Source organism: Streptomyces sp. NPDC016469, from assembly GCF_040632905.1.
GTDB lineage: Bacteria > Actinomycetota > Actinomycetes > Streptomycetales > Streptomycetaceae > Streptomyces.
Window position 1 is genome coordinate 1 of the sequence record NZ_JBEYCQ010000030.1, and the last position, 55,841, is coordinate 55,841.

Below are 55,841 nucleotides of genomic sequence, written 5' to 3' on the forward strand. Positions count from 1 at the left end.
ATGCGCCGTCTGACGGTGAGGCAGAGGAGGGCCGCCGCACAGGTCAGGGCGGCGACGCCGCCCTGGAGCGGGAGGTCCCGGGGCCGCCGTCGTCGTAAGGAAAGGACTCAGGCGCGCGGCACCACGGAGCCCGACGCCTCGTCCACGACCTTCCGGTTTCCCAGCGGCCGTTCCAGCGTGACCGTACGGGTCAGCTTCTTCGCGATCTTCACGCAGACCTTGCCCGGCTCGGCCTTCTTCTCCGTCACGGTCACCCGGACCGCGTCCCCGTCCTCGCGCGCGCCGGCCGTGTACGTACTGCACACACCGCCCCAGAACGTCACCGACAGCGTCCGCCCGTCCGCGCTGTACGACCGGACCGCCCGGTCCTTCGCCGTACCGTCGCCGCCCGGGGACGTGCCCGGCACCGGCTCCCGCGTCAGGTACTCCGAGTCCACCGCCACCTGCGTGACCGTGTCACCGATGCCCCCGGCCGGCTTCACCGAGAAGATCCAGGACGGTACGAGCAGCTGCTCGCCGCCCGCCGTGTGCACCGCCAGGCCGAAGACCGCCTTCTCCACCGTCACCGTCGTCGCGGGCCGCTCCGCCCCGGACTCCGCCCCGCAGCCGACCCCGTCCGACAGCGGGGCCGGCGAAGCGCACCCGCCGATCTCCCCGGACGGCGGCTGCTCCGCGTTGAGCCGCTTCAGTGCCTCGGCCGCGCCGATCACCGGATAGGCGTCGCCCTTCTCCAGGGCCTTCAGCTTCCCGGCGCCCCCGGTCACCCGGCCGTCCGGACCCACCTGGATGCCGGTCGCCCAGCCGTACGTGGGGAGCCCGTCCACCACCGGATCGGCGTTGACCACCCGGACCGAGCCCATGAGCTGGTGCGCGTCGAGCGCGGCGCCGCCCTGGCCCGCCGCCTTCAGCACCGGCGCGGCGGCGGCCTTCGCGGTGTTCTCGTCCACGGGCTGCCCACCGCCGCCCGGGGCCACCGAGCAGACGGCGCCCTTCTTGCAGTTGTCCGTCCCGCCGGAGCCGTACCGGGTGAAGGTCCAGCTCCCCGGTGCCTGCTTGTTCACCCGCAGCACCGGACCCGAGCCGTCCCCGTCGGAGCCGACCTTCCAGGACGTGGCCTCCGACTGCGGGGTGCCCGCCAGACCGAGCGCCTTCGCCAGCCTGGTCACCTCCGCGGCCGTGACCGTGCCCCCGGCGCGCTGGACAGCGGCCTTCCCCGGCCCGTCCGGCAGCTTCCCGGACGCGCGGTAGACCAGCCGCCCGCCGTGCGGATCGGGCTCACCCGGGGCGATGCCCTCGCGTGAGGGGGCGGTCGGCGTGCCGGCGTCGTCCAGGGCCAAGGGTGGGGGGGTGGAGCCACCGCCGGACGCCGTGCTCCGCGTGTCGTCGCCGCCGTCCGCCGCGGTCGCGGCCCAGTACGCTCCGCCGCCACCGGCCAGCAGGACGGCGGCCGCCACCGAGGCCGCGACCAGCGGGGAACGCCGCCGGGTGGTGGTCACGTCGTTGTCGGGTCGCTCGGTGCTCACCGGATCGCTCCTTCGCCTGCATCGCCGTCGTGCGCCCGGCCGGCACACGGCCCGCCGCGTGGGGCGGACAGGACTGGGACGGAGCAGCGGGGCAGCTGGTTCCCTAGGGCCTCTCCTCCATCGCGTCGAGCAGCCGGGCGGAGGCGGGCGGCACGGTGACCCCGTGGATCAGGGCGGGCGCGACGCGGACAGGGGTGACCCTCGCGGGAGCCACCCAGTGCGGGGCCATCCGTGCGCAGTCTCCGCGCAGCTCGGCCAGACCGGTCTCGGACTCGCGCGGGGCGATGTGGTTCGACATAACGGCACCGTAGGCACCACGGAGCCCGCGAAGAAAGCCCTACTATCGGGTAGTTTTTCCGCTTCGGAGCGAGCGGGAGCGGGTAGCGTGAACTGTCACGTCACCCCTGGGACGCGGACATCCGTTCCCTTCGACCTCCGCAGGAGACGTCTCCCCGTGCGTATCGCAGTCACCGGCTCCATCGCCACCGACCACCTCATGACCTTCCCCGGCCGCTTCGCCGACCAGCTGGTCGCCGACCAGCTGCACACGGTCTCGCTCTCCTTCCTGGTCGACAACCTGGACGTACGCCGGGGAGGGGTCGCCGCCAACATCTGCTTCGGCATGGGCCTGCTCGGCACCAAGCCGATCCTGGTCGGCGCGGCCGGCTCCGACTTCGACGAGTACCGCGCCTGGCTCGAACGGCACGGCGTCGACACCAGCGGTGTACGGATCTCCGAGGTCCTGCACACCGCCCGCTTCGTCTGCACGACGGACGCCGACCACAACCAGATCGGCTCCTTCTACACCGGCGCCATGAGCGAGGCCCGCCTCATCGAGCTCAAGGCCGTCGCCGACCGCGTGGGCGGCCTCGACCTCGTCTCCATCGGCGCCGACGACCCGGAGGGCATGCTCCGCCACACGGAGGAGTGCCGTACGCGCGGCATCCCGTTCGCCGCCGACTTCTCGCAGCAGATCGCCCGCATGGACGGCGATGAGATCCGCATCCTCCTCGACGGCGCCACGTACCTCTTCTCCAACGAGTACGAGAAGGGGCTCATCGAGTCCAAGACCGGCTGGACCGACGAGGAGATCCTGGGCAAGGTCGGCCACCGGGTCACCACGCTCGGCGCCCAGGGCGTGCGCATCGAGCGGGCCGGCGAGGAGCCCATCGAGGTCGGCTGCCCCGAGGAGAACGTCAAGGCCGACCCGACCGGCGTCGGCGACGCCTTCCGGGCCGGCTTCCTCTCCGGCCTCGCCTGGGGCGTCGGCCTGGAGCGCGCCGCCCAGGTCGGCTGCATGCTCGCCACGCTCGTCATCGAGACCGTGGGCACCCAGGAGTACACCCTGCACCGCACCCACTTCATGGACCGCTTCACCAAGGCGTACGGCCACGAGGCCGCCGCCGAGGTCCGCGCGCACCTCGTCTGACGCGTCGCTCAGGAGAGCCGGCGGACCACATAGGCCGCGCCCCGGTCCGCCGGCTCCTCGCCCACGTACTCCTGTTCGCGCATCGCGCACCAGGCCGGGATGTCCAGCCGGGCCGCCTCGTCGTCGGAGAGCACGGTCACCGTGGCGCCCACCGGCACCCCTCCGATCACCTTTGCGAGCTCGATCACCGGGACCGGGCACCGCTTGCCGAGCGCGTCGACCACCAGTGAGTCGTCCGGAGCGGGGGAGGGGGCCGCCGCCGGCGCGTCCAGCTTCTCGCGGACCCCCGCGACCAGGCCCGGCAGCACCTCCAGGAAACGGTCGACGTCCTCGTCGGTGGTGCCCCGGGGCAGCGACACACGGACGTTCCCCTCCGACAGGACGCCCATCGCCTTGAGCACATGGCTCGGCGTCAGCGTGCTGCTCGTACAGGACGAACCGGACGACACGGAGAAACCGGCCCGGTCCAGCTCCCCGAGCAAGGTCTCCCCGTCGACATAGAGACAGGAGAAGGTCACCAGATGCGGCAGCCGCCGCACCGGATCGCCGACCACCTCCACATCGGGCACCAGTGCGGGCACCCGGGCCCTGATCCGGTCCACCAGCGCACGCAGCCGGACCGCCTCCGCGTCCGCCTCCGCCCGCACCGCGCGCAGGGACGCGGCCGCCGCGACGATGGCCGGCAGGTTCTCGAACCCCGGCGCCCGCCCCGACTCCCGCTCGTCCGCGGGCCCCTGGGGTGCGAACCGGACCCCCTTGCGCACCGCGAGCAGCCCGACCCCGGCCGGCCCGCCCCACTTGTGCGCGCTGCCCGCCAGCAGCGACCAGCCTTCCGTCGCCGGGCCCCAGGCCAGCGACTGCGCGGCGTCCACCAGCAGCGGTACCCCGGCCGCCCGGCACAGCCCGGCCGCCTCGGCCACCGGCTGCTCGGTGCCCACCTCGTGGCTGGCGGACTGGAGGCAGGCCAGCGCGGTGTCCTCGGTCAGCGCCCGCCCGAACGTCTGTGCGTCCACCGCGCCGGTCCGCTCCACCGGGACCCGGGCGACCGTGCCGCCCCGGTCCTCGTGGTCCGCCGCCGCGTGGAGGACCGACGAGTGTTCGACCGCCGACACCACCAGACGGCGTCCGACACGCCGACGCCCGGCGAGTGCGCCGGAAATTCCTGAATGCACCGCCCGGGTGCCCGACGAGGTGAAGGTGAGCTCGTCGGGGCGGCACCCGACGGCCTCGGCGGCGGCCTCCCGGGCCGCGTCGAGCAGCAGCCGGGCGCGGCGCCCCTCGCGGTGCAGCCGGGCCGGATCGGCCCAGCCCTCGTCCAGCGCGGCAAGCAGCGCCTGGCGGGCGACGGGGTGCAGGGGGGCGGCGGACGCCGCGTCGAAGTAGGGCACCCGGTCACGCTAGCCCGGAGCGCCCCCGTCGCCCGCCACCGGCCGCTCCGCCAGGTGGAGGGGGCGTCAGATGGCAGCCGGAGGCGCGAATTCCACCCCTTCGGGGAGTCGGGCGGCGCGTTGGGCACCCTCCCCGCGCGACCCCAAATAGCGTCCAGTAGGGTTTGGTCCGCATAAACATCCAAACCCCTGCCCGTACAGGGCCGGCGACCGACCAGCGAGACGGCCGCGCCGACCGTGCGGGCGAGACTCTCGGGAAGGCGCTACGTGAGTCCCAACGGCTCCGACCGCTCGTCGCGGCGCCCGATGCGGCGGAAGCTGCCGCAGGTGCTGACTGCGGGCCTGATCCTGGCGACCGCCACCGGTTGCACATACAAGGACTTCCCCCGCCTTGGTATGCCTACGCCGGTAACGGAAGAGGCCCCACGGATCCTTTCCCTCTGGCAGGGCTCGTGGGCGGCAGCGCTCGCCACGGGCGTGCTGGTCTGGGGCCTGATCCTGTGGAGCGTCATCTTCCACCGGCGCAGCCGCACCAAGGTGGAGGTACCTCCGCAGACCCGGTACAACATGCCCATCGAGGCGCTGTACACCGTGGTCCCCCTGATCATCGTCTCGGTGCTTTTCTACTTCACCGCCCGGGACGAGACGAAGCTCCTCACGCTCTCCCCGAAGCCCGCCCACACCATCAACGTGGTCGGCTACCAGTGGAGCTGGGGCTTCAACTACATCGAGAACGTGGACGGCTCCGCCGCCACGGGCAACGAGGTCCCCAAGGAGCTCGACGCCATCCCGAACAGGTTCCGCAAGGACTTCCCCAAGGGTGCGGACGGCGTCTACGACGTCGGCATCCCGGGCGACCGGAACCCGCAGACGGGCAACCCGGGGCCGACCCTCTGGCTGCCCAAGGGCGAGAAGGTCCGTTTCATCCTGACTTCGCGTGACGTCATCCACTCCTTCTGGGTGGTGCCGTTCCTCATGAAGCAGGACGTCATTCCGGGCCACACCAACGCCTTCGAGGTGACTCCTACCCAGGAGGGCACCTTCATGGGCAAGTGCGCCGAGCTCTGCGGCGTCGACCACTCCCGGATGCTCTTCAACGTCAAGGTCGTCTCCCCGGAGCGCTATCAGGCGCACCTCAAGGAGCTGGCGAAGAAGGGCCAGAAGGGCTACGTGCCGGCCGGCATCGAGCAGACTGACCCGGCCAGGAATGCGGAGACGAACAAACTGTGAGCATCCTCAACGAACCTCAGGGTGCCGCGGCAGCAGACGACTCGTACGAGGACGAGCTGCCGGTCCGGCGCAAGCAGCCGGGAAACGTCGTCGTCAAGTGGCTGACCACCACTGACCACAAGACGATCGGCACGATGTACCTGGTCACATCGTTCGCCTTCTTCTGCATCGGCGGCCTGATGGCGCTCTTCATGCGCGCCGAGCTGGCCCGGCCGGGCACGCAGATCATGTCGAACGAGCAGTTCAACCAGGCGTTCACGATGCACGGCACGATCATGCTGCTGATGTTCGCGACGCCGCTGTTCGCCGGATTCGCGAACTGGATCATGCCGCTGCAGATCGGCGCGCCCGACGTGGCGTTCCCGCGGCTGAACATGTTCGCGTACTGGCTGTACCTCTTCGGCTCGATCATCGCGGTGGCCGGCTTCATCACCCCGCAGGGTGCCGCCGACTTCGGCTGGTTCGCCTACTCCCCGCTCTCGGACGCCGTCCGTTCGCCGGGTGTCGGCGCCGACATGTGGATCATGGGTCTGGCCTTCTCCGGCTTCGGCACGATCCTCGGTTCGGTCAACTTCATCACCACGATCATCTGCATGCGCGCGCCCGGCATGACGATGTTCCGCATGCCGATCTTCACCTGGAACGTCCTGCTGACCGGTGTGCTGGTCCTGCTGGCCTTCCCGGTCCTGGCGGCCGCGCTGTTCGCCCTGGAGGCGGACCGCAAATTCGGTGCCCATGTATTCGACGCGGCCAACGGCGGCGCCTTGCTATGGCAACACCTCTTCTGGTTCTTCGGCCATCCAGAGGTGTACATCATCGCCTTGCCATTCTTCGGGATCATTTCCGAAGTGATCCCGGTCTTCAGCCGCAAGCCGATGTTCGGTTACATCGGCCTGGTGGCCGCGACGATTTCCATCGCCGGCCTCTCGGTGACCGTGTGGGCCCACCACATGTACGTCACCGGCGGTGTGCTCCTGCCGTTCTTCTCCTTCATGACGTTCCTCATCGCGGTGCCCACCGGGGTGAAGTTCTTCAACTGGATCGGCACGATGTGGAAGGGCTCGCTGTCCTTCGAGACACCGATGCTCTGGGCGATCGGCTTCCTGATCACCTTCACCTTCGGTGGTCTGACCGGCGTCATCCTGGCCTCGCCGCCGATGGACTTCCACGTCTCCGACTCGTACTTCGTGGTCGCGCACTTCCACTACGTGGTCTTCGGCACCGTGGTGTTCGCGATGTTCTCCGGATTCCACTTCTGGTGGCCGAAGTTCACCGGCAAGATGCTGGACGAGCGGCTCGGCAAGATCACCTTCTGGACGCTGTTCGTGGGCTTCCACGGCACGTTCCTGGTGCAGCACTGGCTGGGCGCGGAGGGCATGCCGCGGCGTTACGCGGACTACCTCGCCGCGGACGGCTTCACCGCGCTGAACACCATCTCGACCATCTCCTCGTTCCTGCTCGGCCTGTCGATCCTGCCGTTCTTCTACAACGTCTGGAAGACCGCCAAGTACGGCAAGAAGATCGAGGTGGACGACCCGTGGGGCTACGGCCGTTCGCTGGAGTGGGCGACCTCCTGCCCGCCGCCGCGGCACAACTTCCTCACGCTGCCCCGTATCCGCTCCGAATCCCCGGCGTTCGACCTGCACCACCCGGAGATCACCGCGCTGGAGCAGCTGGAACACGCCTCCGAGGGTGACAAGGCCCTCGCCGGCGGCAAGGAGGCGGGCAAGTGAAGATCCAGGGCAAGATGTTCCTCGGTCTGGCGCTGTTCATCCTCGTCATGGCCGTCACGTACGGCGTGTGGTCGAAGGAGCCCGTAGGCACCACCGCGCTGGTCCTGGCGTTCGGCCTGAGCCTCATGATCGGCTTCTACCTGGCCTTCACGGCCCGGCGGGTCGACGCGATGGCGCAGGACAACAAGGAAGCCGACGTCGCGGACGAGGCCGGCGAGGTGGGGTTCTTCTCCCCGCACAGCTGGCAGCCGCTCTCGCTGGCGATCGGCGGTGCCTTCGGTTTCATGGGCGTCGTCTTCGGCTGGTGGCTGCTGTTCTTCTCGGCGCCGCTGCTCCTGGTCGGCCTCTTCGGCTGGGTGTTCGAGTACTACCGCGGTGAGAACCGCACCCAGTGAGACCGGTCCGCCGGTAGCACACCGCTCCACCTGACGGGGGGCCGACACTTCGACAAGAAGTGTCGGCCCCCCGTTTGCAGTCGTCCCGCGCGCTGAAACGGACGAATGTTCTTAGCGTGAGTCCATGAACCACACGCTGCGCATCCGTCCCGTAGTGAGCTGCACTCTGCTGGCCGCGACCTTGGTCGCCGGGGCGGCAGCCTGCGGGGATTCCGATGGTCACCCCCTGTCGGCCCAGCCGTTCGACGCGGCCGACGAGGTCTCCTTCAACACGCCCGACGGCGGCAAGAAGGTCGACCCCGACAAGCCCCTGGAGATCCGGGTCGACGCCGACGACGGCCGGATCACCGACGTATCGGCCGTGGACGCCGCAGGACGCCATCTGGCGGGCGAACTCGACGCCGACGGACACCGGTGGCACTCCACCGCCCCGCTGGCCGCAGGGACCCGTTACACCGTCAAGGTCCGCATGGAGGACGACGACGGGGCCCCCGGCACCCGCACGATGTCCTTCGACACCGCCAAGGCCACCAAGTTCCTCAAGGTCACCTTCGGCCCCCAGGCGGGCACCTACGGCGTCGGCCAGCCCCTCACGGCCCAGCTCAGCGCCCCCGTCACGGACAACGCCTCACGCGCCACCGTCGAGCGCGGCCTGCAGGTCCGCTCCACGCCCGCGGTCACCGGCTCCTGGTACTGGGTCGACGACAAGACGCTGCACTACCGGCCCAAGGAGTACTGGCCGGTGAAGGCCGACATCGAAGTCAGCTCCAACCTGACCGGCATAAAAGTCACCAACGCGCTCTACGGGGCCCCCGCCAAGGCGTTGAAGATCACCACGGGGGACCGCATCGAGGCCATCACGGACGCCTCCGAGCACACCATGACGGTGCTCCGCAACGGCGAAGTGATCAACACCATCCCAGTCACCACGGGCAAACCGGGCTTCGACACGCGCAACGGCGTCAAGGTGGTGCTCGGAAAGGAGCAGTACGTACGTATGCGCGGGGAGTCCATCGGGATCGCCGCCGGGTCCTCGGACTCGTACGACCTCGACGTCTACTGGGCCACCCGGGTGACATGGAGCGGCGAATACGTGCACGCCGCGCCCTGGTCCACCGGCTCGCAGGGGTACGCCAACGTCAGCCACGGCTGCACCGGCATGAGCACCAGCGAGGCCGAGTGGTTCTTCAACACCGTGCGCGAGGGCGACATCGTCAGCGTCGTCGGCAGCGACGGCGAGACGATGACGCCCTTCGACAACGGCTACGGCGACTGGAACCTGTCCTGGGCCAAGTGGCAGAAGGGCAGCGCGCTCAACAACGACACCACCGCACCACGGGTCGACACGGTCGAGGCCGCGCGGCTGCGTCCCCAGGTCTGACCGTGCGAACGGTCCGTGGGGGCTCAGGCTCCCACGGACAGCCGTGTGCGCAGGAGGGCGGCCAGGGAGTCCGCGAACTCCACCGGCTCCACCGGGAGCGTCACCGCGGCGTCCGCGCGGCTCCAGGTGGCCAGCCAGGCGTCCTGCGGGCGCCCGATGAGGACCAGGACCGGCGGGCAGCGGAAGATCTCGTCCTTGATCTGCCGGCAGACGCCCATGCCGCCCGCCGGAGCGGTCTCACCGTCCAGCACGCAGACGTCGACGCCCCCGCGGTCCAGGGCGTCCAGGACGGCGGGCAGGGTGGCGCACTCCAGGAACTCCACCGGCGGCACGTCCGCCGCGGGCCTGCGCCCTGCTGCCAGCCTCACCTGCTCACGGGTGTGCGCGTTGTCGCTGTAGACCAGGACCGTGGCGGTCGGCTGCATGGTTCCTCCGTGACATCCGTGTCTTCGGGGCACTCGGGGCGCTCGGTGGGCGAGAGCCGTCCGATGCGCGGATCGTACTCCGCCCGACAGCGTGTCAGCACCGGTTCGCACAGCCCTTCCATGGGCCGTTCGGGCAGGACACACCCCTCTGACACACCGAACGGCACCCCCCGGAGTGAGGGCGGGATAAGCGACCGACATAATGTCGGTCGTGGCGACAGCAACGACAGTAGAAACCGGGCACGCGCACCCGTCGGTCAATCGGCCGAACCTCACCAGCGTCGGAACCATCATCTGGTTGAGCTCCGAGCTGATGTTCTTCGCGGCCCTCTTCGCGATGTACTTCACCCTGCGATCGGTGACCGGACCGGAACACTGGAAGGAAATGGCGTCCGCCCTGAACTTCCCGTTCTCGGCGACGAACACCACGATCCTGGTGCTCTCCTCACTCACCTGCCAGCTCGGCGTCTTCGCCGCGGAGCGGGGCGATGTGAAGAAGCTCCGTGCGTGGTTCGTGATCACTTTCGTGATGGGTTCGATCTTCATCGGAGGCCAGGTCTTCGAGTACACCGAGCTGGTGAAGAAGGACGGCCTCTCGCTGTCCTCCGACCCGTACGGCTCGGTGTTCTACCTGACCACAGGCTTCCACGGTCTGCACGTGACAGGCGGTCTCATCGCCTTCCTGCTCGTTCTGGGCAGGACATACGCGGCCAAGAGGTTCACCCATGAACAGGCGACCGCAGCCATCGTCGTGTCCTATTACTGGCACTTCGTCGATGTCGTGTGGATCGGCCTCTTCGCCACGATCTACATGATCAAGTAACCGGGCCCGAGCCCGAACCACATCCAGCATCGACGCAGAAGATCCTGACACCGGGGTAATCCGTGAAAAAGCTCTCCGCACGACGACGCCATCCGTTGGCGGCGGTCGTCGTACTACTCCTCGCGCTGGCGGCCACCGGGGGGCTGTACGCCGCGTTCGCGCCCGCGAGTAAGGCGCAGGCCGACGACACCGCCCAGTCCCTCGCCATCGAAGAGGGCAAGAAGCTGTACTCCGTCGGTTGCGCCAGCTGCCACGGAACCGGCGGTCAGGGCACCACCGACGGGCCGCAGCTTGTCGGCGTGGGCTCCGCCGCCGTGGACTTCCAGGTCGGTACGGGCCGCATGCCCGCGCAGCAGCCGGGCGCCCAGGTACCGAAGAAGAAGGTCATCTACAGCCAGGCCGAGATCGACCAGCTCGCGGCCTACGTCGCGTCGCTCGGCGCCGGTCCGGTCGTCCCGACCAAGAGCCAGGTCAGCCCTGAGGGTGCGGACATCGCCAAGGGTGGCGACCTGTTCCGTACCAACTGCGCGCAGTGCCACAACTTCACCGGCAAGGGTGGCGCGCTGACGAACGGCAAGTACGCGCCGGACCTGGACGGCGTGGACCCGAAGCACATCTACGAGGCCATGCTGACCGGCCCGCAGAGCATGCCGTCCTTCCCCGACTCGACGATGCCCGAGAAGCAGAAGCGGGACATCATCGCCTACGTCAAGACCGTGAACGGCTCCGAAGCCGAGTCCCCCGGCGGCCTCGCTCTCGGTGGCCTGGGTCCGGTCAGCGAAGGTCTGTTCGGCTGGATCTTCGGTCTGGGCGGTCTGATCGCAGTTGCCATTTGGGTCGCGGCCCACACCGCTAAGGCCAAGAAGTCATGAGTAGCCAAGAGATTCCAGAAGAGAACCTGCCCGACGCGCAGGGTGCCGCGCACGGCGCGGTGGACAAGGCGCACGACGACCCGTTCGCCGACCCGGGGCTGCCGGCCCACAAGCCGCGCATCCAGGACATCGACGAGCGGGCCGCGAAGCGCTCCGAGCGCACCGTCGCGACCATGTTCCTGTTGTCCATGCTGGCGACGGTGGGCTTCATCGCCTCCTACGTCATCTTCCCGGTCGACAAGATCGTCTTCATCTTCCCGTTCGGTCATGTCAGCGCGCTCAACTTCTCCCTGGGTCTGACCCTGGGGCTGGCGCTCTTCCTGATCGGCGCGGGCGCCGTCCACTGGGCGCGCACCCTGATGTCCGACGTCGAGGTCGCCGATGACCGGCACGCCATCGAGGCGACGCCCGAGGTCAAGGCGAAGGTGCTGTCCGACTTCGCGGACGGCGCCCGGGAGTCGGCGCTCGGCCGGCGCAAGCTCATCCGCAACACCATGTTCGGTGCGCTGGCCCTGGTGCCGCTCTCCGGCGTGATGCTCCTGCGCGACCTGGGTCCGCTGCCTGAGAAGAAGCTCCGCAAGACCCTGTGGGCCGAGGGCAAGCAGCTCGTCAACATGAACACGATGGAGCCGCTGCGTCCCGAGGACGTGGTCGTCGGTTCGCTGACCTTCGCCATGCCCGAGGGCCTGGAGGAGCACGACGAGGACTTCCAGACGCAGATCGCCAAGGCCGCCCTGATGATCATCCGCATCGAGCCGGACGACATCAAGGACAAGCGCGAGCGCGAGTGGGCGCACGAGGGCATCGTGGCCTTCTCCAAGATCTGCACGCACGTCGGCTGCCCGATCAGCCTGTACGAGCAGCAGACGCACCACGTGCTCTGCCCGTGCCACCAGTCCACCTTCGACCTCTCCGACGGCGCCCGCGTCATCTTCGGTCCGGCCGGCCACGCCCTCCCGCAGCTGCGGATCGGCGTGAACAGCGAGGGCAACCTCCAGGCGCTCGGTGACTTCGAAGAGCCCGTCGGTCCTGCATTCTGGGAGCGCGGATGAGTACTGCGACGAACACACCCGGTGCCGCGGCGCCGGGGAACCGCAAGGCGCCCGCCGGTGAGCGGGTGGCCGACTGGGCGGACGGCCGGCTGGGGATCTACTCCCTCGCCAAGTCCAACATGCGCAAGATCTTCCCGGACCACTGGTCCTTCATGCTCGGTGAGATCTGCCTCTACAGCTTCATCATCATCATCCTCACGGGTGTGTACCTGACGCTGTTCTTCCACCCGAGCATGAACGAGGTCGTCTACCACGGCCCGTACGAGCCCATGCAGGGCATCCGGATGTCGGAGGCGTACGCCTCGACGCTGGACATCAGCTTCGACGTCCGCGGTGGTCTGCTGGTCCGGCAGATCCACCACTGGGCCGCGGTCATCTTCCTGGCCGGCATGTTCGTGCACATGATGCGCGTCTTCTTCACCGGCGCGTACCGCAAGCCGCGCGAGATCAACTGGCTGTTCGGCTTCCTGCTGTTCGTCCTCGGCATGTTCACCGGTTTCACCGGCTACTCGCTGCCGGACGACCTGCTCTCCGGTACCGGTGTCCGCTTCACCCAGGGCGCGATCCTGTCGACGCCGATCGTCGGTACGTACATCTCGATGTTCCTGTTCGGCGGGGAGTTCCCCGGCGGCGACATCATCGCGAGGTTCTACTCGATCCACATCCTGCTGCTGCCGGGCATCATGCTCGGGCTCGTGGTCGGCCACCTGATCCTGGTCTTCTACCACAAGCACACCCAGTTCGCGGGTCCCGGACGGACCAACAAGAACGTCGTCGGCATGCCCCTGCTGCCGGTGTACATGGCTAAGGCCGGCGGGTTCTTCTTCCTGGTCTTCGGCTTCATCGCGATCATCGCGGCGATCGCCTCGATCAACCCCATCTGGGCGATCGGCCCGTACCGTCCCGACCAGGTGTCCACGGGTGCCCAGCCGGACTGGTACATGGGCTTCGCCGAGGGCTTCGTCCGCGTGATGCCGGGCTGGGAGATCAACCTCTGGGGCCACACCCTGGTCCTGGGTGTCTTCATCCCGCTCGTCCTGTTCGGTCTGGTCCTCGGTGCGCTGGCCCTGTGGCCGTTCATCGAGTCCTGGATCACCGGTGACAAGCGCGAGCACCATCTCCTGGACAAGCCGCGCAACGCGCCGACCCGGACGGCCCTCGGTGTCGCCTGGGTGACGATCTACTTCGTCATGCTGATCGGCGGCGGCAACGACATCTGGGCGACGCACTTCCACCTGTCGCTCAACTCGATCAGCTGGTTCGTCCGTATCGCCTTCTTCGTCGGCCCGGTCATCGCGTTCGTCGTGACCCGGCGGATCTGCCTCGGCCTCCAGCGCCGCGACAAGGAGAAGGTGCTGCACGGCCGCGAGTCGGGTCTCATCAAGCGGCTGCCGCACGGTGAGTTCGTCGAGGTCCACGAGCCGCTGTCGCCGGAGGCGCGGTACAAGCTCACCGCGCACGAGCAGTACAAGCCGCTCGAGATCGGCCCGACGGTCGACGAGAACGGTGTGGAGCGCAAGGTCTCCAGGATCACCAAGGTCCGGGCGCGGCTCAGCAAGAGCCTGTACGGCGAGGACAACCAGATCGCCAAGCCCACCGCCGAGGAGTACAAGGAGATCACCAGCGGCCACGGCCACCACTGATCACCCGTTCTGATCGCCACGGCGAGAGCCCCGTCCATTCGCTGGACGGGGCTCTTTGCCGTCCCGGGGGCTCGATAGGGTGGAGCCCTCCCTTATCGGCTGTGGACCCCAGGAGCGGACCATGAACGTTGTGACCCCGGACGGCGGCGACAGCGTGGCGGCCTTCTCCTGGCCCAGCGTGCTGACCCCCCTGATGCGCGGCGAGGACCTGAGCGCCGATGCCACCGCGTGGGCCATGGACCGCGTCATGAGCGGCGAGGCCACCGACGCGCAGATCGCCGGTTTCGCGGTCGCCCTGCGCGCCAAGGGCGAGACGGTCACGGAGGTCTCCGGCCTGGTCCGCGCGATGTACGAGCACGCCACGACCATCGAAGTGCCGGGCCGGACCGTCGACATCGTCGGCACCGGCGGCGACATGGCCAAGACGGTCAACATCTCCACCATGTCCGCGATCGTGATCGCGGGGACCGGTGCCAAGGTCGTCAAGCACGGCAGCCGCTCCGCCTCGTCGGCCAGCGGCTCGTCCGACGTGCTCGGGAAGCTCGGCGTCAACCTGGAGCTGTCCCCGCGGCGCGTCGTGGAGGTGGCCGAGGAGGCGGGCATCACCTTCTGCTTCGCGGTGAAGTTCCACCCCGCCCTGCGCCACGCGGCCAAGGCCCGTGCGGAGCTGGGCGCGCCCACCACGTTCAACATCCTGGGCCCGCTCACCAATCCGGCCCGGGTGCGCTCCCAGGCGATCGGGGTGGCCGACCTCCGCATGGCCCCCATCGTCGCGGGCGTGCTCGCCGAGCGCGGCAACTCCGCCCTGGTGTTCCGGGGCGACGACGGCCTGGACGAGCTGACCACCACGGCGACCTCGCGGGTCTGGGTGGCCCGGGACGGCGTGGTCCGCGAGGAGACCTTCGACCCCCGCGACGTGGGCGTCGACCTGGTCCCGGTGGAGGCGCTGCGCGGCGCCGACGCCTCGTACAACGCGGATGTGGCGCGCCGGCTGCTGGCCGGGGAGACCGGTCCGGTGCGGGACGCCGTGCTGCTCAACTCGGCGGCGGCGCTGGTCGCGCTGGACCCGGGCGAGGGGACGCTCACCGAGCAGATCCGGGCCGGTATGGCGAAGGCGGCCGAGTCCATCGACTCGGGTGAGGCGGGGCGGGTGCTGGAGAGATGGGTCGTCGCCAGCAACGCGTGAGCGCGTCGATGTGAGGCAGGGCGCAGTCCGGATCGCGGACTGCGCCTTGCGCGTTCCCGTACGTATGGCAAGATGCTGCGCAGGTCATGAGTGACAGCGACTACGGCCCCGGCCCGCTGTCCGGCAACCCTCCGTCCGTGGCGGGGTGCCCCGGGTGAAGACCGGGCCGCAGGCAGCGAGGTCTGTGGCAAGCGCGGACCCCTCGACGTCGCGTGACGTCCACCCGTGGGGTCCTTGGTCCTCAGGGAGCCTCTTGTGAGCAAGCGAATGCGTTAGGGCCCGAGGCCCTTCTCCGCACACCCCTCTTCTCTTCCACTCCGTGCTGCCGCGTTTCCGCGGGCACGCGGAATTCGCCTGCCTGTTACGGGAGTTCGCCATGTCTGTCTTCACCGCTGCCGCCGACCAGTCGCTTTGTGCCCCGCTGCCGGTTCTGGGCGAGGATGTCCTCGTCCCGCTCGTCACCGGAGGTGAGGTCGGCTACGCCGCGCTGGACTACGCGGCGAGCGCCCCGGCGCTGAAGCGGGTCTGGGACGACGTGGCCGCGTACGCCCCGTACTACGGCAGCGTGCACCGGGGCGCCGGGTACCTCTCGCAGCTGTCCACGGACCTCTTCGAGTCGAGCCGGGCCACCGTGGCGGAGTTCCTGGGCTGCCGCCCCGAGGACCAGGTCGTCTTCACCCGGTCCACCACGGACTCGCTGAACCTGCTGGCCGCCGCGCTGCCCGCCGACTGCCAGGTCTTCGTCTTCGAGACCGAGCACCACGCCTCGCTGCTGCCCTGGCGCGACGCCCACGTCACCTACCTGAACGCCCCGCGCACCCCCGCCCAGGCCGTCGCCACCCTGGAGCGCGCCCTCGCCGACCGGAAGCCGCACGGCCCCGCGCTCGTCTGCGTCACCGGCGCGTCCAACGTCACCGGCGAGCTGTGGCCCGTACGGGAGCTGGCCGCCGCCGCGCACGCCCACGGCGCCCGGATCGTCCTGGACGCCGCCCAGCTCGCCCCGCACCACCCGGTGGACATCGCCGAGCTGGACGTGGACTGGGTCGCCTTCTCCGGGCACAAGCTGTACGCGCCGTTCGGCTCGGGCGTCCTGGCCGGCCGGGCCGACTGGCTGCGCGACGCGGAGCCGTACCTCGCCGGCGGCGGCGCCTCCCGTACGGTGGCCCGGCGCGCGGACGGCGGCGTGGACGTCGAGTGGCACACCACCGCCGCCCGCCACGAGGCCGGCTCGCCCAACGTCATCGGCGTCTACTCCATCGCCTCCGCCTGCAAGGCGCTCACCGAGGCCGGCTTCGACCGGCTGGTCGCCCGCGAGCAGCGCCTCGTCCGCGAGGTCCTGACCGGGCTGGCCGAGGTCCCCGAGGTGAAGGTGCTCTCGCTGTTCGGCGACGACGCGCCGAGGGTCGGCGTGATCTCGTTCGTGGTGGAGGGCTGGAACAGCTCCCACTTCGCCGCCGCGCTGTCCGCCGAGTACGGCATCGGGGTGCGCGACGGCCTCTTCTGCGCCCACCCGCTCGTGCGCACCCTGCTCGGCAGCGACCCGGGCGAGGCGGGGGAGTGCGGGGCGCCGGAGGCCCAGCCGGGCGAGCGGTCGCTCAACGCGATCCGGGTCAGCTTCGGCGCCGGGACCCCGGACGAGCACGTCGAGCGCTTCCTGCGCGCGGTCCGGGAGCTGGTGAGCGACGGGGCGCGCTGGAAGTACCGCACCGAGGACGGCCGTTGCGTGCCGGACCGGGGCGCCGCCCAGGTCTGAGGGCCGGGCGGCGCCGCCCGCCTACGCGTCCAGGCCGATGGAGAACGCGGCCTCCAGGTCGTGCTGCGAGTACGTGCGGAAGGCCACGTGGGTGTCGGTCCCCTCGACGCCCTGGATCTTGCTGATCCGGCCGGGGATGACCTCGGCCAGGTCGTCGTGCTTGGCCACCCGGACCATGGCGATCAGGTCGTAGGTGCCGGTGACCGAGAAGACCTCGCTGACGCTGTCCAGCGCGGCGATGGCCTCGGCGATCTCGGGAATCCGGTCCACGCTGGTTTTGATGAGCACGATCGCGGTGATCACGGCTGTGTTTCTCCCTCGGTGGCCGTGGCTGAAGACTTCACTCTAGCGTTACGCCTGTACCGCCCCCAGGCGTAGAAGAACCCGGTCGCGAAGCCGACGACGTGGGCCAGGTACGCCACACCGGGTCCGCTTCCCGCACCCTCGGCGGCCAGCCACTGGAGCACGAACCAGAAGATCAGCACCACCCACGCGGGGAAGCGCAGCGGCAGGAACAGCAGGAACGGGAAGACGCTGGTGACCCGGGCCCGGGGGAAGAGGTAGAGGAACGCCCCCAGCACGGCCGAGATCGCCCCCGACGCGCCGACGAGCGTCTGGTCGGACGTGGCGTGCGCGGCGGCGTACGCGAGCAGCGCGAGGTAGCCGCAGCCCAGGTAGAACAGGGCGAACTCGGTGTGCCCCATGCGTTCCTCGGCCATCGCGCCGAACACGTACAGGAACAGCATGTTGCCCAGCAGGTGCAGCCAGCTGCCGTGCACGAAGAGTGCGGTGAACGGGGTGAGCAGGGCGTGCGCCGAGCCGTCCCACAGCTCGCTCGGGATCACGCCCCACCGTTCGAAGTAGCCCGCCTGCGCGGCGAGCAGCGCGTCGGCCCCGCCGCGCACCGGGACGAAGCCGGAGAGCGGGCTGATCACGAAGACCGCGCAGCACAGGGCGATGAGGGCGTACGTCACCGGTGGCCCGCCCGAAGTGGCCGCGCGCAGGAGTCTGCCCGCCGCAGCCCGCCGATCGATCATGAACAGAGCATGACGCAAGCGGAGCGAACGGGACAGACCGCCTCGCCGTGCCGGGGGGAAGCGCCGAGGCCGTAGGGTGACAGGTGGACATCCGCAGTTCGACGGCGCACCGCGAGACCCTTGTCCGGCAGCTCACGGCTCGACGAAAGAGGACGCACGATGACGACCGTTCCCCAGCCGACCGACACCACTCGCTGGCGCTGCACGCTCTGCGGGAACCTCACGCGCTTCGACGTGACGCGGTCCTCGAAGGTCGTGGAGTACGTGCACCTCGACCTGGCCGGTGAGTCGAGCGTCGAGGAACGCGAGGTGGTCAGTGAGACCATCGAGTCGGTCCGTTGTCGTTGGTGCAACGCGGTGGACCAGATCGAGCTCGTCGACAGGCCGGGTGCCGACTCCTGACGGGGCCGTGCGGAGACAACACAATGGGGTGACGGATGGTGGAGCAGCCCGAGGGCGGCGCCGCGTCGGCCGACGGGGCCGACGACGCCGTGGAGGCGCTCGACCGCCCGCTGCCCGAAGGGGTACGGCGCCGGGTCGTCGCGCTGGTGTCCGACGCGTTCGGTGGCCTCACGGTCGCCGAACTGCCCACCCAGCTGAGGCAGTATGCCCGCTTCACGGCGTCGCGGCGCGCCAAGTTCGCCGGGAACGCCATGGCGGCCGCCGTGGCGAACGACGACCGGTTCCGCCGCCGGATCGGTGACCGGTTCCGGGAGGCCCAGCCGGAGCTGGCGGCTGCCGTGGAATCCGGCGCGCCGCCCGCCGCCGCCGACCCGGTGGACGTGGCGGCCGCGGCGTACGTGCTGCGCCCCGACGGCTGGGTCAAGCTGGTCGCGGCGGCCGGCGAGGAGGTCCAGCGCGCCGACGCCGAGCGGGCCGGCGAGGAGAGCCGGCGCGAGGTGGCGCGGCTGCGCGAGGAGCTGGCCGAGGCCCGGGCCCACACGAAGAGCGAGACGGAACGGCTCCGCGCCGAACTGGACGCCGCCCGCAAGGAGGCGGACTCCCTCCAGCGCAAGCTGCGCAGCGCGGTCAGCGAGGTCAAGCGCGGTGAGGCGGCGCTGCGCCGGGGACGCGCCGAGACCGAGGCGGTACGTGCCGAGGCGGCCGCCCAGGTGTCCGCCGCCGAGAGCGAGACCCGGCGGCTGAGGGCGAGGCTCGGGGAGGCGGAGGCGTCCGTCGAGGCGAGTCGCAGGGCTGCCCGGGAGGGGCGCTCTGTCGAGGACATGCGGCTGCGGCTGCTGCTGGACACGGTGCTCGAAGCGGCAGGCGGGCTGCGGCGCGAACTGGCGCTGCCGCCCTCCTCGATGCGGCCGGCGGACACTGTGGACGCGGTGGAGCCCGGCCGGATGTCGCCCAAGGACATCGCGGCCAGGGCCCTTTCGGAGACCGACCCGGCGCTGCTCGACCAGCTCCTGGCGCTGCCGCAGGCCCATTTGATCGTGGACGGCTACAACGTCACCAAGACGGGTTATCCGCAGATGCCGTTGGAGAAGCAGCGGCTGCGGCTGCTCGGCGGGCTCTCGGTCCTCGCGGCACGCACGGGCGCGGAGATGACGTGTGTGTTCGACGGGGCGGAGCTGGCCGCACCGGTGCTGCTGGCGCCGCCGCGCGGGGTGCGGGTGCTGTTCAGCAAGCCGGGGGTCACCGCCGACGAGCTGATCCGTCAACTGGCGCGCGCGGAACCGCCGGGACGGCCCGTGGTGGTGGTCTCCACCGACCGCGAGGTGGCCGACGGAGTGGCGAAGGCGGGGGCCAGGCCCGTTGCGTCCGCCTTGCTCCTGAAGAGGCTTTCGAGGGTTTAGTACCCCTTGTGGGGAGTTCGTCAGAGATCAGGGAACGGACCGTCAATTCGCCGCTACACGCCGTGGGGTGTGGGTAAAGAAGTGCCGTGTGTGACGAGATTTTTCCTGTGAGGATTTGAACTGATCACAAGATGGTCACTAAGGTCGGGCCTCGAACCTTCGCGCGGTCGATCACCCACCCGGGGTGGCGGCGAAGGAACCGCCGAGTCCGTGACGTTGCACGGAGCCGGGGATCTCTTCCCCCACAGATCCGGTAGGCGGCTCGAGGAAGAAGGAGCTCGCCTTCGTGGCGTCCCACCGTCGTCCCAAGCAGCCGAGCCGCACTCGTGTGACCGTGCTCACCGCGACCGCAGCCGCGGCCGTCGCCCTGTCCTCCCAGGCCGCTCACGCCGACCCCAAGCCGACCAAGAACGAGGTCAAGGCGAAGGTCGACAAGCTCTACCACGAGGCCGGAGCGGCCACCGAGCAGTACAACGGGGCCAAGGAGAAGCAGGAAAAGCTCGAGAAGCAGATCAGCGCGATCCAGGACAAGGTGGCCCGTGGGCAGGAGGAGCTCAACCAGCTCCGCACCGGCCTCGGTTCCCTCGCCGCCGCGCAGTACCGCTCCGGAGGCATCGACCCCTCCGTCCAGCTCTTCCTCTCGTCCGACCCGGACAGCTTCCTCGACCAGGCGTCCGCGCTCGACCAGTTGACGGCCAAGCAGACCGAGGCCCTGTCGAAGGTCCAGGAGAAGCAGCGGGCCCTCGCGCAGCAGCGCAAGGAGGCCCAGGACAAGCTGAGCGACCTCGCCTCCGTCCGCAAGACGCTCGGTGAGAAGAAGAAGAAGCAGCAGGCGAAGCTCGCCGAGGCGCGCCGCCTGCTCAACACCCTCACCGCGGCCGAGCAGGCGAAGATCCGCCAGGACGAGGCCCGCGCCAGCCGCGACGCGGGCACCCGCGTCGACCTCGGCAGCGAGGCCCCCGCCTCCGGTCTCGGAGCCGCCGCCCTCAACGCCGCCGCCACCCGTCTGGGCAAGCCGTACGTCCCCTCGGCCACCGGACCCAACTCGTTCGACTGCTCGGGCCTGACCATGTGGGCCTACGCCCAGGCCGGCGTCAACATCACCCGCACCACCTACACCCAGGTCAACCAGGGCCACCGGATCGGCGTCAGCCAGCTGGCCCCCGGCGACCTGGTCTTCTTCAACGGCAACGAGCACGTCGGCCTCTACGCGGGCAACGGCCAGGTCCTGCACGCCCCGTACCCCGGCGCCTACGTGCGCTACGAGTCGATGAGCACCATCGGCAGCATCTACGCCGCCGTGCGCATCTGAACCGCGCCCGAACGGGCGAATTCCCGCGCCCCGTACTGACGCCCGCCCCGCCGGAGACCACAGGTCACCGGCGGGGCGTCACTGTGTGTGGCCCCCACCGGCCCGGCGCGTCTTTGTCCGCTCCGTGATCACACGGCTACTGTCTGCCTGCTGCCGCGGCTCCCGTACGTCGGTCCGCCCGTCCGGGCGGCAGGGGCCGCGCGCGTCTGCGTACAGCGGAAGGGAGTGCGGCGTCCTGTGGGATCCCATCGCCGTTCCACACAGCCCGGAGCCGGTCGCGGTGCCCGGGCCACTGTCCTGACGGCGGCGGCCGCGACCGCGGCCGCGACACTCGGCGCCGCCACCGCGCACGCCGAGCCGCACGACACCCCGCAGTCCGCCGGGGCCCGCGTCGACCACCTCTACGCCGAGGCCGAGCGCGCCACCGAGCAGTACAACAGGGCCGGCGAGGACGTGACCCGGCTGCGCGGCGAGGTGAGCCGGGCCCAGGACCGGGCCGCCCGGGGCCAGGAACGCATCAATAGGATGCGCGAGGAGCTGGGCTCGGCGGCCCGGGCGGAGTACCGGGCGGGCGGCATCGACCCCTCGCTGGCCCTGCTGCTCACCTCGGACCCCGAGAGCTACCTCGACCGGGCCGCCGCCGTCACCATGGCCGACGCCCACCGGGCCGCCGCCCTCGCCGAACTCCGCAGGGCCCAGCGGGCGCTCGCCCAGACCCGGGCCGAGGCCGCCCGCTCGCTGGCCGGCCTGGAGCGCGGCCGGGAAGCCGTCAGCCGCCACAAGCGGACCGTCGAACGCAAGCTCGCCCGGGCCAGGCAGCTGCTGAAGTCTCTGCCGGCCTCCGAGCGGGCCGCCCTGGCCCGCGCCTCGCGCGACGGCCGCGACCCGGGCGCCGGGCTCCTGGCCGGGCTCCCCGCGGGCTCGTCCCGCGCCGCCGCGGCCGTCCTGGCCGCACAGCAGGCGCTCGGCCGGCCCTACGTGTGGGGCGCCAACGGGCCCTCCGGGTTCGACTGCTCCGGGCTGATGCAGTGGGCCTGGGCCCAGGCCGGGGTGAGCCTGCCCCGGACCTCGCAGGCCCAGCGGTACGCCGGCCGCATGGTGCCGCTCTCCGAGGCCCGCCCCGGCGACCTCGTCGCCTACCGGGCGGACGCGAGCCACATCGCGATGTACGTCGGGAACGGCCAGGTCATCCACGCCCCGTACCCGGGCGCCCCGGTCCGCTACGACCCCGTCGGCATGATGCCCGTCTCCTCGGTCACCCGGGTCTGACCCCGGCGACAGCCCGTACGCTCGTCGTGTGGTCGAACGGGTGCGCATAGGTGGCGGGCGGCGGCGGGCGGCGGGTGCCGTGCTCGCCGCGCTGCTGTGCGCCTCCGGCTGCTCCGCCCCGGCCGACCGGGCGCCCGACAGCACCTCCCGGGGCGTCCGCGCCACCCTGGACGGGCGCGCCGCCGCCGTGCTGCACCACGACCCGGCCGCCTACGCCGCCGCCGTCGACCCGGATGCCACCGCGCTGCGCACCGCCCAGCGCCGGGAGATCGCCCGGCTGGCGGACGTGCCGCTCGGCTCCTGGACGTACCGGCTGACCCACCTCACCCCGCACGGGGCGGACCGGGTCACCGCCGACGTCACGCTCGGCTACCGGATCGCGGGCTACGACAGCGCCCCGGTCTCCGTCGACCGGGTCGTGGACCTGGCCCGCGACCCGGCGGACGGCCGCTGGTACGTCACCGCGGACCGGGCCGCCGACGGCGGCGCCGGGCAGCTGTGGGAGCAGGGCGACGTGGAGGTGGTGCACGGCAGGCACAGCCTGGTCCTGGGCGTCGGCCGCTCCCGGGACGAGCTGGACGCGATCGCGGCGACGGCGGACGAGGCGGTGCCCGCGGTCTCCGCCGCCTGGCCGGAGCGATGGGCGGGGCGCGTGGTGGTGCTGGTGCCGGACAGCGTGACGGAGATGGGCCGGCTGCTCGGGTCGCCCGCCTCGAACTACAAGGGCATAGCGGCCGTCACCACCGGCGAGACCGGCGGCACCGGGAAGGCCCCCGCCGACCGGGTGATCGTCAACCCGGAGGCGTACGCCCTGCTCGGGGGCTTCGGGCAGCGCGTCGTCCTCACCCACGAGACCACCCATGTGGCCACCCGGAAGCAGACGTCGTCCGCCACCCCGACCTGGCTCTCCGAGGGCTTCGCGGACTGGGCGGCCTACCGGGACCAGGACCGCACCGCCGAGGAGATCGCCCCCGAGCTGGCCGACGCGGTCCGGGCCGGTGACGTGCCGGCCGCGCTGCCCGAGGACGAGGACTTCGCCTTCGCGGGGGAGGCGGACGGGCTGGCGAAGGCGTACGAGGGCGGCTGGCTGGCCTGCGAGCTGATCGCCGACCGCTGGGGCGAGGAGAAGCTGTTCGCCTTCTACCGGGCCGTCGGCGCCCACCACGGGCGCGACGGCGCGGTCGAGGACGCCCTGCACGAGGTGCTGGGCACAACCCCGCAGGACTTCACGGCGCGCTGGCGGGTGTATCTGCGCGACCGGCTCGGCTGAGCACGGACTCGGCCACCGCCTCCCGCACCGCCTCACGCCCCGGGGCTCGTACCGTGTCCCGCCACAGCCGCGCCGCCGCCAGCACACACGCGGCGACCAGCAGCCCGTTGCGCAGGAACATCAGCGTCAGGCCCTGCGCGTCGCTCGTCACCACATGGACGAAACCGATCGGGAATTCCAGCTGCGTCACACCCGTGGCCGCCACCACCAGTACGGCCGGCCACCCCATCCGGCTCTCCCGCAGCACCAGGCACACCGCCGCGAGGCCGATCAGCCACAGCATGTACTGCGGGCTGATCACCCGGCTCGTCGTGGTGAACAGCAGCACTGCCGTGAACGCCGCGTCCGCCGGCGTGCTCACCCCGAACGTCCGCGCCCGCAGCCGCCACAGCAGCAGCCAGCCGAACGCGGCCACGCTCAGCCCCAGCGCCAGGGTGCTCACCAGCGGTACGTGCGGGCCCAGGAACTCCAGCGAGCCGTAGTGCAGCTCCACCCGGCCCTCCCAGCCGAACTGCCGCCACACGTGGAAGACCAGCGCCCCCAGCGACTCGACCTCGGTGCCCCGGTCCCGCTGGAAGCCGAGGAACGCCAGCGCGCCCGGTGCCGCCGCCACGCACACCAGCAGCAGCCCGGCCGCCACCGCCGCCGCCGTCGCCCACGCCAGCCGGGTCGCGCGCCCCCGGGCCGTCCCGGCCAGCAGCAGCGCCGGCCACACCTTCAGCAGCGCCCCGAACGCGGCCAGCGCCCCCAGCACCCGGGGGTGCCGCAGCCCGGCCAGCAGCGCCGCCACCGCCACGGCCGTCACCATCACGTCGTACCGGGCGTACGCGGTCGTGCCGAGCAGCGGCACGCCCGCCACCCACACCCACACCCCGGCCGCCCGGCGCCCCGGACCGTCGCTCGCGCGCAGCAGCATTCCCAGGACCAGCGCGTCGCACAGGAACGCCAGCACGAAGAAGGCCGTGGCGTAGTCCAGGAACGGCAGCAGGGCGGGGGAGAGGACGGCCAGGGCCGCCACCGGCGGGTACTGCCAGGTGACGTCGGACTCCGGGTAGGTGCCGGAGCGCAGCACCTCGGACCAGCCGTGGTAGATCACCGACACGTCGCTCGTCACGTCGAGCCCGGGCGGGGTGAGCACCTTGGTCACCCAGAGCAGCAGCACCGCCCTGGTGAGCGCCCACACCGCGAAGGCCGCCGGACGCGTGCCGCTGGAACCCGTCATGACCTGCCCTCACCCGTCCTGTACGCCGTACGAAACAGCCATGATGCCCGTACGCCCTGTGCGCGGGCCATCAGGCACGGCCGCCGGGGCCGGTACTGTCGGCGGCGATGGACAAGACCTTGATCGTGACCAACGACTTCCCGCCCCGCCCGGGAGGCATCCAGGCGTTCCTGCACAACATGGCGCTGCGGCTCGACCCCGACCGGGTCGTCGTCTACGCCTCCACCTGGAAGCGCGGGGCCGAGGGCGCGGCCGCCACCGCCGCCTTCGACGCCGAGCAGCCCTTCACCGTCGTCCGCGACCGTACGACGATGCTGCTGCCGACCCCGCGCGTGACCCGGCGCGCCACGGAGCTGCTGCGCGCGCACGGCTGCTCGTCCGTCTGGTTCGGCGCCGCCGCCCCGCTCGGCCTGATGGGCCCCGCGCTGCGCGAGGCGGGCGCCCGGCGGCTCGTCGCCACGACGCACGGCCACGAGGCGGCCTGGGCGCAGCTGCCCGCGTCCCGGCAGCTGCTGCGCCGGATCGGCGAGGGCACCGACACGCTGACCTACCTCGGCGAGTACACCCGCTCCCGGATCGCCGCCGCGCTCACCCCGGCCGCCGCCCGCCGCATGGTGCAGCTGCCGCCGGGCGTGGACGAGAAGACGTTCCGCCCGGACTCCGGCGGCGACGAGGTACGGGCCCGGCTCAGGCTCACCGAGCGGCCCGTCGTGGTCTGCGTGTCCCGGCTGGTGCCCCGCAAGGGCCAGGACACCCTGATCCTCGCGATGCCCGCGATCCTGGCCGAACAGCCGGACGCGGTCCTGCTCATCGTGGGCGGCGGGCCCTACGAGGACGACCTGCGCAAGCTGGCCGCGCGCACCGGTGTGGCGGACTCCGTGCGGTTCACCGGGCCGGTGCCCTGGTCGGAGCTGCCCGCGCACTACGGGGCCGGGGACGTCTTCGCGATGCCCTGCCGGACCCGGCGCGGCGGCCTCGACGTGGAGGGCCTGGGCATCGTCTACCTGGAGGCGTCCGCGACCGGGCTGCCGGTGGTGGCCGGTGACTCCGGCGGCGCCCCGGACGCGGTGCTCGACGGCGAGACCGGCTGGGTCGTGCGCGGCGGCGAGCCCGGCGACGCGGCGGAGCGGATCAGCGCGCTGCTGGGCGACGCGGAGCTGCGGCGGCGCATGGGGGAGCGGGGCCGGGCCTGGGTCGAGGAGAAGTGGCGCTGGGACCTGCTGGCGGAGCGGCTGAGGGAACTGCTCTGATACGTGGACGAGGGGGCCCGCACCACAGCGGTGCGGGCCCCCTCGTCCACGTACGCCTCACGAGCGGTAGATCGACTCCACCTCGTCCGCGAAGTCCTTCGCCACCACGTTCCGCTTCAGCTTCAGCGAGGGCGTGATGTGGCCGGCCTCCTCGGTGAACTGGGCGCCCAGGATGCGGAACTTGCGTACGGACTCGGCCTTGGAGACCGCCGCGTTGCCGTCGTCCACCGCGCGCTGCACCTCGGCCAGCAGCTCCGGGTCGTCGCGCAGCGACAGCGCGGTCGAGCCGGCCGGCTTGCCGTGCTCCTCGGCCCAGCGGCCCAGGAACTCCTCGTCCAGCGTCACCAGCGCGCCCACGAAGGGCCGCCCGTCGCCGACCACCATGCACTCCGCCACCAGGGCGTGGCCGCGGATGCGGTCCTCGATGACGGCGGGGGCGACGTTCTTGCCGCCGGCCGTGACGATGATCTCCTTCTTGCGGCCGGTGATCGCGAGGTAGCCGTCCTCGTCCAGCGTGCCGATGTCCCCGGTGTGGAACCAGCCGTCCGCCAGCGCCTCGGCCGTCGCCGCCTCGTTGTTCCAGTAGCCGGAGAACAGGTGCTCGCCGTGGAGCAGCACCTCGCCGTCGTCCGCGATGCGCACCACGGAACCGGGCAGCGGCTGGCCGACCGTGCCGATCTTCTGCCGGTCCCAGGGGTTGAAGGCGGTGGCCGCGCAGGACTCGGTCAGGCCGTAGCCCTCCAGGACGGTGAAGCCGATGCCCCGGTAGAAGTGGCCCAGCCGCTCGCCGAGCGGGGCGCCGCCGGAGATCGCGTGCTCGCCGCGCCCGCCGAGCACCGCGCGCAGCTTGCCGTAGACGAGGCGGTCGAAGACCTTGTGGCGGAACTTCAGGCCCAGCGAGGGGCCCTGCGGGGTACCCAGCGCACGGCTGTAGGCGATCGCCGTGTCGGCGGCCTTGTCGAAGACCTTGCCCTTGCCGTCGGCCTGCGCCTTGGCGCGCGCCGCGTTGTAGACCTTCTCGAAGACGCGCGGAACGCCGAGGATCAGCGTCGGGCGGAACGCCGCCAGCTCATCGGTGAGGTTCTTGATGTCCGGGACGCAGCCGAGCTTGATCGGCGCCATCACCGAGGCGACCTCGACCAGCCGTCCGAAGACGTGGGCGGCCGGCAGGAAGAGCAGGACCGAGCACTCGCCGGTACGGAAGAGGGGCTTGAGGCGCTCCACCACGTTGCCGCACTCCGCGAAGAAGCTGCGGTGCGTCAGCACGCAGCCCTTGGGGCGGCCCGTGGTGCCCGAGGTGTAGACGATGGTGGCCGGGTCGTCCGCCTTGGCCGCGGCGCTGCGCAGGTCCACGGTCTCCTCGGAGACCCCTTCGCCCTGGGCCCGGAGCGTGTCGACGGCGCCCTTCTCGATCTGCCAGACGTGACGCAGGCCGGGGAGCCGGTCGCGCACGGAGGCGACGGCGGCGGCGTGCGCGTCGCTCTCCACCAGGACCGCGACGGCCCCCGAGTCACCGAGGATCCACTGCACCTGCTCGGGCGAACTGGTCTCGTACACCGGCACGGTGACCGCGCCCGCGCTCCAGATCGCGAAGTCCAGCAGCACCCACTCGTACCGGGTGCGCGACATCAGGGCCACCCGGTCGCCGGGCTCGACGCCCGCCGCGATCAGGCCCTTGGCGGCCGACCGGACCTCGGCCAGGAACCGCACGGCGGTGACGTCCGTCCAGACGCCCGCCACTTTGCGGCTCATCACCGCGACATCGGGATGCTGAGCGGCATTGCGGCGGATGAGATCCGTCAGGTTGCCGTCCGAGGGGACCTCGTACAGGGCCGGAAGGCTGAACTCGCGCAAGACTGCTGCTCCTCATCGGGCTCCGGTGCCACGGCTCTGTGTGACGCACCGGCGCGGTCCAAGATGGCGGGTGCTCAGTGGGGTGAGCACGACTGGACTGCCCGGACGTTACCCACCAGTACTCGGTTCCGGATAGGGGGTTCCGGCCAGATGTCTTATGCGTCACACATATCGGGACGTCCTTTCGCGCACAGTAGTCCACCCCTACACGCACCAGGAAGTAACCGCAGGTCCGGGGCCTTCGCGCAGGCCCTAGGGTGTTTTCATGCGAGCAGGAGCGAACACCCGCGTCCATGTGGTCAGCGATGTACACGGCAACACCGAGGCCCTGGCCCGCGCCGGGGACGGTGCCGACGCCCTGATCTGCCTCGGTGACCTGGTCCTCTTCCTCGACTACGCCGACCACTCGCGCGGCATCTTCCCCGACCTCTTCGGCGTCGAGAACGCCGACCGCATCGTCGCCCTGCGCACCGCCCGCCGCTTCGACGAGGCCCGCGCCTTCGGCCGGCAGCTGTGGCTGGGAAGGGACCGGAACGCCGCGATCACCGAGGCGGTCCGCAGGCAGTACGCCGAGATGTTCGCCGCGCTGCCCACCCCGACGTACGCCACCTACGGCAACGTCGACATCCCCGCCCTGTGGCCCGAGTACGCCGCCCCCGGCACCACCGTCCTGGACGGCGAGCGCGTCGAGATCGGCGGCCGCGTCTTCGGCTTCGTCGGCGGCGGGCTGCGTACGCCGATGCGCACCCCGTACGAGATCGACGACGAGGAGTACGCCGCCAAGATCGAGGCGGTCGGCGAGGTCGACGTGCTCTGCACCCACATCCCGCCCGAGGTGCCCGAGCTGGTCTACGACACCGTGGCGCGCCGCTTCGAGCGCGGCAGCCGGGCCCTGCTCGACGCCATCCGCCGCACCCGCCCCCGCTACTCCCTCTTCGGCCACGTCCACCAGCCGCTGGCCCGCCGGATGCGGATCGGCGCCACCGAGTGCGTGAACGTCGGCCATTTCGCCTCCACCGGCCGGCCCTGGGCCCTGGAGTGGTGAGCGGACGCCCCGACATCGCGGACCGGACCCTGGGACGGGCCGCCGGGCGCACGCGATAGCCTTCTGGCGGCAGGCTCCTGCCGACGGACCGGTACACCGCACTGGAGGGCCACAGCGATGGCTGAACACACCAGCTCGAGCATCACGATCGAGGCGGCGCCGGCCGACGTCATGGGTGTGATCGCCGACTTCGAGCGCTACCCGGAGTGGACCGGCGAGGTCAAGGAGGCCGAGGTCCTCGGCACCGACGAGCACGGCCGCGCCGAGAAGGTCCGCCTCGTCCTGGACGCCGGCGCGATCAAGGACGACCACACCCTCGCCTACACCTGGATCGGCGACTACGAGGTCAGCTGGACCCTGGTCAAGTCCCAGATGCTCCGCGCGATCGACGGCTCCTACGCGCTCGCGCCCCTCGGCGCCGGCGACCGCACCGAGGTCACCTACCGGCTGACCGTCGACGTCAAGATCCCCATGCTCGGCATGATCAAGCGCAAGGCGGAGAAGGTCATCATCGACCGCGCCCTGGCCGGCCTCAAGAAGCGCGTCGAGTCCGTCCCGAAGGGCTGAGCGCGTGCGTACGGTCCTGGTCACCGGACCCGGCGGAGCAGGCCGTACGACCGTCGCGGCGGCCACCGCGCTCGCCGCGGCCCGCGACGGCGCCCGCACCCTGCTGATCTCCGCCGACCCGATACCCGGCTTCCCCGACGCCCCGGCCCCCACCCCGGTCACCGCCGGGCTCCGGTCCGTCCGGATCGACTCCGCCGCCCACTTCCGGGGCGAACTCCTCGCCCTCCAGGAGGAGTTGTCGTCCGTCCTCGAACTGCTCGGCGGCAACCCGCTGGACGGCGAGGAGCTGACCGAACTCCCCGGCAGCGGCGAACTCGCCCTGCTCCACGCCCTGCGCCGCGCCGCCCACGGCGACTGGTCCGCCGAGGCGTACGACCTCCTCGTCGTGGACCTCCCGCCCCTGCGCGACGCCCTCCGCCTGCTCGCCCTGCCCGAGCAGCTGCGCCGCTACCTGCGCCGGCTGCTGCCCCAGGAGCGCCAGGCCGCCCGGGCCCTGCGCCCGATGCTCGCCCAGCTGGCCGGTGTGCCCATGCCCGCCCAGTGGCTGTACGAGGCCGCCGCCCGGCGCGACGCCGAGCTGGCCCAGGTCCAGGCGCTGATCGAGGACCGGGCCACCACCCTCCGGCTCGTCGCCGAGCCGGGACCCGCCGCCGACGAGGCCCTGCGCACCGCCCGTACCGGCCTCGCCCTGCACGGGCTGCGCACCGAGGCCTCGGTCGCCAACCGGATGCTGCCCGGCCACTCCCCGGACCCGTTCTTCGCCGCGCTCGCCGCCCAGCAGGAGAAGTCCCTCGGCCACTGGGCGGACGAGGGGGCGGCCCCGGTCCGGATCGCGCACCTCGGGCGCGACCCGCTGGGCCCCGACGACCTCCTGGCCCTGGCCGGCGAGGACGGCGAGAGTGCCGCGCTCGCCGTGCCCGGCATCGGCGAGGAGGGCGGCCGGGCCCCGGGCCCCTGGTGGACCGAGGAGGCCGGCGGGCCCGAGGGCGACGGGATACTGGTCTGGTGCCTGCGGCTCCCCGGCGCCGTCAAGAAGGACCTCCAGCTCGTCCGGCGCGGCGGCGAACTCCTCCTGACCGTCGGCCCGTTCCACCGCATCGTGCCCCTGGAGCCCGCCCTGCGCCGATGCACCGTCTCCGGCGCGGCCCTCACCGACGGCGTGCTGCGGGTCCGCTTCACGCCCGATCCCGCGCTCTGGCCCCGGACGGGCTGAACGGCCCACCACCGTTCGGGTACCGTCGAAGGTACGTGTCCGGTATGCCGGGCCGCCGGCCACGATGCCCCCAGGAGTCCGCCATGAGCGAAGCCACCGATCGCCCCGCCGACGAGGACGCCTGGGCCGACGCGTGCGCCGAGGACCTCGCCGCCGAGCAGGCCCGCCGCCGCGCCGCCCACGGGCCGCCGTCCGGCTCCGCCGCCGAGGAACTGCGCAAGCTGGTGGACGCGGTGGCCGACAAGCTCGGCTCCTTCCAGGCGCCGCTCCTCGGGATGGCCGCGCAGGGCGCCGTCCAGCAGGTCATCCAGCAGGCCAAGGCGGCCGTGGAGCCCGTGATCGAGCGCAATCCAGACGTTTTCGATCACATCGCGGCGGCCGGTAACGAACTGCTCGCCGCCTACCGCTCCGCGGTCCAGGGTCAGGAAGGCCGCTGGACCCGGGGGGCGGGGGACCCCGCGGGCACCGAAAAGAAGGCCGACGGCCCCGAAGGGCCCCGCGACGAGGGGTCCGGCGCCGGCGAACACATCGACCTGGACTGACCGGCGCCGGACAGGAGGGGGCCCGGCCTCGGGTACGGTTGCCTCAGCGGGGCTCGACCGGAACTGAGGGATTCATGGGACTCACCATCGGCGTCGATATCGGCGGCACGAAGATCGCGGCTGGAGTGGTCGACGAAGAGGGACGGATCCTCTCGACCTTCAAGGTGTCGACCCCGCCGACGGCCGAAGGCATCGTGGACGCGATCGCGGCGGCGGTGTCCGGCGCCAGCGAGGGGCACGCGGTCGAGGCGGTCGGCATCGGCGCGGCCGGATACGTGGACGACAAGCGGGCCACCGTGCTGTTCGCGCCCAACATCAACTGGCGCCACGAGCCGCTGAAGGACAAGGTCGAGCAGCGCGTCGGCCTCCCCGTGGTCGTGGAGAACGACGCCAACGCCGCCGCCTGGGGCGAATACCGCTTCGGGGCCGGCCAGGGCCACGACGACGTCATCTGCATCACGCTGGGCACCGGCCTCGGCGGGGGCATCATCATCGGCAACAAGCTGCGCCGCGGACGCTTCGGCGTGGCCGCCGAGTTCGGCCACATCCGGGTCGTCCCGGACGGTCTGCTCTGCGGCTGCGGCAGCCAGGGCTGCTGGGAGCAGTACGCCTCCGGCCGCGCCCTCGTGCGGTACGCGAAGCAGCGCGCCAACGCCACCCCGGAGAACGCCACGATCCTGCTGGCGCTCGGCGACGGCACCGTCGACGGCATCGAGGGCAAGCACATCAGCGAGGCCGCCCGCCAGGGCTGCCCGGTGGCCGTCGACTCGTTCCGCGAGCTGGCCCGCTGGGCCGGCGCCGGACTCGCCGACCTGGCCTCGCTGTTCGACCCGTCGGCCTTCATCGTCGGCGGCGGCGTCTCGGACGAGGGCGAGCTCGTCCTCGACCCCATCCGCAAGTCGTTCCGGCGCTGGCTGATCGGCGGCGAGTGGCGCCCGCACGCCCAGGTGCTCGCCGCCCAACTCGGCGGCAAGGCAGGGCTCGTGGGTGCCGCGGACCTGGCCCGCCAGGGCTGAGCCCACCCGCACACGGAAACACCGGACGCCCGTCGCGCCCCCTCGGGGAGCGGCGGGCGTCCGCCGTATCGTGAGGGCATGGCCACGATGTCGCTGCCCGATTCGTGCACCGAGCCGGACGGCTCGGCCGTCATCCGCGTGCTCAGCTACAACATCCGCTCGATGCGCGACGACAACGCCGCCCTCGCCCGGGTCATCCGCGCCTGCGCACCCGACCTGGTCCTCGTCCAGGAGGCGCCGCGCTTCTTCCGCTGGCGCAAGTACGCCGCCCGGCTCGCCGCCGCCACTGATCTGGTGGTCCTCGGCGGGGGCGCCACCGCCGCCGGGCCGCTGCTGTTGTGCTCGCTGCGCGCCACCGTCGAGCGCACCGAGGACATCCTGCTGCCGCGCACCCCGGGCCTTTACCGCCGAGGCTTCGCCACCGCCGTGGTCCGGTTCGCGGGCGCCCGGATCGGCGTGGTCAGCTGCCACCTGAGCCTCCAGCGGCAGGAGCGGCTGGCCCAGGCGGAGCGGCTGATGGAGACCGTGGACGCGCTGGGCGTGGCACACGCCGTCGTCGCCGGTGACCTCAACGACGTACCGAGCGGGCGGGCCTTCCGGCGTCTCGCCGGACGCTACCAGGACTGCTGGGAGACCAAGCCGCAGGGTGGGGCGTACACCTTCCCCGCGCACGAACCGCGCCGCCGGATCGACGCCGTCTTCGCCACCGCCGGCGTCGAGGTCCTGGGCTGCGGGGTCCCGGACGGGCTGCCCGGCGTGCGGGAGGCCGACCTGCGGGCGGCGACCGACCACCGCCCGGTCCTGGCCGCGCTCCGGGTACCGGCGGCAGCCGACCGGGCCTAGACCACCGCACCCCGGCCCGGGTCGTCGTCACCGTCGTCGTCGGAGTCCATCCGCGCCACCAGCGTCACGAAGCCGCCCAGGAAGCCGCCGACGCAGACCGTCGTCAGCCACCAGGTCATCTCCCAGGAGAGCAGCACGGCGAGCAGCATCAGCACCGGCCCGCCGACCACCGCGAGCCAGGCGAACTTCGCCGTGACGTCGGCCTCCGGCAGCGGCGGCGGCTCCGGCGGCACGAAGTGGCCCTCGTCGTCGTCCCCGCCGCCCGTGGCGGGGACGTCCGGGCCGGCCGGCTCGTAGTCGCGCGGGCCCACGCCCGGCGCGAAGACCACGGAGCCGCCGATCGGCCGGTCCGCCTCCGGCTTCGGCTTGGGCGGCCGCTTGCCGAGCCCCTTGTCCGCGGCCGGGGCGGTCAGCGGACCGTCGTCCGGCAGCACCAGATCCTCGACGGACCGGAAGGGCCGCGCGCCCGGCGGGTCCGGCGGCTCCTCCCCGTACCCCTCCACGATGGCCCGCCAGACGGCCTCCTCGTCCAGCGGTCCGTCTCCCGCACCTGCCGGTGCGTCGGGCGGAGTGCCCTTCCCGTCGTCGTCGGCGACGGCCGCCCCCTCCACGGGGAACGGCTCGCGCTCCTCCTCGCTGCCCGCGCGCTCCGCGTCGTGCTCAGCCACCGGACGTGCTCCCCTTCTTCCCGCCCTGATCCTTCTCGCTCGGAGCGAGGCGGCCGATGAACGCATGACTCTCGTCGAAGATCCGCTTCGCATCATGGTCCAACGTCGCCACGTGGTAGCTCTGTTCCAGCAGGACCTCCCGGACGTCCGTCGAGGAGACGCGGCTCAGGATGCGCGCCGAGTCGGCGGGCGGCACGACATGGTCCTGCGGGCTGTGCAGCAGCAGGAGCGGCTGGGTGACCTGGGGCAGATCGCCGTCGACCAGCCGGAAGAACCGGCGCACCGAGTGCGCCGCGTGCAGCGGCACCCGGTCGTAGCCCACCTCCGCGACGCCCTCCAGGGCGATGTCGCTGACCAGGCCCTTCGTCGTCGGCACCAGATGACGGACCACCGGCAGCGCGTGCGCCGCGAGGCCGTGCACCTTGTTGGCCGGATTGACGAGCACCAGACCGCTGACCGCGTCCCCGTGCTTCGCGGCCAGCCGCAGCGCCAGCGCACCGCCCATCGAGAGCCCGAAGACGAACACCCGCGCGCAGCGCTCCAGCAGCCCGCGGAGCTCCCGGTCCACCTCCGCGTACCAGTCCTGCCAGCCGGTCACCTGCATGTCCTGCCAGCGCGTGCCGTGCCCGGGGAGCAGCGGCAGCGAGACCGTGAGGCCGCGCTCGGCCAGATATCCGGCCCAGGGGCGCAGCGACTGCGGGGAACCGGTGAATCCGTGACAGAGGAGGACGCCGACCTCTCCGCCCTCGTGGCGGAACGGCTCGGCTCCGGGAAGGACCGGCACCGGGGACTCCTGTTCATGAGGCTCGCGGAGGAGCGAGCGGGGAGCGGGAAGGGGTTCGGAAGGGTGTACGGGACGCGCGAGGATTACTTCACCGTACGCGACCGGACCGACACCGACCAGGGCCGTCACCGGCCTGGGCCGCGGACACCCGCCCGCGCCAGGCGGGAGGAAGGGGGACACGGCGGGTTAAGGTCTGTCGGACAGCACACAGGAGGCATCCGAGTTGATCTACGGCGCTATGAAGTTCTCCATCGGCGGGTCGCTGAAGCTCGCCTTCAGGCCGTGGGTGGAGGGCCTGGAGAACATCCCCGCGCGCGGGCCCGCGATCCTCGCCAGCAACCACCTGTCGTTCTCCGACTCCTTCTTCCTGCCGGCCGTCCTGGACCGGAAGGTGACCTTCATCGCGAAGGCCGAGTACTTCACCGCGCCCGGTGTGAAGGGCAAGCTCACCGCCGCCTTCTTCAAGGGCGTCGGCCAGCTCCCCGTCGACCGCTCCGGCGCGCGCGGCGCCGGCGAGGCGGCGATCCGGGCGGGCATCCAGGTCGTCGAGAGCGGCGGCCTCTTCGGCATCTACCCCGAGGGCACCCGGTCGCCCGACGGCCGGCTCTACCGGGGCAAGCCCGGCGGGCTGGCCCGCGTCGCCCTGGCCACCGGTGCGCCGGTCATCCCCGTCGCGATGATCGACACGGAGAAGATCCAGCCGCCCGGCCAGGTGATCCCCAAGCTGATGCGCCCCGGCATCCGGATCGGCAAGCCGCTCGACTTCAGCCGCTACCACGGCATGGACGGCGACCGTTTCATCCTGCGCTCGGTCACCGACGAGGTGATGTACGAGATCATGAAGCTCTCGGGCCAGGAGTACGTCGACATCTACGCGACCGCCGCCAAGCGGCAGATCGCCGACGAGGCCAGGCGCCGGTCCGAGGCGGCGAAGAAGACGGACGACGACAGCGCCTGAGCGGCGCGGCGGTCCGCCGGGGGACGGGGGAGAACAGCATGGTCAAACGCGTACGCGTGGTCCGGATGTCGGTGGAGCAGCCGCTGTGGCGCGCCCTGACGGCGTACCGCGTGCTGACGATGCTCTACGCGGTCCTGCTCGCCGCCTTCGCCCGGCACGACTACGAGCGGCCCTGGATCGCGATCACCTTCCTGTCGCTGATGGCGCTCTGGACGCTCGCCACGCTGCCGAAGGTGGGCAGCGCCGCCGCCTGCACCCGGCGCTTCCTGGGCGCGGACCTGGCCATCGCCCTCATCGGGATCGTGGTCACCCCGCTCGCCGACTTCCAGGCGCAGCACGTCGACGGGCCGACCCTGCCGTCCATCTGGACCGCCGGTTCCGTCCTCGCCTTCGCGATCAAGGGCGGCTGGCGCTGGGCGGGCTTCGCCTCCAGCCTGGTCGCCGTCGCCAACCTCATCGAGCGCGGCGAGCCCAGCCGCGACACCCTGCACAACGTGATGCTGGTCTGGGTCGCCTCCATCGCCATCGGTTACGTGGTGGAGGTCGCCCGGGCCAGTGAGCGCACCCTCGCCCGCGCCCTGGAGATCGAGGCGGCCACCCGCGAACGCGAACGCCTCGCCCGGGACATCCACGACGGCGTGCTCCAGGTCCTCGCCATGGTGCAGCGGCGCGGCGCCGCGCTCGGCGGCGAGGCGGCGGAGCTCGGCCGGATGGCCGGGGAGCAGGAGGTCGCCCTGCGCACCCTGGTCTCCAGCGGCCTCGTGCCGCCCACCCGGCTCTCCGAGGACGCCTCCGAGGGCGCCGTCGTCCGGACCGTCGAGACGGACGACGACGAACCGGGCGCGGGGGACGGCGGCGAGACCGATCTGCGGACCCTGCTCGCCCCGCACGCCGGCTCCCGGACCAGCTTCGCGGAGCCCGGCGCCCCGGTGCTGCTGCCGTCCGCCGCGGCGGCGGAACTGGCGGCGGCGGTCGGCGCCGCCCTGGACAATGTCCGGGTGCACGCGGGCGAGGGCGCCCAGGCGTGGATCCTGCTGGAGGACTGGCCGGACGAGGTCATCGTCACGGTCCGGGACGACGGGCCCGGCATCCCCGAGGGGCGGCTCGCGCAGGCCGAGGGGGAGGGGCGGCTCGGGGTCGCCCTGTCGATCCGCGGCCGGCTGCGCGATCTGGGCGGTACGGCAGAGCTGATCTCGGTGCCCGGCCAGGGCACCGAGGTCGAATTGAAGGTCCCGAAGGTTTCACGGGGGAAGGCGGGTTCGGTCCGATGAGCGCGACACACGAAGAGGGCACCGGGCAGCGGGCGATCAGAGTGATGGTGGTGGACGACCACCCGATGTGGCGCGACGCCGTGGCCCGCGACCTCACCGAGGCCGGCTTCGACGTGGTGGCCACCGCCGGCGACGGGCCCCAGGCCGTCCGCCGGGCCGGTGCCGTCACCCCGGACGTCCTGGTCCTCGACCTGAATCTGCCCGGCATGCCCGGGGTACAGGTCTGCAAGGAGCTCGTCGGCACCCAGCCCGGACTGCGGGTCCTCGTGCTCTCCGCCAGCGGCGAGCACGCCGACGTCCTGGAGGCGGTCAAGTCCGGCGCCACCGGCTACCTGATGAAGTCGGCGAGCACCCAGGAGCTGACCGACGCCGTCCGCCGCACCGCCGCCGGCGACGCCGTATTCACCCCGGGCCTGGCCGGCCTGGTCCTCGGCGAGTACCGCAGGCTGGCCTCGGAGCCCGCGCCGGCCGCCTCCGACGAGCCGAAGGCCCCTGAGCTGACCGACCGGGAGACCGAGGTGCTGCGGCTCGTGGCCAAGGGGCTCTCGTACAAGCAGATCGCGGAACGGCTCGTCATCTCGCACCGGACCGTGCAGAACCACGTCCAGAACACCCTGGGCAAGCTCCAGCTGCACAACCGGGTGGAGCTGGTGCGGTACGCCATAGAGCGCGGGCTCGACGACGCCTGAGCGGCGCGGCGGGGCCCGCCGCCGTATATTCGCGAGGACCGGCCGCCCAGCACCCAGACAGGGGAGACGTCGTGGAGATCCTGGCCTTCGGAGTGCAGTCCGACGAGAAGCCGCTGATCGAGAAGGCGTTCGCCGGGAAGCACGAAGTCCGCTGCCTGGACGTCTTCCTGAACCGGGACACCGCCCCCATCGCGGCGGGCTACGAGATCATCTCCACCAGCGTCAACGCCGACCTGGGCGGCGCGGTCCTGCAGACCCTCGCGGCCGGCGGCACCCAGATGATCGCCCAGCGCTCCACCGGCTTCAACAACATCGACCTGGACGTCGCCGAGCGCCTGGCCCTCCGCGTCGCCCGCGTCTCGTACTACTCGCCGTACTCGGTCGCGGAGTTCGCCTGGACCCTGGCCATGGCGGCCAACCGCCGGGTGATCCGGGCCGCCGGCCGCACCCGCGACTTCGACTTCCGCCTCGACGGGCTCCTCGGCCGCGACATGCACGGCCGCACCGCGGGCGTCATCGGCACCGGCAAGATCGGCGAGGCGTTCACCCGGATCGCCCACGGCTTCGGCATGAAGCTGCTCGGCTGGGACGTCGCCGAGAACCCGGCCTGCGCCGAGCTGGGCATGCGGTACGTCGACAAGGAGCAGCTGCTCGCGGAGGCCGACCTGGTCAGCCTGCACGTACCGCTGCTCCCGTCGACGCACCACCTCATCGACAAGGACGCCCTCGCGCTGATGAAGGACGACGCGATCCTGGTCAACTCCAGCCGGGGCGGCCTCATCGACACCTCGGCCCTGGTCGGCGAGTTGCGCGCAGGTCGCTTCCTCGGCGTCGGACTCGACGTGTACGAGGCGGAGGCCGGGCTGTTCTTCCTGGACAAGTCCCTGGAGGGCGTGGACGACGACACCCTGGCCCGGCTCGTCACCTTCCCGAACGTCATCGTCACCTCGCACCAGGCGTACTACACCGAGGACGCGGTCGGCCAGATCATCGACGCCACCGTCGAGAACGTCGGCGACTACCTGGCCGGCCGCCACGGCGACAACGTCCTGGTCCCGGCCCGCCCCGGGACCTGACCCCGCGCCTCAGCCGCGCACCGGCAGCCCCGCCAGCAGCTCGGACACGATCGCCGCACCGCGCAGCGTCAGCACCGACTCCGGGTGGAACTGCACCGAGGCGAACCCGGCCCCGCGCAGCGCGTGCAGCTCCCCGGACACCTCGTCCCGGCTCGCCTCGATGCCGTGCGCCGCAAGCTCCGCCGCCCCGGCGTCGTCGCAGCGCGCGGTGAAGCTGTTGTAGAAGCCGACCGTCTCGGGCCGCCCGAACAGGTCGATCCGGGTCTGCGCCCCCTGGTACGGCACCGCCTTGCGAACGATCTCCAGGCCCAGTTCCGCCGCGATCAGCTCATGGCCGAGGCACACCCCGAGCAGCCCGTGCCGGTGCTCCCGCACCAGCTCGGCGGCCATCGCGCGCAGCAGCCGCATCTTCGGGTCGGCCGCGTCCGCCGGATTCCCCGGGCCGGGGCCCAGGACCACGGGCCCCTCGTGCGCCCGCACCGCCTCGCGCAGCCCCGGCTCGTCGTAGCGGCGCACGGTGACGTCGAGCCCCGAGGCGCGCAGCAGGTGCCCGAGCATCGCGGTGAACGTGTCCTCACCGTCCACCACCAGCGCATGGCCGGTGCGGTCGGCGGCGCGCTCCTGCATCCGCAGCCAGAACGGGGCGAGCCCGTCCCGCCGGGCGTCCAGGGCCTCCCGCACCCGGGGGTCGGCGGCCAGCCGGGGCCGCTCCCGCTCCGCCTCCGGGCGGGCCGGGCGCACGCCGAGGGCGGCCAGGACCCCGGCGGCCTTGGCGTGGGTCTCGGCGACCTCGCTCTCCGGGTCGGAGTGGCGTACCAGGGTCGCCCCGACCGGCACCCGCAGCGTGCCGTCCGCGTCGATGTCGGCGGTCCGGATCAGGATCGGCGAGTCCAGGGTCTGGGTGCCGTCGGCCTCCCGGCGCAGCAGGGCCAGCGCGCCCGCGTAGTAGCCGCGCCCGCCGGCCTCGTACCGCTCGATGACCCGGCAGGCGTTCTGCACGGGGGAGCCGGTGACGGTCGCCGCGAACATCGTCTCCTTCAGCACCTCCCGCACGTCCAGTGAGGAGCGTCCGCGCAACTCGTACTCGGTGTGCGCGAGATGGGCCATCTCCTTCAGCCGCGGGCCGATCACCACCCCGCCCATGTCGCCGACCGTGCACATCATCTTCAGCTCCTCGTCCACCACCATGGAGAGCTCCTCGGTCTCCTTGCGGTCCCCGAGGAAGGCGAGCAGGCTCTCGGGGGTGGGCCCCTCGGCGGGATAGCGGTAGGTGCCGCTGATCGGGTTCATCACGACGGTCCCGCCGGACATCCGCACATGCACCTCGGGGCTTGCGCCGACCAGCGTTCTCTCCCCCGTGTGCACGACGAACGTCCAGTACGCCCCTCGCTCGCCCGCCAGCAGCCGCCGGAACAGGGCCAGCGCGTCCGCCCGGCCGAACCCGTCGATCCGCCCCCGGAACGTCCGCCGGATCACGAAGTTCGCGCCCTCGCCCCGGCCGATCTCGTCCTCGATCACCCGGCGTACGGTGCCGGCGTACTCCTCGTCGCTGACGTCGAACTCTCCGTCGTCCACGCGGACTTCATGGCGGGGGAGCGCCGCCAGCGCCTCGTCCAGGGGCATCGTGTACGTCTCGTCCGCGACCAGGACCGACAGCGGTGTGCCGTCGTCGCGTACGTCGAACCCGCGCTCCGCGATCTGCCGGAACGGCACCAGCGCCAGCGACGGCCGCTCGCCGACGGGGACGTCGGCGAGCCGATCGGCCTCGTGCACCCGGCCGATCAGCACCTCGACGGTGTCGTGGTCGTGGCCGGGGGTGCGGCGGCGCAGCAGGGCGAACGGCGGGCAGTCGTCGCGCAGGAGTCGGTCGAAGCTCATGGGTCGGTTCCTTCCAGGGAATCAGCTGGGAGGAACGGCCCGTGGACACGGAAAAGGCCGCCCCTCGGGCGGCCTCTGCGTCAGTGTGTACGCGCGATCAGCGGGCCGCCGGATGAGCGGTCCACCACCAGTTACGGGTCGAGTGCGCGAACATGCCCCGTACCCTAACCCACGCCCGACGACCGCAGGGCCCTTTCCCATCCGGACGGATGGGAAAGGGCCCCGCGCGCACAGCACGTCCTGTCGGCTAGAACAGGAGGTCGTAGATCTGCCAGCCGTCCCCGACCTGCGACTTCGTCGCGAACGGGGCCGTCACCTTGCCGGTGGAGTGGTAGAACCAGAAATCGCCGGCCGAGTCCACGCCGACCAGGTCGCCCCGGCCGTCGCGGTCGAGGTCGCTCGGGCCGAGCAGCAGCTTGTACTTGCCCCAGCCCGAACCGATCTCGACCCGCTTGTCGTACGGCTTGGCGGCCGAGCCGGTGCCGGTGTAGATCCACAGGACCCCGGCCTTGTCCCGGGCCACGAAGTCCGCCTTGCCGTCGCCGTTCAGGTCGCCGGTGGAGACGATCGCGTTGTAGATCTGCCAGCCCGTGCCGATCTGGGCCTTGGGCGCGAAGGGCTTCGACGGCTCGCCGGTGCCCTTGTAGAAATAGATCGCGCCGGAGCTGTTGCGGGCGATCAGGTCGGCCTTGCCGTCACCGTCGAGGTCGCGCATGCCGTTGAGGCTGTTGTACTGGTTCCAGCCGCTGCCGACCTTGAGCCGGGCCATGTACGGCTTGTCCGGGTTGCCGCTGCCCCGGTAGTACCAGAGGACGCCGTCCTTGTCGCGGGCCACGAAGTCGCCCGTACCGTCCGCGCGCAGCGCGGTCATCGCGGTGAGCGCCGTGTAGCTGCCCCAGCCGTAACCCGCCTGGTAGCGGCGGTAGTACGGGGAGGAGGCGCTGCCGGTGCCCTGGTACTGCCAGATACGGCCGGCGCTGTCGCGGCCGATCATGTTGTAGCGGTCGGTCGCGGAGACCGGGGCCACGCTGGTGGAGGTCTCGACGTCGCTCGCCTTCACCCATGCCAGCCGGTGGTTGTACCGGATCGGCAGGTAGGAGGTGGAGCCGATGACGTCCTTCTGGGCGGAGCCGAACCAGTCGTCGCCCTTCACCTCGGAGCCGGCCAGCGCGTAGCCCTGGCCCGCGGGCAGCGTGTACTTCGTCAGGTAGTCCGGGTTGTCCGTGGGGGCCTCCAGGCCCGCGGCCTCATAGGCGGCGGTCTCCGGGTAGGAGCGCCCGTAGATCCGGGGGCTCACCCCGGCCTTGGCCTTCACCACGCGCGGGGCCGCGGCGAGCGGCACGGTGTACTGGCCGCCCGGGTTGGAGAACCACGCCTTCTTCCCGGCGTACCAGATCGCCGTCCAGTCGGCCTTCGCCTCGGCGACGACGTACGTGTCGCCCGCGCGGACCTTGTTGCCCCAGTTGGAGCCCTCGCTCCACAGCGCGGAGAAGTAGGGGTCGGTCAGCGTGGACGCGCTGGTGGACGGCGAGGTGTACAGGTAGCCGAAGTTCGCCGGCTGCTTGGTGACCGCCTTGGTGCCGTACGTCAGCTTCGGCTGGTTGGCCGTGGTGAACGGCGGCACCACGCGCACCAGCTGTCCCGCCTTGACCGGGCCGCCGGCGCCGCCCGCGCCCGTCGGGGCGCCCATCAGGCCCATGAAGTGGTTCCAGTCCCAGAACGGTCCCGGGTCCCAGTGGGTGTCCTTGGACTTCCCGTCCAGGAAGACGGGCACCTCGTCGTGGCCGATGATGTGCTCACGGTCGAGCGGGATGCCGTACTTGTCGGCCAGGAACTTCACCAGGGCCGCGGTCGACTCGTACTGCGACTCGCTGTACCAGCTGCCCTCCTTGATCGCGTAGCCCTCGTGCTCCACGCCGATCGAGTGCATGTTGAGCGACCAGTTGCCCGCGTGCCACGCCAGGTCCTTGTTCTCGACCATCTGCGTGACCAGCCCGTCCGAGGCGCGGACCAGGTAGTTCGCGCTCGCGGCCGCGCTCGGGCTGGTGAGTGTGGCGAGCGAGCTCGCGTAGTCGCCCTCGGTGTCGTGGATCACGATCCGCCGGATGTCGACGCCCTGGTCGGGGCGCACGGCCGGGGTGTAGCTGCGCTGGCCCGTACTCGACGTCTTGGCCTGCACGAAGTTGCAGTTCAGACCGGACGGGCACTCCGGGGTGGGCGTCGCGGCGGTGCTCGCGAAGGACGCGGCCAGCGGCACGTTCGCCGGCTTGACCGGCTGGACGGACGGGTCGGCGGGCAGCGAGACCTGCTGGCCGTCCTGGGTGACCGCGCTCTCGCCCGTACGGATCGAATCGAAGACGCGCTTCGCGAAGAGGTCGGCGCCCTTCTTGTCCGGTGACTGGCTGAACCGGGCCACCGCCGGATACCACTGCGAGGCGTCGTCGGACAGGGAGCCCTTCGCGTCGCGCTGGTACTCGGCGAGCAGGGCCGCGCCCGCGCGGATGCTGTCCTCGGTGTCGTCGCGTACCGACGTCGTGTCCGTGTCGATCAGCCCGGCGGCCTTGTCCAGCGTGTGCAGCCGGGGGTCGGAGGTGTCGACCGTCTTCTTCGGCAGGTCGCGCAGCGCCTTCGCGGCGTCGAAGGTCTTCTCGATATCCGGCCGGCCGCTCATGTTCATGTGCGCCAGACGTTCCTTGTCGTCCGGCTGCTCCACGTCCCCGGCCGCCACGCTGGTCAGCCCCATGACGTTGTACGCACCGGTCGTGCTCGGCTCGCCGTCGTGGCTCTCCCAGCGCGTCTGCCGGTACGAGACCGCCATCAGCACGCTCTGGGGCACGTCGAACTCACGGGCCGCGTCCTCGAACTGGGCCTGGAGCACGGCGGACGGCGGAGCGGCCTTGGCGTTCCCCGTGTCCGGGTCCTGCGAGGCCATGGCCAGGGTGCCGATCGTCGCGGTCGCGACCACGGCGGCGCCGGCGCCGATCAGCAGCCGTCTCTTCTTGAGGTCCTTACGGTGGTTCCGCTTCAAGTCCCCGCCCTCGGTGTCCACTTGTTCAACGTTGTTCTACGTCGAAAGCCGTGAGGCTAGCAGGCCGCCCGGACAGCCCCCGCACCGACCGTGCCGAGACGTCCGTCTCAGTGACTGGGCAACCGGGAAACGGAGAGGGCGCGACCCCGTAATGTGGACGCCGTGACCGTGAACGCCAATACCTCCGTCGCCGGTGGCAACACCTGGCGAGACCTTCCCGCGGCGCAGCAGCCCGAGTACCCCGACTCCGAGGCTCTGCGCGATGTACTCGCGGACCTCGCGTCGTATCCGCCGCTCGTCTTCGCGGGCGAGTGCGACCAGCTGCGTGCCCGTTTGGGAGCCGTCGCCAAGGGCGAGGCGTTCCTGTTGCAGGGCGGAGACTGCGCCGAGGCATTCGACGCCGTGTCGGCCGAGCACATCCGCGCCAAGCTGAAGACGCTGCTCCAGATGAGCGCCGTCCTCACCTACGCGGCCTCCGTGCCCGTCGTCAAGGTCGGCCGGATCGCCGGCCAGTACTCCAAGCCGCGCTCCAAGCCGACCGAGACCCGCGACGGCGTGACGCTGCCGACCTACCGGGGCGACTCCGTCAACGGCTTCGCCTTCACCGAGGCCGAGCGCGTCCCCGACCCGGAGCGGCTGAAGCGGATGTACCACGCGTCCGCCTCCACGCTGAACCTCGTGCGCGCCTTCACCACCGGCGGTTACGCCGACCTGCGCCAGGTGCACGCGTGGAACCAGGACTTCGTGAAGTCGTCCCCGTCCGGCCAGCGCTACGAGGCCCTGGCCCGCGAGATCGACAACGCGCTGAACTTCATGAAGGCGTGCGGCACCGACCCCGCCGAGTTCAAGGCCGTCGAGTTCTACGCCTCGCACGAGGCCCTGCTGCTGGACTACGAGACGGCGCTGACCCGCACCGACTCGCGCACCGGCCACCTGTACGACACCTCGGGCCACATGGTGTGGATCGGTGAGCGGACCCGCCAGATGGACGGGGCGCACATCGAGTTCGCCTCCAGGGTCCGCAACCCGATCGGGATCAAGCTCGGCCCGACGACCACCGTCGACGAGGCCCTGGGCTACATCGAGCGCCTCGACCCCGAGCGCGAGCCCGGCCGGCTGACGTTCATCGTCCGGATGGGCGCCGACAAGGTCCGCGACAAGCTGCCCGAGCTGGTCGAGAAGGTCACCGCCTCCGGCGCCACCGTCGCCTGGGTGACCGACCCGATGCACGGCAACACCTTCGAGGCGGCCTCCGGCCACAAGACGCGCCGCTTCGACGACGTCCTGGACGAGGTCAAGGGCTTCTTCGAGGTGCACAAGGGTCTCGGCACCCACCCCGGCGGCATCCACGTCGAGCTGACCGGCGACGACGTCACCGAGTGCGTCGGCGGCGGACACGAGATCTTCGTGGACGACCTCCACCAGCGCTACGAGACGGCCTGCGACCCCCGGCTCAACCGCAGCCAGTCGCTCGACCTGGCCTTCCTCGTCGCCGAGATGTACCGCGACCAGTAAGGGCCGCGACGGGCAGCACCGTACGACTGTGGGGCACGGATCGATGTGATCCGTGCCCCACAGGGCGTTCCCGGGCTTCTGCCACCCCCGGGCGGCGGGTAAGGTTAGGTTAGCCTCACCGATCATCGGGGCGGCATCCATGACCCGTCCCCGCCCGGGAGGTGAACCGCATGTACGTCTGCTCGTGCTTCGGCGTTACGGAGCAGCAGGTCAAGGACCATGCGGCCGCCGGCGCCTGTACGCCCCGCCAGATCGCCTCCGCCTCCAAGGCGGGCACGGACTGCGGCGGCTGTGTCCGCACCATCCAGGCGATGCTCGGCCGGGGCGCCTGCCCGCGCCGCGAGCTCCTGGACCGGAAGCAGACGTCCGCCACCGCCGCGGCTCCGGTGGCAGGGCTCCCCGAGGCCGCCTGAGCGCGGTCAGCTCTCCGGCTGCTCGATGAGCTGCGCGATGTACAGCGGCTCGCCCAGCTTCTCGACCAGATCGAGCTGGGTGTCGAGATAGTCGATGTGGTGCTCCTCGTCCGCGAGGATCGACTCGAAGATGTTCGCCGAGGTGATGTCGCCCTTGTTGCGCATCAGCTCGATCCCGCGCTTGAGGCGGTCGATCGCCTCGACCTCGATCTGCCGGTCCGCCTGGAACATCTCGGTGACCGTCTGGCCGACCCGTACATGGAACAGCCGCTGGTAGTTCGGCAGACCGTCGAGAAAGAGAATGCGGTCGGTCAGGATCTCCGCGTGCTTCATCTCGTCGAAGGACTCGGCGCGCGTGTATTTCGCGAGCTTGGTCCAGCCGAAGTTGTCCTGCATCTTCGCGTGCAGGAAGTACTGGTTGATGGCCGTCAATTCGGCGGTCAGCTGTTCATTCAGGAACTCGATGACCTCGGGGTCGCCCTGCATCGCAGAGGCTCCTTCCAACGGTGAACCGGGCACGTTGGCGGCATCCTCGCACCCGCCCCGGTGACCGTCCAGTAAGTGCATGCTTAGTATGAGTTGCCCGAATCGCCTCCGCCCTGGTCACGACCACCCCCGCCTGTCTGTCACCATGGAGTCATGGGTCAGCCGGAAAGCCGGGAACACCGCGCGTCAGAGCAGTCCGAGCTTCCGCCGGGCCAGCGGCTGCAGCGTGGGTGGCCGGTGACCCACTACGGGCCGGTCCCCAAGTTCAAACCGGAGCGCTGGGAATTCCGCGTCTTCGGCGCGACCGCCGACGGTGAGAAGCACTGCTGGAACCACGAGGAATTCTCGGCGCTGCCGTTCTCCTCGGTCGTCGCCGATCTCCACTGCGTCACTAAATTCAGCATGCTGGGCGCCGAGTGGGGCGGTGTGCTCGCCCGCGATGTGGTCGCCCTCGCGCCGCCCGCCCCTCAGGTCACGCATGTGATGGTCTGGGCCGAGTACGGCTTCAGCTCCAACCTCCGGCTGGACGACTTCCTCTCCGACCGGGCCCTGTTCGCCACCCACAAGGGCGGCGAACTGCTCACCGCCGAGCACGGTTTCCCGCTCCGGCTCGTCGTCCCCCACCTGTACGCGTGGAAGGGCCCCAAGTGGGTCCGGGGCATCGAGTACATGACCGCCGACCGCCGGGGCTTCTGGGAGGAGCGCGGCTACCACAACATCGGCGACCCCTGGAGAGAACAGCGCTACTCCTACCAGGAGGAGCCCGGGGACGGCCCCGAACTCTGAACCGGGCTCCCGGCCTGCGTCACCCGCCGTCGCGCAGTGCCTGCAGCCGGGCCACGTCCGCCGCGTGGCCCTCCTTGCCGCCCGGCGTCTCGATGACCAGCGGCACGCCCTCGGTGGCCGGGTGCGTGAACAGCTCGCGGAACGGCTCCTCGCCGATGTGGCCCGAGCCGATGTTCTCGTGCCGGTCCTTGTGGGCGCCGGAGACGTCCTTGGAGTCATTGGCGTGGATGAGCTTCAGCCGGCCCTCGCCGACCGTGTCCACCAGCAGGTCCAGCGTCTCCTTCATCCCGCCGGGACCGGCCAGGTCGTGCCCCGCCGCGAAGATGTGGCAGGTGTCCAGGCAGACGCCGAGCTTCGGATGGGCGTCCAGCGCCTCGAAGTACGGACCGAAGTCCCAGGTCCGCGAGCAGAGCGAGGAACCCTGCCCGGCGGTGGACTCCAGCAGCAGGAACGGGTCGTCGTCGTGCGTCAGCTCGTCCAGCAGCGGCCGCATGTGCGTCCGCACCTGCGCCAGCGCCTCCTCGCGGGGCCGCCCGCCGGTCGCCGACCCGGTGTGCACCACGACGCCCAGCGCCCCGATGTCCCGGGCCCGGCGCAGCGAGTGGCGCAGCGACTCCACGGACCGCTCCACCGTCGCCGGGGTGTGCGAGCCGAAGTTGATCAGATACGGGGCGTGTACGTAGGCCGGTACGGACTCGGCGGCGCACTGCTCGCGGAACAGGGCGTCCTGCGCCGGATTCCCGGCCGGGGTGGCCCAGCCGCGCGGGTTGGCGACGAAGACCTGGACGGCCTCGGCGCCCATTCCGCGGGCGTAGGGCAGGCCGGTCTTGGCGAGGCCGCCGGCCACGGGGACATGGCCGCCGACGGGGTTGCGCATACGGATCTCTACAGTCCCTTGGTCTTGATGGTGATGGTGCTGCCCTCGGGCGCCCGGTCGCCGCCGTCCACGGACTGGCTGGCGACCTTGTCGCTGAAGGAGAGGAACCCATGGTCGACATTGACCTCGAAGCCCGCCGCCTCCAGCTCGTCGGTGGCGTCGTCCACGTCCTTGCCGACCACGTCCGGCACGTCGACCATGCGCGGACCGTCGGAGACCGTCAGCGTCACGGTGTCGCCCTCGGCCGCCTCGGCGCCCTCCTCCGGTGACTGGACGGTGACGTCGCCCTCGTCCTCCGGCGAGTGCACCCGGCCGGGCTTCACCTTCGCCTTCAGGCCCTCGTCGGCCAGCGTGTCGGTGGCGTCCTTGACGGAGAGCCCGGTGACGTCCGGGACCTCGACGGGACTGCCCTTGGAGACGACGATCGCGACCGCCGAGTCCGGGTGGCGCCCGGTGCCCGCCTCCGGGTCCGTACGCACCACCTCGCCGGCCGCCACGTCCTCGCTGAAGTCCTTGGTGACCATGCCCGGGAGCAGGCCCGCCTCCTTCAGCTGCCGCTTGGCGTCGGCGAGCCGGACGCCCACGACGTCGGGCACGTCGACGATCTCGGGACCGCGCGAGACGACGAGCGAGACCGAGCCGTTGCCCCTGATCCGCGCGCCGGACTTCGGGTCGCTGCTGATGACCTTGCCCCGGTCGACGGTGTCGCTGAAGGCCCGCTTCACGCCCTTGAGCTCCAGGCCCGCGTCCGAAAGCCGCTTCTCGGCCGTCTTCTCGGTCTGGCCCAGCAGCGAGGGGACCTTCGTGAACTGCCCGGAGTTGATGTACCAGACGCCGCCGCCGACGCCCAGGACGATGAGCACCGCCAGGACCGCCGCGATCAGCCCGCGCCGAGGGCTGCCGAGCGGCCCCCTCCGGCGCGGCGGCAGCGGGTGCTGCGAGGGCGTGGGCGGGGGCATCTCCAGCCGGCTGGTGTGGTGGGCGGTGCCCAGGTCCTTCGGCAGTACCCGGGGGATCACCGTCGTCCGCGCGTCGCTCCCCTCCGCCGCACCGTCCGCACCGGGCTCCGGCCGGGCCCGCGGCGGTACGGCGTCGAGCTGCGCGTCCGTGAGCGCGGCGCGCGCCCGGCGGGCCCCGGCGAGCAGCGCCACCGCGTCGAACGGGCGGGCCTCCGGGTCCCGGGCGGTGGCGCTCGCCACCAGCGCGTCCAGCTCGGGCGCGAGACCGGGGACGACGGCGGACGGGGGTGGCACGTCCTCGTGCAGATGCTGGTAGATGACCTGGGCGGGGGACTCCCCGTCACGCGGCTTGTCGCCGGTCAGCATCTCGTACAGCACGACCCCGCAGGCGTACACGTCGGCCCGGGTGTCCGCCGTGCCGTGCTCGATCTGCTCCGGGGCGAGGTACGAGACGGTGCCGAGGATCGTCCCGGTGGTGTTCGTGACCGCGTCGACGGCCCGGACCAGACCGAAGTCGGCGACCTTGACCCGGCCGTCGTCCCCGATCAGCACGTTCTCCGGCTTCATGTCGCGGTGCACGAAGCCCGCCCGGTGCGCCGCGCCCAGGGCGGCGAGCACCGACTCCAGGATGTCCAGCGCCGCCCGCGGCCGGAGCGCGCCGCGCTCGCTCAGCACGTCGCGCAGCGTGCACCCGGCGACGTACTCCATGGCCAGGTAGACGTACTGACCCTGGGCGCCCTGGTCGAAGACCCCGACCACGTTGGGGTGGGCGAGATGCGCCACCGACTTGGCCTCGCGGATGAAGCGCTCGACGAACGAGGCGTCGGTCGCCAGGGCCGGGTGCATCACCTTGAGGGCGAGCACGCGGTCGAGCCGCATGTCCATGGCCCGGTAGACCGTGGCCATGCCGCCCACGGCGATGCGGGCATCGACGCGGTAGCGGCCGTCGAGCAGCTGCCCGACGAGGGGGTCCTGGAGGGTCGTATCCACCATGCGAGTCTACGAGCCGCCGCGGACGGGCCCGCCGCTGTGGGGCGAACCCGGCGCAGTACTGAAGCCGAGCCGTGACAGGGGCGCGCCGCCCGAGGCCGGAATCCCGGCCTCCAACGGCCTCCGGGCCCCGGAACTGTGGATTCCGGCACGTTGGCCCGGACCGGGGCGGCGCGTGACGCTCAGAACGCCGGCCGCTCCGGATCGAGCACCGCTCGCCCGGCCGTCGGCGAAGACGCCTCCGCGAAGTGGCGGCGCGGGATGCGCCCGGCCCGGTACGCGAGCCGCCCGCCCTCCACCGCGTGCCGCATCGCGGCGGCCATCAGCTCCGGCTCCTGGGCCCGGGTCACCGCCGAGGCGAGCATCACCGCCGAGCATCCCAGCTCCATCGCGAGCGCCGCGTCCGACGCGGTCCCGGCGCCGGCGTCCAGGATCACCGGCACCCCGGCCCGCTCGGCGATCAGCTGGAAGTTGTGCGGGTTGCGGATGCCCAGGCCCGAGCCGATGGGGGAGCCGAGCGGCATCACCGCCGCGCACCCCACGTCCTCCAGCTTCCGGGCCAGGACCGGGTCGTCATTGGTGTACGGCAGCACGGTGAACCCGTCGTCCACCAGGATCTCGGCGGCGTCCAGCAGCTCGACCGGGTCGGGCAGCAGGGTCCGCTCGTCGGCCACCACCTCCAGCTTGACCCAGTCCGTGCCCAGCGCCTCACGGGCCAAGCGGGCGGTGAGCACGGCCTCCCCGGCGGTGTAGCAGCCGGCGGTGTTCGGCAGCACCCGGATGGACAGCTTCCGCAGCACGGAGAGCACCGAGCCCTGCACGGTCGGGTCGAGGCGGCGCATGGCGACGGTGGTCAGCTCGGTGCCGGACGCGAGCAGCGACCGCTCCAGCACCTCCAGGCTGGGAGCCCCGCCGGTGCCCATGATCAGCCGGGAGGTGAAGTCGCTGCCGCCGAGGGTGAACAGGTCGTCGGACATCGTCAGCCTCCCTGGACCGCGGTCAGGACCTCGACCCGGTCGCCGTCGGTGAGCGCGGCGGCGGGCCACTGGTTGCGCGGCACCACGGTCTCGTTGAGGGCGGCGGCGACCCCCGTCGGGGCGTCGGTCAGCGTCGCGACGAGGGCGTCCAGGGTGGTGCCCGCGGCGACGACGGCCGGTGCGCCGTTCACGGACACGGTGAGCGGGGTGGGCTCGGTCATGCGGGCTGCTCCTGGGGTGCGGGGGCCGGGGCGAACCGGCCGGGGGAGAAGGGGCGGGCCGCCTCGGGCAGCTCGCCCTCGGCCAGCAGCGACGCCATGGCGTCCCCGGTGACGGGGGTGAGCAGCACGCCGTTGCGGTGGTGGCCGGTGGCGAGGTGGAGGCCGGGCAGCGCGGTGCGGCCGAGCAGCGGGGCGTTGTCGGGGGAAGCGGGGCGAAGGCCGGCGCGGGTCTCGGTGAGCGGCAGCTCGGTGATGCCGGGCACCAGCTCGTGGGCGTCGCGCAGCAGCTCGTAGACCCCGCCCGCCGTGACGGTGGTGTCCCAGCCCATCTCCTCGGTGGTGGCGCCGACCACCAGCTCACCGTTCTCGCGCGGTACGAGGTAGACATGGCTGCCCCGGACCACCGCGCGCACCGTGCGCGAGAGGAAGGGGGCGTACGCCGGGGGCACGGTGAGGCGCAGCACCTGGCCCTTGACCGGGCGCACCGGCGGCAGGACGTGGGCGGGGACCCCGGCGAGCCGCCCGCTGAGGCTGCCCCCGGCGAGCACGACCTGCCCGGCGGCCACCTCCGTACCCTCGTCGAGCACGGCTCCCGCGGCCCGGTCCGCGACCACGGACAGGCGGTCGGCGCGGTGGCGGTGGAAGACCACCCCGGCCCGTTCGCAGGCGGTCAGCAGCGCGGCGGCGAGGCGGCGCGGGTCGACCTGGTGGTCGCCGTCCACCCGCAGGCCGCCGCGCACGCCCGGGGCGAGCATCGGTTCCAGGCGGCGGCACTCGCGCCCGGTCAGCCACTCGGACTCCAGGCCCGAGCGGCGTTGCAGCTCGTGGAGTTCGCGCAGATGGGCGCGGTCGTCGGCGTCGAGCGCGACGGCCAGGGTGCCGCAGGCGCGGAAGCCGATGTCCTGCCCGCTCGCCTCCTCCAGCTCGGCCGTGAACGACGGATAGCGCCGGGCGGAGGCGAGGTTGAGCCCGAGCAGCGTCTCCTCGCCGTAGTGCAGTTCGGTGACGGCGGCCAGCATTCCGGCCGCCACCCGGGCCGCTCCGCCGCCCGGCTCGGGGTCGGCGAGCGCGGTGGACAGGCCGCGCTGTGCGGCCCGCCAGGCGGTCACCAGGCCGATGATGCCGCCCCCGATGACGAGGACGTCGGACCCTTCGGTGGGATGGGTGCGCATGGGCGTCCAGCCCCTCCCTTCGCCGGCATGACCCGGATCAGGTTCGTACGGTCGGAGGCCGCCAGCCTCCCTCTCAGCCCGGTGCGCCCGGGCTCCCGCGTGTCTTACGGTGGCCAGCCTAGACCCCGCCCGGCGGACCGGGTAGGGAGGGCCGGGGGAGGGGCCGCCCCTTTCCTGACGGCACGTCAGGTACGTAAGGTGGGCGGGTGAGCGAGCAGCAGCGGGCAGAGCGGACGGAACGCCGGGTCGTCGTGGCGGGCGCGGGCATGGCGGGTGTGCAGACCGCCGTCGCCCTGCGGGAACAGGGCTTCACCGGCCCCGTCACGCTGATCGGCGCCGAGCCCCACCAGCCCTACGACCGGCCCCCGCTGTCCAAGGCGGTGCTGCTCGGCAAGGCCGAGGAGTCCGCCTTCGACATCGACTTCGAGGACCTGGACATCGCCCTGCGCCTGGGCTGCGAGGTCACCGGGGTGCGCGCCGGCGACCACGAACTGGACACCTCCGAGGGCCCGGTCCCCTACGACGTCCTGGTCCTCGCCACCGGCGCCGAACCCGTCGCCCTGCCCGGCTCCGACGGGGTCCCCGGCGTCCATCTGCTGCGCACCCTCGACGACGCGGCCCGGCTGCGGCCCGTCCTGGAGGCGGGGCACCCCGTCGTGGTCGTCGGCGCCGGCTGGATCGGGGCCGAGTTCGCCACCGCCGCCCGCGCCGCCGGCTGCGAGGTCACCGTCGTGGAGGCCGCGGACCGCCCCCTGGCCGGCGCCCTGCCCGCCGAGGTCGCCGCCCCGATGGCCGCCTGGTACGAGGAGAGCGGCGCCCGGCTCCTCACCGGTGCCCGGGTCGCCCGCGTCGAGCCCGGCACGGTGGTCCTCGCCGACGGGCGCACCCTCCCGGCCGGCGCGGTCGTCGTCGGCATCGGCGCCCGCCCCGCCACCGGCTGGCTGGCCGGCTCCGGTATCGCGCTCGGGCCCGAGGGCTCGGTGACCGCCGACGCGGCGCTGCGCACCTCGCTGCCCGATGTGTACGCGGTCGGCGACTGCGCCTCCTTCCCCTCGGCCCGCTACGGCACCCGCCTGGTCGTCCACCACTGGGACAACGCCCTCCAGGGCCCCAGGACCGCCGCCGCCCACATCGCCGCCGCCGAGGACACGGCGGACATCCCGCCCTACGACCCGGTGCCCTACTTCTGGTCCGAGCAGTTCGGCCGGTTCGTGCAGTACGCCGGCCACCACGCGGACGCGGACACCCTGCTGTGGCGCGGCGACCCGGCCGGGCCCGCCTGGTCGGTGTGCTGGCTGCGCGACGGCGCCCTGGCCGCGGTGCTCGCGGTCGGCCGCCCGCGCGACCTGGCCCAGGGGCGCCGGCTCATCGAGGCGGGCCCCCGGCTCGACGCGGACCGGGCCGGGGACCCGTCCGTACCGCTCAAGTCGGCGGTTCTGCCGTGACCGCGCGGGACCTGAAGGGCCGAGTCCGGGTTTCGGCTGTCAGTCCGGGATGGCAGGCTTGTCCCGTGACCGAGATTGACGCAAAGATCGATGCTCTCGTCCCTGCCTGGCTCCACCTGCCCGACATCGCGGAAATGCTCGATGTCGAGGTGACGCGCGTGCGGCAGCTGGTCAAGGAGGGCCAGCTCATCGCCGTACGCCGTGGCGAGAACCGGACGCTTCAGGTGCCGGCCGCCTTCATCGACGGCAACAAGGTGGTCAAGGGCCTCTCCGGGACCCTGACGCTCCTGAAGGACGACGGCTTCTCCGACGAGGAGATGCTCGAATGGCTCTTCACCCCCGACCCGACCCTGCCCGGCACCCCCGCGCAGGCACTGAGTGAGAATCGCGGCACGGAGGTGAAGCGCCGCGCCCAGGCGCTCGCCGTCTGAACCGACCGGGGAAGCGGGCCGCACCGTGCGAGCGGGCGGCCCGCTTCCCCGCGCCGCACCACCGACCGCCGTCTTCCCCGGGGGGAACCGCACCATGTCCACACCTCGTGCGCAGCTGTCCGACGCCCGGCTCTACCTGTGCACGGACGCGCGCAGGCGCCAGGGCGACCTGCCCGACTTCCTCGACGCGGTCCTCGCCGGCGGGGTGGACATCGTCCAGCTCCGCGACAAGGGGATGGAGGCCGGGGAGGAGCTCGACCACCTCGCGGTCCTCGCGGACGCCTGCAAGCGGCACGGAAAGCTCCTCGCCGTCAACGACCGGGCGGACGTGGCCCACGCCATCGGCTCCGACGTGCTGCACCTGGGCCAGGGCGACCTGCCGGTGCCGGCGGCCCGGGCGGTCATCGGCGCCGAGCCGGTCATCGGCCGCTCCACGCACGCCGAGGCCGAGGTCGACGCCGCCGTCACCGAACCCGGCGTGGACTACTTCTGCACCGGCCCCTGCTGGCCCACCCCCACCAAGCCCGGCCGCCACGCGCCCGGTCTCGACCTCGTCCGCTACGCCGCCTCGCTCGCCCCCGCCCGCCCCTGGTTCGCCATCGGGGGCATCGACGCGGACAACCTCGACCAGGTGCTGGACGCCGGGGCCCGCAGGATCGTCGTCGTACGGGCCCTGACCGAGGCGTCCGACCCGGGCGCCGCCGCCGCTGAGCTGGCACGACGGGTCCGCGAGCGCGCCGGAGCCTGACGGGACGGCCGCGTTCGGAGCGGCGGCACCGGGCACGGGCCTGGGACGAACCTGTCCGAAGGATGGACAAGAATCAGTCAATTCCGGCAAATGACTCCGGTTCGGTTGGGAGCCCGCCCCGCCCTGGTTAACCTGCCCGTATGGCCCTTGGCACACCCTCCACCAGGACAGATCACGCGCGCACCGTGCGTGAGATGCTCGCGACCGGCGAGACCTCGTACTCGTTCGAGTTCTGGGCGCCCAAGACCGAGAAGGGCGAGCGCAACCTGTGGAACGCGCTGCGCCGGGTCGAGGCCGTCGCGCCGAGCTTCGTCTCGGTGACGTACGGCGCCGGCGGCTCCACCCGCGCCGGCACGGTGAAGGCCACCCAGGACATCGCCGCCGAGTCCACGCTCACCCCGGTCGCCCACCTCACGGCCGTCGACCACTCGGTCGCCGAACTGCGCAACATGGTCGGCCAGTACGCGGACGCCGGCATCCGGAACATCCTCGCCGTGCGCGGGGACCCGCCGGGCGACCCGATGGGCCCCTGGGTCGAGCACCCGCAAGGCGTGAAGTACGCGGCGGACCTGGTCCGGCTGATCAAGGAGGCCGGCGACTTCTGCGTGGGCGTCGCGGCGTTCCCCGAGAGGCACCCGCGCTCCGACGACTGGGACACCGACGTCCGGCACTTCGTGGACAAGTGCCGCGCGGGCGCCGACTACGCGATCACGCAGATGTTCTTCGATCCGGAGGCGTATCTCCGGATGCGTGACCGGGTGGTCGCGGCGGGTTGCGAAACCCCGATCATCCCCGAGGTCATGCCGGTCACCAACGTCCGGCAACTGGAGCGGTTCTCCCAGCTCAGCGACGCGAAGCTGCCCGACGACCTGAAAGAGCGCATCCTCGCCGCCAAGGACGACCCCGCCGCTGTACGCTCCATTGGCATCGACTTCGCAACGCGGTTCAGCGCGAAGCTGCTCTCCGAGGGTGTGCCCGGACTGCACTTCATCACGCTGAACAACTCGACTGCGACGCTCGAGATCTACGAGAATCTCGGACTGCACAAGCAGTCGTGACCGGCCGTACCCGCCACCGTCCGGGGCGGTGGCCGTAGAAGGGGGCGGGCATGGGCTGGACAGTCCTCTACATCGCGTTCGGTGTCGTCGCGCTGTGGCTGCTCGGCGAAGTGCTGCTGCAGTACAAGGCGCGGCTGCGCTGGCGCCTCCTCGCCTTCACCGGCTTCCTCTGCGTGGTGATCGGCGTCCTGATGCCGTCCGTTCCCGTCATCGCCCTCGGCGCGGTCGCCTTCGCCACCGGCCAGACCTACGTCACGCTCTCGTTCCGCAAGGGCTTCTCCACCGGCTGGGCCATAGGGGGCAAGCCCGGCGCGAGCCGCCGCCGGCGCGGCGCGG

Annotated in this window: 54 protein-coding genes and 2 riboswitches (1 of these 56 running past the window's edge); of the genes, 35 read left to right on the plus strand and 19 right to left on the minus strand. The window is 71.8% G+C overall.

Annotated elements, in window-relative coordinates:
• Positions 1–107: 107 nt before the first annotated feature.
• On the minus strand, positions 108–1,523 hold the full coding sequence (locus ABZ565_RS28110) for a hypothetical protein (RefSeq protein ID WP_361032645.1): 1,416 nt from the start codon (positions 1,521–1,523) through the stop codon (positions 108–110).
• Between the two features lie 103 nt (positions 1,524–1,626).
• Positions 1,627–1,821: a hypothetical protein gene (locus tag ABZ565_RS28115; protein ID WP_361032648.1), complete on the minus strand. Its 195-nt coding sequence runs from the start codon at positions 1,819–1,821 to the stop codon at positions 1,627–1,629.
• Between the two features lie 156 nt (positions 1,822–1,977).
• Between ABZ565_RS28115 and ABZ565_RS28120 the strand changes: the two genes are divergently transcribed.
• Positions 1,978–2,952 (plus strand): carbohydrate kinase family protein, encoded by a 975-nt coding sequence (locus tag ABZ565_RS28120; protein WP_361032651.1) that lies wholly within the window; start codon positions 1,978–1,980, stop codon positions 2,950–2,952.
• An 8-nt stretch (positions 2,953–2,960) separates the two neighbouring features.
• Here the strand turns inward: ABZ565_RS28120 and ABZ565_RS28125 are convergent, their stop codons facing one another.
• Complete coding sequence (locus ABZ565_RS28125; protein WP_361032655.1) at positions 2,961–4,340, minus strand: aminotransferase class V-fold PLP-dependent enzyme; 1,380 nt, start codon at positions 4,338–4,340, stop codon at positions 2,961–2,963.
• Between the two features lie 267 nt (positions 4,341–4,607).
• Here ABZ565_RS28125 and coxB point away from each other — a divergent pair, with 267 nt between their 5' ends.
• The 4 genes from coxB (at position 4,608) to ABZ565_RS28145 (ending at position 9,079) form a co-directional block, all read left to right on the plus strand.
• Positions 4,608–5,570, plus strand: coding sequence for a cytochrome c oxidase subunit II (gene coxB, locus ABZ565_RS28130; RefSeq protein ID WP_164399459.1), 963 nt, complete (start codon positions 4,608–4,610; stop codon positions 5,568–5,570).
• Positions 5,567–7,303, plus strand: a complete 1,737-nt coding sequence (gene ctaD / locus ABZ565_RS28135; protein ID WP_361032658.1) for a cytochrome c oxidase subunit I — start codon at positions 5,567–5,569, stop codon at positions 7,301–7,303. Before coxB ends, ctaD begins: the two co-directional genes overlap by 4 nt.
• Positions 7,300–7,698: a cytochrome c oxidase subunit 4 gene (locus tag ABZ565_RS28140; RefSeq protein WP_093709170.1), complete on the plus strand. Its 399-nt coding sequence runs from the start codon at positions 7,300–7,302 to the stop codon at positions 7,696–7,698. The genes ctaD and ABZ565_RS28140 overlap by 4 nt, the downstream gene beginning before the upstream one ends.
• 124 nt (positions 7,699–7,822) lie before the next feature.
• Entirely contained in the window at positions 7,823–9,079 is a 1,257-nt protein-coding gene (locus tag ABZ565_RS28145) for an Ig-like domain-containing protein (protein ID WP_361032663.1), read from the plus strand.
• A gap of 23 nt (positions 9,080–9,102) precedes the next feature.
• Here the strand turns inward: ABZ565_RS28145 and ABZ565_RS28150 are convergent, their stop codons facing one another.
• On the minus strand, positions 9,103–9,504 hold the full coding sequence (locus ABZ565_RS28150) for a hypothetical protein (protein ID WP_361032667.1): 402 nt from the start codon (positions 9,502–9,504) through the stop codon (positions 9,103–9,105).
• 202 nt (positions 9,505–9,706) lie between these two features.
• Here ABZ565_RS28150 and ABZ565_RS28155 point away from each other — a divergent pair, with 202 nt between their 5' ends.
• The 6 genes from ABZ565_RS28155 (at position 9,707) to ABZ565_RS28180 (ending at position 16,833) form a co-directional block, all read left to right on the plus strand.
• Complete coding sequence (locus ABZ565_RS28155) at positions 9,707–10,327, plus strand: heme-copper oxidase subunit III (RefSeq protein ID WP_026171689.1); 621 nt, start codon at positions 9,707–9,709, stop codon at positions 10,325–10,327.
• 62 nt (positions 10,328–10,389) lie between these two features.
• Positions 10,390–11,199, plus strand: coding sequence for a c-type cytochrome (locus ABZ565_RS28160; protein ID WP_361032670.1), 810 nt, complete (start codon positions 10,390–10,392; stop codon positions 11,197–11,199).
• Positions 11,196–12,251 (plus strand): Rieske 2Fe-2S domain-containing protein, encoded by a 1,056-nt coding sequence (locus tag ABZ565_RS28165; RefSeq protein ID WP_361032673.1) that lies wholly within the window; start codon positions 11,196–11,198, stop codon positions 12,249–12,251. Before ABZ565_RS28160 ends, ABZ565_RS28165 begins: the two co-directional genes overlap by 4 nt.
• Positions 12,248–13,894, plus strand: coding sequence for a ubiquinol-cytochrome c reductase cytochrome b subunit (locus ABZ565_RS28170; RefSeq protein WP_361032676.1), 1,647 nt, complete (start codon positions 12,248–12,250; stop codon positions 13,892–13,894). The genes ABZ565_RS28165 and ABZ565_RS28170 overlap by 4 nt, the downstream gene beginning before the upstream one ends.
• 121 nt (positions 13,895–14,015) lie before the next feature.
• Positions 14,016–15,080, plus strand: a complete 1,065-nt coding sequence (gene trpD, locus ABZ565_RS28175; protein WP_361032679.1) for an anthranilate phosphoribosyltransferase — start codon at positions 14,016–14,018, stop codon at positions 15,078–15,080.
• Positions 15,081–15,162: 82 nt separating this feature from the next.
• A riboswitch (SAM riboswitch) is annotated at positions 15,163–15,280 on the plus strand.
• A gap of 176 nt (positions 15,281–15,456) precedes the next feature.
• On the plus strand, positions 15,457–16,833 hold the full coding sequence (locus ABZ565_RS28180; RefSeq protein WP_361032682.1) for an aminotransferase class V-fold PLP-dependent enzyme: 1,377 nt from the start codon (positions 15,457–15,459) through the stop codon (positions 16,831–16,833).
• 21 nt (positions 16,834–16,854) lie between these two features.
• On the opposite strand, the gene ABZ565_RS28185 is transcribed toward ABZ565_RS28180, so the two are convergent.
• Together ABZ565_RS28185 and ABZ565_RS28190 are read right to left on the minus strand one after the other, a co-directional pair.
• The gene (locus ABZ565_RS28185) at positions 16,855–17,136 is read right to left on the minus strand and encodes an Lrp/AsnC ligand binding domain-containing protein (RefSeq protein WP_164399449.1); all 282 of its coding nucleotides are present in this window, start codon (positions 17,134–17,136) and stop codon (positions 16,855–16,857) included.
• Entirely contained in the window at positions 17,133–17,870 is a 738-nt protein-coding gene (locus ABZ565_RS28190) for a rhomboid family intramembrane serine protease (RefSeq protein WP_361032685.1), read from the minus strand. Before ABZ565_RS28190 ends, ABZ565_RS28185 begins: the two co-directional genes overlap by 4 nt.
• A 159-nt stretch (positions 17,871–18,029) precedes the next feature.
• On the opposite strand from ABZ565_RS28190, the gene ABZ565_RS28195 reads away from it, so the two are divergent.
• The 5 genes from ABZ565_RS28195 (at position 18,030) to ABZ565_RS28215 (ending at position 23,523) form a co-directional block, all read left to right on the plus strand.
• A complete protein-coding gene (locus ABZ565_RS28195; RefSeq protein WP_018104398.1) occupies positions 18,030–18,272 on the plus strand; it encodes a hypothetical protein in 243 nt (80 codons plus the stop codon).
• Positions 18,273–18,310: 38 nt separating this feature from the next.
• A complete protein-coding gene (locus tag ABZ565_RS28200) occupies positions 18,311–19,672 on the plus strand; it encodes an NYN domain-containing protein (protein WP_361032845.1) in 1,362 nt (453 codons plus the stop codon).
• Between the two features lie 286 nt (positions 19,673–19,958).
• The gene (locus tag ABZ565_RS28205) at positions 19,959–20,984 is read left to right on the plus strand and encodes an NlpC/P60 family protein (protein ID WP_361032688.1); all 1,026 of its coding nucleotides are present in this window, start codon (positions 19,959–19,961) and stop codon (positions 20,982–20,984) included.
• A gap of 237 nt (positions 20,985–21,221) precedes the next feature.
• The gene (locus tag ABZ565_RS28210; RefSeq protein WP_361032691.1) at positions 21,222–22,253 is read left to right on the plus strand and encodes a C40 family peptidase; all 1,032 of its coding nucleotides are present in this window, start codon (positions 21,222–21,224) and stop codon (positions 22,251–22,253) included.
• Between the two features lie 28 nt (positions 22,254–22,281).
• Complete coding sequence (locus ABZ565_RS28215; RefSeq protein WP_361032694.1) at positions 22,282–23,523, plus strand: hypothetical protein; 1,242 nt, start codon at positions 22,282–22,284, stop codon at positions 23,521–23,523.
• Here ABZ565_RS28215 and ABZ565_RS28220 read toward each other — a convergent pair.
• Positions 23,480–24,745, minus strand: a complete 1,266-nt coding sequence (locus tag ABZ565_RS28220; RefSeq protein ID WP_361032697.1) for a glycosyltransferase family 87 protein — start codon at positions 24,743–24,745, stop codon at positions 23,480–23,482. The genes ABZ565_RS28215 and ABZ565_RS28220 overlap by 44 nt on opposite strands.
• A 107-nt stretch (positions 24,746–24,852) precedes the next feature.
• Here ABZ565_RS28220 and ABZ565_RS28225 point away from each other — a divergent pair, with 107 nt between their 5' ends.
• Positions 24,853–25,995 carry a glycosyltransferase family 4 protein gene (locus ABZ565_RS28225; RefSeq protein ID WP_361032700.1) on the plus strand — a complete coding sequence of 381 codons (1,143 nt, stop codon included), beginning with the start codon at positions 24,853–24,855 and terminating at the stop codon, positions 25,993–25,995.
• A gap of 57 nt (positions 25,996–26,052) precedes the next feature.
• Here the strand turns inward: ABZ565_RS28225 and ABZ565_RS28230 are convergent, their stop codons facing one another.
• A complete protein-coding gene (locus ABZ565_RS28230; RefSeq protein ID WP_361032703.1) occupies positions 26,053–27,849 on the minus strand; it encodes an AMP-dependent synthetase/ligase in 1,797 nt (598 codons plus the stop codon).
• A gap of 265 nt (positions 27,850–28,114) precedes the next feature.
• On the opposite strand from ABZ565_RS28230, the gene ABZ565_RS28235 reads away from it, so the two are divergent.
• The 6 genes from ABZ565_RS28235 to ABZ565_RS28260 all read left to right on the plus strand — a co-directional run bounded on the left by ABZ565_RS28235 (position 28,115) and on the right by ABZ565_RS28260 (position 33,075).
• A complete protein-coding gene (locus ABZ565_RS28235) occupies positions 28,115–28,894 on the plus strand; it encodes a metallophosphoesterase (protein ID WP_361032706.1) in 780 nt (259 codons plus the stop codon).
• Positions 28,895–29,011: 117 nt separating this feature from the next.
• Entirely contained in the window at positions 29,012–29,461 is a 450-nt protein-coding gene (locus ABZ565_RS28240) for an SRPBCC family protein (RefSeq protein ID WP_164398843.1), read from the plus strand.
• A gap of 4 nt (positions 29,462–29,465) precedes the next feature.
• Positions 29,466–30,674, plus strand: coding sequence for an ArsA-related P-loop ATPase (locus ABZ565_RS28245; RefSeq protein ID WP_361032709.1), 1,209 nt, complete (start codon positions 29,466–29,468; stop codon positions 30,672–30,674).
• Positions 30,675–30,757: 83 nt separating this feature from the next.
• Positions 30,758–31,216, plus strand: coding sequence for a DUF5304 domain-containing protein (locus ABZ565_RS28250; protein WP_361032712.1), 459 nt, complete (start codon positions 30,758–30,760; stop codon positions 31,214–31,216).
• 74 nt (positions 31,217–31,290) lie between these two features.
• Positions 31,291–32,232, plus strand: coding sequence for an ROK family glucokinase (locus tag ABZ565_RS28255; protein ID WP_361032715.1), 942 nt, complete (start codon positions 31,291–31,293; stop codon positions 32,230–32,232).
• A 78-nt stretch (positions 32,233–32,310) separates the two neighbouring features.
• Positions 32,311–33,075: an endonuclease/exonuclease/phosphatase family protein gene (locus ABZ565_RS28260; RefSeq protein ID WP_361032718.1), complete on the plus strand. Its 765-nt coding sequence runs from the start codon at positions 32,311–32,313 to the stop codon at positions 33,073–33,075.
• Here the strand turns inward: ABZ565_RS28260 and ABZ565_RS28265 are convergent.
• Together ABZ565_RS28265 and ABZ565_RS28270 are read right to left on the minus strand one after the other, a co-directional pair.
• Positions 33,072–33,743 (minus strand): hypothetical protein, encoded by a 672-nt coding sequence (locus tag ABZ565_RS28265; RefSeq protein ID WP_361032721.1) that lies wholly within the window; start codon positions 33,741–33,743, stop codon positions 33,072–33,074. The genes ABZ565_RS28260 and ABZ565_RS28265 overlap by 4 nt on opposite strands.
• Entirely contained in the window at positions 33,736–34,527 is a 792-nt protein-coding gene (locus ABZ565_RS28270) for an alpha/beta fold hydrolase (protein ID WP_361032724.1), read from the minus strand. The genes ABZ565_RS28265 and ABZ565_RS28270 overlap by 8 nt, the downstream gene beginning before the upstream one ends.
• A gap of 238 nt (positions 34,528–34,765) precedes the next feature.
• On the opposite strand from ABZ565_RS28270, the gene ABZ565_RS28275 reads away from it, so the two are divergent.
• The 4 genes from ABZ565_RS28275 to ABZ565_RS28290 all read left to right on the plus strand — a co-directional run bounded on the left by ABZ565_RS28275 (position 34,766) and on the right by ABZ565_RS28290 (position 38,521).
• On the plus strand, positions 34,766–35,485 hold the full coding sequence (locus ABZ565_RS28275; RefSeq protein ID WP_361032848.1) for a lysophospholipid acyltransferase family protein: 720 nt from the start codon (positions 34,766–34,768) through the stop codon (positions 35,483–35,485).
• Between the two features lie 38 nt (positions 35,486–35,523).
• Positions 35,524–36,756, plus strand: a complete 1,233-nt coding sequence (locus ABZ565_RS28280) for a DUF5931 domain-containing protein (RefSeq protein ID WP_361032727.1) — start codon at positions 35,524–35,526, stop codon at positions 36,754–36,756.
• Complete coding sequence (locus tag ABZ565_RS28285; protein WP_361032730.1) at positions 36,753–37,445, plus strand: response regulator transcription factor; 693 nt, start codon at positions 36,753–36,755, stop codon at positions 37,443–37,445. Before ABZ565_RS28280 ends, ABZ565_RS28285 begins: the two co-directional genes overlap by 4 nt.
• Before the next feature lie 71 nt (positions 37,446–37,516).
• Complete coding sequence (locus ABZ565_RS28290; RefSeq protein ID WP_361032733.1) at positions 37,517–38,521, plus strand: 2-hydroxyacid dehydrogenase; 1,005 nt, start codon at positions 37,517–37,519, stop codon at positions 38,519–38,521.
• 9 nt (positions 38,522–38,530) lie between these two features.
• Here ABZ565_RS28290 and ABZ565_RS28295 read toward each other — a convergent pair whose 3' ends face one another.
• The 3 genes from ABZ565_RS28295 to ABZ565_RS28305 all read right to left on the minus strand — a co-directional run bounded on the left by ABZ565_RS28295 (position 38,531) and on the right by ABZ565_RS28305 (position 43,427).
• Positions 38,531–40,399 (minus strand): anthranilate synthase family protein, encoded by a 1,869-nt coding sequence (locus ABZ565_RS28295; protein ID WP_361032736.1) that lies wholly within the window; start codon positions 40,397–40,399, stop codon positions 38,531–38,533.
• 97 nt (positions 40,400–40,496) lie between these two features.
• Positions 40,497–40,553 carry a trp operon leader peptide gene (locus ABZ565_RS28300; RefSeq protein ID WP_073968448.1) on the minus strand — a complete coding sequence of 19 codons (57 nt, stop codon included), beginning with the start codon at positions 40,551–40,553 and terminating at the stop codon, positions 40,497–40,499.
• A gap of 93 nt (positions 40,554–40,646) precedes the next feature.
• Positions 40,647–43,427: an N-acetylmuramoyl-L-alanine amidase gene (locus tag ABZ565_RS28305; protein ID WP_361032739.1), complete on the minus strand. Its 2,781-nt coding sequence runs from the start codon at positions 43,425–43,427 to the stop codon at positions 40,647–40,649.
• Positions 43,428–43,595: 168 nt separating this feature from the next.
• Between ABZ565_RS28305 and ABZ565_RS28310 the strand changes: the two genes are divergently transcribed.
• Together ABZ565_RS28310 and ABZ565_RS28315 are read left to right on the plus strand one after the other, a co-directional pair.
• Entirely contained in the window at positions 43,596–44,942 is a 1,347-nt protein-coding gene (locus ABZ565_RS28310) for a class II 3-deoxy-7-phosphoheptulonate synthase (protein ID WP_361032852.1), read from the plus strand.
• A 170-nt stretch (positions 44,943–45,112) separates the two neighbouring features.
• A complete protein-coding gene (locus ABZ565_RS28315; RefSeq protein ID WP_361032742.1) occupies positions 45,113–45,355 on the plus strand; it encodes a (2Fe-2S)-binding protein in 243 nt (80 codons plus the stop codon).
• 6 nt (positions 45,356–45,361) lie between these two features.
• Here the strand turns inward: ABZ565_RS28315 and bfr are convergent, their stop codons facing one another.
• A complete protein-coding gene (gene bfr, locus ABZ565_RS28320; RefSeq protein ID WP_361032745.1) occupies positions 45,362–45,841 on the minus strand; it encodes a bacterioferritin in 480 nt (159 codons plus the stop codon).
• 153 nt (positions 45,842–45,994) lie between these two features.
• Here bfr and ABZ565_RS28325 point away from each other — a divergent pair, with 153 nt between their 5' ends.
• Complete coding sequence (locus ABZ565_RS28325) at positions 45,995–46,627, plus strand: sulfite oxidase-like oxidoreductase (RefSeq protein ID WP_361032748.1); 633 nt, start codon at positions 45,995–45,997, stop codon at positions 46,625–46,627.
• Positions 46,628–46,646: 19 nt separating this feature from the next.
• Here the strand turns inward: ABZ565_RS28325 and ABZ565_RS28330 are convergent, their stop codons facing one another.
• The 5 genes from ABZ565_RS28330 to thiO all read right to left on the minus strand — a co-directional run bounded on the left by ABZ565_RS28330 (position 46,647) and on the right by thiO (position 51,823).
• A complete protein-coding gene (locus tag ABZ565_RS28330; RefSeq protein WP_361032750.1) occupies positions 46,647–47,504 on the minus strand; it encodes a deoxyribonuclease IV in 858 nt (285 codons plus the stop codon).
• An 8-nt stretch (positions 47,505–47,512) separates the two neighbouring features.
• On the minus strand, positions 47,513–49,453 hold the full coding sequence (gene pknB, locus ABZ565_RS28335; RefSeq protein ID WP_361032855.1) for a Stk1 family PASTA domain-containing Ser/Thr kinase: 1,941 nt from the start codon (positions 49,451–49,453) through the stop codon (positions 47,513–47,515).
• 182 nt (positions 49,454–49,635) lie between these two features.
• Positions 49,636–50,430 carry a thiazole synthase gene (locus tag ABZ565_RS28340; protein ID WP_361032753.1) on the minus strand — a complete coding sequence of 265 codons (795 nt, stop codon included), beginning with the start codon at positions 50,428–50,430 and terminating at the stop codon, positions 49,636–49,638.
• Positions 50,431–50,432: 2 nt separating this feature from the next.
• The gene (gene thiS / locus ABZ565_RS28345; RefSeq protein ID WP_361032756.1) at positions 50,433–50,651 is read right to left on the minus strand and encodes a sulfur carrier protein ThiS; all 219 of its coding nucleotides are present in this window, start codon (positions 50,649–50,651) and stop codon (positions 50,433–50,435) included.
• Positions 50,648–51,823: a glycine oxidase ThiO gene (thiO, locus tag ABZ565_RS28350; protein ID WP_361032759.1), complete on the minus strand. Its 1,176-nt coding sequence runs from the start codon at positions 51,821–51,823 to the stop codon at positions 50,648–50,650. The genes thiS and thiO overlap by 4 nt, the downstream gene beginning before the upstream one ends.
• Positions 51,821–51,932: riboswitch (TPP riboswitch) on the minus strand. It overlaps the preceding gene by 3 nt.
• 97 nt (positions 51,933–52,029) lie before the next feature.
• Here thiO and ABZ565_RS28355 point away from each other — a divergent pair.
• The 5 genes from ABZ565_RS28355 to ABZ565_RS28375 all read left to right on the plus strand — a co-directional run.
• Positions 52,030–53,268: an FAD-dependent oxidoreductase gene (locus ABZ565_RS28355; RefSeq protein WP_361032762.1), complete on the plus strand. Its 1,239-nt coding sequence runs from the start codon at positions 52,030–52,032 to the stop codon at positions 53,266–53,268.
• 65 nt (positions 53,269–53,333) lie between these two features.
• A complete protein-coding gene (locus tag ABZ565_RS28360; RefSeq protein WP_361032765.1) occupies positions 53,334–53,699 on the plus strand; it encodes an Rv2175c family DNA-binding protein in 366 nt (121 codons plus the stop codon).
• A gap of 94 nt (positions 53,700–53,793) precedes the next feature.
• Positions 53,794–54,447, plus strand: a complete 654-nt coding sequence (gene thiE / locus ABZ565_RS28365) for a thiamine phosphate synthase (RefSeq protein WP_361032768.1) — start codon at positions 53,794–53,796, stop codon at positions 54,445–54,447.
• A gap of 140 nt (positions 54,448–54,587) precedes the next feature.
• A complete protein-coding gene (metF, locus tag ABZ565_RS28370) occupies positions 54,588–55,505 on the plus strand; it encodes a methylenetetrahydrofolate reductase [NAD(P)H] (protein ID WP_361032771.1) in 918 nt (305 codons plus the stop codon).
• A 50-nt stretch (positions 55,506–55,555) separates the two neighbouring features.
• A protein-coding gene (locus ABZ565_RS28375; protein WP_361032774.1) for a hypothetical protein crosses the window boundary here: on the plus strand, positions 55,556–55,841 show its 5' portion. Its footprint extends 566 nt past the window's final position; the window shows 286 of its 852 coding nt (coding positions 1–286); the start codon lies at positions 55,556–55,558; its stop codon lies beyond the right edge, outside the window.

Bases quoted from the DNA above. Each gene is read 5' to 3' on its own strand.
- ABZ565_RS28115 (WP_361032648.1), bottom strand. From the start codon at position 1,821: ATGTCGAACCACATCGCCCCGCGCGAGTCCGAGACCGGTCTGGCCGAG.
- ABZ565_RS28145 (WP_361032663.1), top strand. From the start codon at position 7,823: ATGAACCACACGCTGCGCATCCGTCCCGTAGTGAGCTGCACTCTGCTG.
- ABZ565_RS28150 (WP_361032667.1), bottom strand. From the start codon at position 9,504: ATGCAGCCGACCGCCACGGTCCTGGTCTACAGCGACAACGCGCACACC.
- ABZ565_RS28155 (WP_026171689.1), top strand. From the start codon at position 9,707: ATGTCGGTCGTGGCGACAGCAACGACAGTAGAAACCGGGCACGCGCAC.
- ABZ565_RS28165 (WP_361032673.1), top strand. From the start codon at position 11,196: ATGAGTAGCCAAGAGATTCCAGAAGAGAACCTGCCCGACGCGCAGGGT.
- ABZ565_RS28170 (WP_361032676.1), top strand. From the start codon at position 12,248: ATGAGTACTGCGACGAACACACCCGGTGCCGCGGCGCCGGGGAACCGC.
- trpD (WP_361032679.1), top strand. From the start codon at position 14,016: ATGAACGTTGTGACCCCGGACGGCGGCGACAGCGTGGCGGCCTTCTCC.
- ABZ565_RS28180 (WP_361032682.1), top strand. From the start codon at position 15,457: ATGTCTGTCTTCACCGCTGCCGCCGACCAGTCGCTTTGTGCCCCGCTG.
- ABZ565_RS28190 (WP_361032685.1), bottom strand. From the start codon at position 17,870: ATGATCGATCGGCGGGCTGCGGCGGGCAGACTCCTGCGCGCGGCCACT.
- ABZ565_RS28195 (WP_018104398.1), top strand. From the start codon at position 18,030: ATGACGACCGTTCCCCAGCCGACCGACACCACTCGCTGGCGCTGCACG.
- ABZ565_RS28220 (WP_361032697.1), bottom strand. From the start codon at position 24,745: ATGACGGGTTCCAGCGGCACGCGTCCGGCGGCCTTCGCGGTGTGGGCG.
- ABZ565_RS28225 (WP_361032700.1), top strand. From the start codon at position 24,853: ATGGACAAGACCTTGATCGTGACCAACGACTTCCCGCCCCGCCCGGGA.
- ABZ565_RS28235 (WP_361032706.1), top strand. From the start codon at position 28,115: ATGCGAGCAGGAGCGAACACCCGCGTCCATGTGGTCAGCGATGTACAC.
- ABZ565_RS28240 (WP_164398843.1), top strand. From the start codon at position 29,012: ATGGCTGAACACACCAGCTCGAGCATCACGATCGAGGCGGCGCCGGCC.
- ABZ565_RS28250 (WP_361032712.1), top strand. From the start codon at position 30,758: ATGAGCGAAGCCACCGATCGCCCCGCCGACGAGGACGCCTGGGCCGAC.
- ABZ565_RS28255 (WP_361032715.1), top strand. From the start codon at position 31,291: ATGGGACTCACCATCGGCGTCGATATCGGCGGCACGAAGATCGCGGCT.
- ABZ565_RS28260 (WP_361032718.1), top strand. From the start codon at position 32,311: ATGGCCACGATGTCGCTGCCCGATTCGTGCACCGAGCCGGACGGCTCG.
- ABZ565_RS28275 (WP_361032848.1), top strand. From the start codon at position 34,766: ATGAAGTTCTCCATCGGCGGGTCGCTGAAGCTCGCCTTCAGGCCGTGG.
- ABZ565_RS28280 (WP_361032727.1), top strand. From the start codon at position 35,524: ATGGTCAAACGCGTACGCGTGGTCCGGATGTCGGTGGAGCAGCCGCTG.
- ABZ565_RS28285 (WP_361032730.1), top strand. From the start codon at position 36,753: ATGAGCGCGACACACGAAGAGGGCACCGGGCAGCGGGCGATCAGAGTG.
- ABZ565_RS28295 (WP_361032736.1), bottom strand. From the start codon at position 40,399: ATGAGCTTCGACCGACTCCTGCGCGACGACTGCCCGCCGTTCGCCCTG.
- ABZ565_RS28315 (WP_361032742.1), top strand. From the start codon at position 45,113: ATGTACGTCTGCTCGTGCTTCGGCGTTACGGAGCAGCAGGTCAAGGAC.
- bfr (WP_361032745.1), bottom strand. From the start codon at position 45,841: ATGCAGGGCGACCCCGAGGTCATCGAGTTCCTGAATGAACAGCTGACC.
- ABZ565_RS28325 (WP_361032748.1), top strand. From the start codon at position 45,995: ATGGGTCAGCCGGAAAGCCGGGAACACCGCGCGTCAGAGCAGTCCGAG.
- ABZ565_RS28330 (WP_361032750.1), bottom strand. From the start codon at position 47,504: ATGCGCAACCCCGTCGGCGGCCATGTCCCCGTGGCCGGCGGCCTCGCC.
- ABZ565_RS28340 (WP_361032753.1), bottom strand. From the start codon at position 50,430: ATGTCCGACGACCTGTTCACCCTCGGCGGCAGCGACTTCACCTCCCGG.
- thiS (WP_361032756.1), bottom strand. From the start codon at position 50,651: ATGACCGAGCCCACCCCGCTCACCGTGTCCGTGAACGGCGCACCGGCC.
- thiO (WP_361032759.1), bottom strand. From the start codon at position 51,823: ATGCGCACCCATCCCACCGAAGGGTCCGACGTCCTCGTCATCGGGGGC.
- thiE (WP_361032768.1), top strand. From the start codon at position 53,794: ATGTCCACACCTCGTGCGCAGCTGTCCGACGCCCGGCTCTACCTGTGC.
- metF (WP_361032771.1), top strand. From the start codon at position 54,588: ATGGCCCTTGGCACACCCTCCACCAGGACAGATCACGCGCGCACCGTG.